Origin of the sequence: Thermomonas sp. (assembly GCF_025993755.1) — a bacterium.
Taxonomy (GTDB): Bacteria; Pseudomonadota; Gammaproteobacteria; order Xanthomonadales; family Xanthomonadaceae; genus Thermomonas.
This window is the reverse complement of sequence record NZ_JAMQHN010000006.1, coordinates 1-44425: the sequence shown is the minus strand read 5'-3', so window position 1 is coordinate 44425 and position 44425 is coordinate 1. Positions and strand designations below refer to the sequence as shown.

At 68.3% G+C, this 44425-nt stretch carries 40 protein-coding genes, 1 tRNA gene and 1 riboswitch; of the genes, 19 read left to right on the top strand and 22 right to left on the bottom strand.

Annotated features, from left to right (window positions below; all coding sequences use genetic code 11):
• From Q0X16_RS00545 to Q0X16_RS00495, 11 genes are all read right to left on the bottom strand, one after another.
• The coding region (locus Q0X16_RS00545) for a carbonic anhydrase (RefSeq protein ID WP_297829485.1) at positions 1-229 on the bottom strand (229 nt) is incomplete at its 3' end.
• Between the two features lie 83 nt (positions 230-312).
• Positions 313-1140 (bottom strand): endonuclease VIII, encoded by an 828-nt coding sequence (gene nei, locus Q0X16_RS00540; RefSeq protein WP_297829482.1) that lies wholly within the window; start codon positions 1138-1140, stop codon positions 313-315.
• Between the two features lie 103 nt (positions 1141-1243).
• Positions 1244-1330 (bottom strand) — tRNA-Leu (locus Q0X16_RS00535).
• A gap of 30 nt (positions 1331-1360) precedes the next feature.
• On the bottom strand, positions 1361-2512 hold the full coding sequence (locus Q0X16_RS00530; protein ID WP_297829479.1) for a homoserine O-acetyltransferase: 1152 nt from the start codon (positions 2510-2512) through the stop codon (positions 1361-1363).
• A gap of 95 nt (positions 2513-2607) precedes the next feature.
• Entirely contained in the window at positions 2608-3597 is a 990-nt protein-coding gene (locus tag Q0X16_RS00525; RefSeq protein WP_297829476.1) for a tetratricopeptide repeat protein, read from the bottom strand.
• Entirely contained in the window at positions 3597-4091 is a 495-nt protein-coding gene (locus tag Q0X16_RS00520; protein WP_297829473.1) for a cytochrome c-type biogenesis protein, read from the bottom strand. Before Q0X16_RS00520 ends, Q0X16_RS00525 begins: the two co-directional genes overlap by 1 nt.
• Positions 4091-4636 (bottom strand): DsbE family thiol:disulfide interchange protein, encoded by a 546-nt coding sequence (locus Q0X16_RS00515; RefSeq protein WP_297829470.1) that lies wholly within the window; start codon positions 4634-4636, stop codon positions 4091-4093. The genes Q0X16_RS00520 and Q0X16_RS00515 overlap by 1 nt, the downstream gene beginning before the upstream one ends.
• Complete coding sequence (locus Q0X16_RS00510; protein ID WP_297829467.1) at positions 4633-6648, bottom strand: heme lyase CcmF/NrfE family subunit; 2016 nt, start codon at positions 6646-6648, stop codon at positions 4633-4635. Before Q0X16_RS00510 ends, Q0X16_RS00515 begins: the two co-directional genes overlap by 4 nt.
• Positions 6648-7136, bottom strand: coding sequence for a cytochrome c maturation protein CcmE (gene ccmE / locus Q0X16_RS00505; protein ID WP_297829464.1), 489 nt, complete (start codon positions 7134-7136; stop codon positions 6648-6650). The genes Q0X16_RS00510 and ccmE overlap by 1 nt, the downstream gene beginning before the upstream one ends.
• 10 nt (positions 7137-7146) lie before the next feature.
• Positions 7147-7323, bottom strand: coding sequence for a heme exporter protein CcmD (locus Q0X16_RS00500; protein WP_297829462.1), 177 nt, complete (start codon positions 7321-7323; stop codon positions 7147-7149).
• Positions 7320-8072, bottom strand: coding sequence for a heme ABC transporter permease (locus tag Q0X16_RS00495; RefSeq protein ID WP_297829459.1), 753 nt, complete (start codon positions 8070-8072; stop codon positions 7320-7322). Before Q0X16_RS00495 ends, Q0X16_RS00500 begins: the two co-directional genes overlap by 4 nt.
• A gap of 313 nt (positions 8073-8385) precedes the next feature.
• Between Q0X16_RS00495 and Q0X16_RS00490 the strand changes: the two genes are divergently transcribed.
• The 4 genes from Q0X16_RS00490 (at position 8386) to Q0X16_RS00475 (ending at position 14525) form a co-directional block, all read left to right on the top strand.
• Positions 8386-10215, top strand: a complete 1830-nt coding sequence (locus Q0X16_RS00490; RefSeq protein ID WP_297829457.1) for an FAD-dependent oxidoreductase — start codon at positions 8386-8388, stop codon at positions 10213-10215.
• Positions 10212-12059 (top strand): 2-oxoacid:acceptor oxidoreductase subunit alpha, encoded by a 1848-nt coding sequence (locus Q0X16_RS00485; protein WP_297829456.1) that lies wholly within the window; start codon positions 10212-10214, stop codon positions 12057-12059. The genes Q0X16_RS00490 and Q0X16_RS00485 overlap by 4 nt, the downstream gene beginning before the upstream one ends.
• Complete coding sequence (locus Q0X16_RS00480) at positions 12056-13111, top strand: 2-oxoacid:ferredoxin oxidoreductase subunit beta (RefSeq protein ID WP_297829452.1); 1056 nt, start codon at positions 12056-12058, stop codon at positions 13109-13111. The genes Q0X16_RS00485 and Q0X16_RS00480 overlap by 4 nt, the downstream gene beginning before the upstream one ends.
• Positions 13112-13220: 109 nt before the next feature.
• Positions 13221-14525: a M24 family metallopeptidase gene (locus tag Q0X16_RS00475; protein ID WP_297829449.1), complete on the top strand. Its 1305-nt coding sequence runs from the start codon at positions 13221-13223 to the stop codon at positions 14523-14525.
• 79 nt (positions 14526-14604) lie between these two features.
• Here the strand turns inward: Q0X16_RS00475 and Q0X16_RS00470 are convergent, their stop codons facing one another.
• Positions 14605-17532 carry a VIT domain-containing protein gene (locus Q0X16_RS00470; protein WP_297829446.1) on the bottom strand — a complete coding sequence of 976 codons (2928 nt, stop codon included), beginning with the start codon at positions 17530-17532 and terminating at the stop codon, positions 14605-14607.
• Positions 17533-17706: 174 nt separating this feature from the next.
• On the opposite strand from Q0X16_RS00470, the gene Q0X16_RS00465 reads away from it, so the two are divergent.
• The 3 genes from Q0X16_RS00465 to Q0X16_RS00455 all read left to right on the top strand — a co-directional run bounded on the left by Q0X16_RS00465 (position 17707) and on the right by Q0X16_RS00455 (position 20642).
• Positions 17707-18288 carry a hypothetical protein gene (locus Q0X16_RS00465; RefSeq protein WP_297829443.1) on the top strand — a complete coding sequence of 194 codons (582 nt, stop codon included), beginning with the start codon at positions 17707-17709 and terminating at the stop codon, positions 18286-18288.
• 81 nt (positions 18289-18369) lie between these two features.
• Positions 18370-19758, top strand: a complete 1389-nt coding sequence (gene radA, locus Q0X16_RS00460; protein ID WP_297829440.1) for a DNA repair protein RadA — start codon at positions 18370-18372, stop codon at positions 19756-19758.
• Positions 19755-20642 carry a DUF817 domain-containing protein gene (locus Q0X16_RS00455; RefSeq protein ID WP_297829437.1) on the top strand — a complete coding sequence of 296 codons (888 nt, stop codon included), beginning with the start codon at positions 19755-19757 and terminating at the stop codon, positions 20640-20642. The genes radA and Q0X16_RS00455 overlap by 4 nt, the downstream gene beginning before the upstream one ends.
• A 37-nt stretch (positions 20643-20679) precedes the next feature.
• Here Q0X16_RS00455 and Q0X16_RS00450 read toward each other — a convergent pair whose 3' ends face one another.
• The 6 genes from Q0X16_RS00450 to Q0X16_RS00425 form a co-directional block, all read right to left on the bottom strand.
• Complete coding sequence (locus Q0X16_RS00450; protein WP_297829435.1) at positions 20680-22275, bottom strand: DHA2 family efflux MFS transporter permease subunit; 1596 nt, start codon at positions 22273-22275, stop codon at positions 20680-20682.
• Positions 22276-22285: 10 nt separating this feature from the next.
• Positions 22286-23506: an efflux RND transporter periplasmic adaptor subunit gene (locus Q0X16_RS00445; RefSeq protein WP_297829431.1), complete on the bottom strand. Its 1221-nt coding sequence runs from the start codon at positions 23504-23506 to the stop codon at positions 22286-22288.
• Between the two features lie 6 nt (positions 23507-23512).
• Complete coding sequence (locus Q0X16_RS00440) at positions 23513-24949, bottom strand: efflux transporter outer membrane subunit (protein WP_297829428.1); 1437 nt, start codon at positions 24947-24949, stop codon at positions 23513-23515.
• A 3-nt stretch (positions 24950-24952) separates the two neighbouring features.
• Entirely contained in the window at positions 24953-25423 is a 471-nt protein-coding gene (locus Q0X16_RS00435) for a MarR family transcriptional regulator (protein ID WP_297829425.1), read from the bottom strand.
• A 70-nt stretch (positions 25424-25493) separates the two neighbouring features.
• Entirely contained in the window at positions 25494-26288 is a 795-nt protein-coding gene (gene ccsA / locus Q0X16_RS00430; protein WP_297829423.1) for a cytochrome c biogenesis protein CcsA, read from the bottom strand.
• A 50-nt stretch (positions 26289-26338) separates the two neighbouring features.
• Positions 26339-26743: a ribonucleotide reductase subunit alpha gene (locus Q0X16_RS00425; RefSeq protein WP_297829420.1), complete on the bottom strand. Its 405-nt coding sequence runs from the start codon at positions 26741-26743 to the stop codon at positions 26339-26341.
• A 118-nt stretch (positions 26744-26861) separates the two neighbouring features.
• Positions 26862-26995, top strand: a riboswitch (molybdenum cofactor riboswitch).
• Between Q0X16_RS00425 and moaA the strand changes: the two genes are divergently transcribed.
• The 12 genes from moaA to Q0X16_RS00365 all read left to right on the top strand — a co-directional run bounded on the left by moaA (position 26987) and on the right by Q0X16_RS00365 (position 40709).
• Positions 26987-27967, top strand: coding sequence for a GTP 3',8-cyclase MoaA (gene moaA / locus Q0X16_RS00420; protein WP_297829418.1), 981 nt, complete (start codon positions 26987-26989; stop codon positions 27965-27967). (Overlaps the previous riboswitch by 9 nt.)
• Before the next feature lie 4 nt (positions 27968-27971).
• Positions 27972-28970 carry a bifunctional molybdenum cofactor biosynthesis protein MoaC/MoaB gene (gene moaCB, locus Q0X16_RS00415; RefSeq protein WP_297829415.1) on the top strand — a complete coding sequence of 333 codons (999 nt, stop codon included), beginning with the start codon at positions 27972-27974 and terminating at the stop codon, positions 28968-28970.
• Positions 28967-30211, top strand: a complete 1245-nt coding sequence (locus tag Q0X16_RS00410; RefSeq protein ID WP_297829412.1) for a molybdopterin molybdotransferase MoeA — start codon at positions 28967-28969, stop codon at positions 30209-30211. The genes moaCB and Q0X16_RS00410 overlap by 4 nt, the downstream gene beginning before the upstream one ends.
• Positions 30212-30214: 3 nt before the next feature.
• Positions 30215-30475, top strand: coding sequence for a thiamine biosynthesis protein ThiS (locus Q0X16_RS00405; RefSeq protein ID WP_297829409.1), 261 nt, complete (start codon positions 30215-30217; stop codon positions 30473-30475).
• A 1-nt stretch (position 30476) separates the two neighbouring features.
• Positions 30477-30974 carry a molybdenum cofactor biosynthesis protein MoaE gene (locus Q0X16_RS00400; protein ID WP_297829406.1) on the top strand — a complete coding sequence of 166 codons (498 nt, stop codon included), beginning with the start codon at positions 30477-30479 and terminating at the stop codon, positions 30972-30974.
• The gene (locus tag Q0X16_RS00395) at positions 30971-31324 is read left to right on the top strand and encodes a hypothetical protein (protein WP_297829403.1); all 354 of its coding nucleotides are present in this window, start codon (positions 30971-30973) and stop codon (positions 31322-31324) included. The genes Q0X16_RS00400 and Q0X16_RS00395 overlap by 4 nt, the downstream gene beginning before the upstream one ends.
• Positions 31325-31606: 282 nt before the next feature.
• Positions 31607-35368: a nitrate reductase subunit alpha gene (locus Q0X16_RS00390; RefSeq protein ID WP_297829400.1), complete on the top strand. Its 3762-nt coding sequence runs from the start codon at positions 31607-31609 to the stop codon at positions 35366-35368.
• Between the two features lie 57 nt (positions 35369-35425).
• Entirely contained in the window at positions 35426-36970 is a 1545-nt protein-coding gene (narH, locus tag Q0X16_RS00385) for a nitrate reductase subunit beta (protein WP_297829397.1), read from the top strand.
• Positions 36967-37644, top strand: coding sequence for a nitrate reductase molybdenum cofactor assembly chaperone (gene narJ / locus Q0X16_RS00380; protein ID WP_297829394.1), 678 nt, complete (start codon positions 36967-36969; stop codon positions 37642-37644). Before narH ends, narJ begins: the two co-directional genes overlap by 4 nt.
• Positions 37641-38345 (top strand): respiratory nitrate reductase subunit gamma, encoded by a 705-nt coding sequence (gene narI / locus Q0X16_RS00375; RefSeq protein ID WP_297829391.1) that lies wholly within the window; start codon positions 37641-37643, stop codon positions 38343-38345. Before narJ ends, narI begins: the two co-directional genes overlap by 4 nt.
• A 3-nt stretch (positions 38346-38348) precedes the next feature.
• Entirely contained in the window at positions 38349-39257 is a 909-nt protein-coding gene (locus Q0X16_RS00370) for a peptidylprolyl isomerase (protein WP_297829388.1), read from the top strand.
• Between the two features lie 60 nt (positions 39258-39317).
• Positions 39318-40709 (top strand): MFS transporter, encoded by a 1392-nt coding sequence (locus Q0X16_RS00365; protein WP_297829385.1) that lies wholly within the window; start codon positions 39318-39320, stop codon positions 40707-40709.
• A 61-nt stretch (positions 40710-40770) separates the two neighbouring features.
• On the opposite strand, the gene Q0X16_RS00360 is transcribed toward Q0X16_RS00365, so the two are convergent.
• The 4 genes from Q0X16_RS00360 to modA form a co-directional block, all read right to left on the bottom strand.
• On the bottom strand, positions 40771-41823 hold the full coding sequence (locus Q0X16_RS00360) for a tellurite resistance/C4-dicarboxylate transporter family protein (protein WP_297829382.1): 1053 nt from the start codon (positions 41821-41823) through the stop codon (positions 40771-40773).
• Positions 41824-41972: 149 nt separating this feature from the next.
• A complete protein-coding gene (gene modC, locus Q0X16_RS00355) occupies positions 41973-43046 on the bottom strand; it encodes a molybdenum ABC transporter ATP-binding protein (RefSeq protein ID WP_297829379.1) in 1074 nt (357 codons plus the stop codon).
• Positions 43039-43698 (bottom strand): molybdate ABC transporter permease subunit, encoded by a 660-nt coding sequence (modB, locus tag Q0X16_RS00350; protein WP_297829376.1) that lies wholly within the window; start codon positions 43696-43698, stop codon positions 43039-43041. The genes modC and modB overlap by 8 nt, the downstream gene beginning before the upstream one ends.
• Positions 43699-43737: 39 nt before the next feature.
• Positions 43738-44425, bottom strand: a 688-nt coding sequence (gene modA, locus Q0X16_RS00345) for a molybdate ABC transporter substrate-binding protein (RefSeq protein WP_297829372.1), incomplete at its 5' end; no start/stop codon positions are given.

The window sequence follows — 44425 nt, the reverse complement described above, 5'->3', positions numbered from 1 at the left end:
GGACATGCCGCACCTCGAGCACGTCGACCGCGAACTGGATGGTCGACATGCAGTTGAGATCGGTGTGTACCATCACGTTGGCGATGTTGCGATGGACGAACACCTGCCCCGGCTCCAGCCCGAGGATCTGGTTGGAGGGCACCCGCGAATCCGAACAACCGATCCACAGGTACCTGGGGGATTGCTGCTGCGACAGGCGATGGAAGAACTCCGGGTCCTCGCGGCACATGCCGTCGGCCCAGTCATGGTTGCTGCGCAGCAGGGCTTCAAGTTCTTTTTTCAACGGATGCTCCGGATGATGGACAGGTCATTTTAATCCTCGCGCAACGACCGCTGGCAGTGCGGGCACAGGAACAGCGGGCGCGAATTGCTGGTGATCCGCGCGATCGGCGTGCCGCAGCGTTCGCAGGGTTCGCCTTCGCGCTGGAAGACGTGGAAGCGGAATGCCTCGCCCTCGTGGGCCTGATAGTCCTCGCGCAGGCCCGGCTTGGGCTCGACGCCGCGGGTCTGATAGCTCAGCCGCGGCACGGCCAGCAGCGCTTTGGCCAGTTGTCTGGTCTGCCCCGCGTCGAGATCGCAGGGGCGCAGGGCCGGATGCAGCCCGACCGCGTAGAGGATCTCGGCGCGCAGATAGTTGCCAAGGCCGGCGAGGAACCCCTGGTCGAGCAGCAGCCCGCCGAGCGCGCGATTGCGGAATGTCGGGGACTGCAGGCGCTGCACGACCTGTGTGTTCGTCAGCGACGGATCCAGCACGTCCGGGCCCAACCCCTGCAGGAACGGATGATTCCCGATCTCGTCCGACCGCCACAGTTCGATGTCGGTGGCGGAATACAGCAGGATGGCGCTGCGCGCCGTTTCCAGCGCCACCCGCAGGCTGCGCGTGGTGTCCGGCCAGCGCCCGGCGTCGGCCACCTTCCAGACGCCGTAGAGCTGGTTGTGGGTGTAGAGCGTCCAGCCGTTGTCGAAAGCGGTCAGCAGCGCCTTGCCGCGCGGCGTGATGGCGCGGATGCGGTGTCCGCGCAGGACGCGTTCGAAGTGCTTGAGCCGCGGGAATGCGAACGTCACGCGCTGCAGGGGATCGCCGACGATGGCCGCTGCCAACCGATCGGCAGCGCGCCGGATTTCAGGGCCTTCGGGCATCCGGCGATTCTACCCGGCGGGCGCGAATGCCTCGCGGCGGCGGTGCGCCGGGCAGTGCCGCGATGCAAGAAGCCAGGCGGCAGAGCTTGGCCCTCGAATCGTTTGGTGCCGGAGGTGGGACTCGAACCCACACGCTTTCAAGGGCGGCGGATTTTGAGTCCGCTGCGTCTACCGATTCCGCCACTCCGGCGCGGACGCGCAGTATAGCCGAGCGCGACGCTCAGGCGACCTTGTCGGCGAGCAATTCCGCGTGCGCGAGCGTGCGCAGGAAGCCGGCGACGGCCGGGGCGAAGCGTTCGGCGTCGACCAGGAAGGCGTCGTGGCCCTGCGGCGAGGGCAGCGGAAGGAAGCGGGTCTCGGTGCCGGCGCGGCGCAGGCCGGCGGCGATTTCTTCCTGCTGCTGGATCGGGAACAGGATGTCGGTCTTCACCCCGATCACCAGCGCGCGTTCGACGCCTTCGATGCGCGACAGCGCCTGCACGGAATCGCCATCGGCGGTTTCGCCGAGGTCGAACCAGTCGATGGAACGGCTCAGGTAGAGGTAGCTGTTCGGGTCGTAGTGGTGGACGAAGCGGCGGGCGTGGGCTTCCAGATAGCCTTCGACCTCGAATTCCGCGCCGAAGGGTTCGTCGTCGTCGCGGTGCTCGGAATCCAGGCGCACGCGGCCGAAACGGCCGTCCCATTCCAGCGCCGAACGATAGGTCATCACGCCGAGCTTGCGCGCCATGCCCATGCCGTTTTCGGGATAGGTCCGTTCGTCGTAGTTGCCGCCGTTCCAGTTCGGGTCGTTGCGGATCGCCTCGCGCTGCAGCGAGCGGATGGCGATGGAAAACGGCAGCGCGCGGGCGGCGCCGCAGATGTTGATGTGGTTGCGGGCAACGCCGGGATGGCGGCTGAGGAAGGCAAGCGCGGTCATCGCGCCCATCGAATTGCCGATCAGGCAGGCGAGTTGGTCGATGCCGAGCCCGCGCACCAGTTCGGCGGCCGCGTCGGCACCGTCCTCGATCGACAGGTCGGGATAGTCGAGGCGATAGGCTTTGCCGGTGTCGGGATTGAGCGATGCCGGGCCGGTGCTGCCCTTGCAGCTGCCGAGCGCGTTCACGCAGATCACGAACCAGCGGCCGGTGTCGATCGGCTTGCCGGTGCCGATCATCCATTCCCACCAGCCCGGGGCCGGATTGGCGGCGCTGGACGCGGCGTGGGCGTCCGGCGACATGCCCGGCAGGATCAGGATGGCGTTGCCGCGGTCCGCGTCGAGCGTACCCCAGGTTTCGTAAGCCACGCGCGCGCCGTGCAGCGCGCCGCCGCGTTTCATCGGAAAAGGCGAGTCGAGGTCGAACCAGCGGGTTCCGGGAGGGATGAATTCGAACATGGCGGAGCATCGTGAAGCGATGCCCCATCATCGCCCCTGCGCGCCGCGTCGGGCATGCCGTTTGGGCATAAGGGCATAGCCCGATCGGAGCGCGTTCAGTGCGCGCCGATCACCAGTTCGACCGGCGCCGTGGCGGGCAGGTGGACGCGTACCGGCCTGGACTGGTGCGCGTTTGGATCGGAATTGGCGCTGCCGTCGAGCGAAATCCGCGCCAGCAGCTCGACTTCCTGAACCTGCGAGAGCTTGAGCGTGGGCATCGGGCTGTCGGCGTCGCTCAGGCTGGCGGTGAAGGGCAGGCTGGCGGCGGGATGGCGCTGGGCCGCGACCGGGATGGGCGAGCCGTCGGTCTGCCTCGCGATCAGGAAGACGCTGGCGCCGGGGGGAATCTGGCGGGCCAGTGACGGATCCAGCGATATCCGAGCGCTGAGCAGGGGGGCAGGAGCGGCCGGTTCCGGCAGCGGCGGCAGGCCGGCATCGGCGCGGGCGAGGTTGATCTGTTCGCGCAGGTTGCCTGCGGTCTGGGCATCGACCTGATCGAGCAGCGGTGCCCAGGTGGCGGCGGCGTCGGCGTTCTTGCCGGATTGGCGCTGCGTGACACCGAGGAACCAGCGTGCGCGCTGGTGGGCCGGGTTGGCCTTCAGGGCCGATTGCAGCAGGGCAACGGCCTGGGCGTCGAAGCGGCGTTCGGGGTCGACGAGCGCCCGCGCTTGCGCGGCCTCGGTGAGGATGTCGGGGTTGTCCGGCGCCAGCGTGGCGGCCTTGCCCAGCGCGTCGCGCGCCTTCGCCGGCTGGTTCTCGCGCTGGTAAGCCTGGGCCAGCAGAGCCCAGCCCTCGGGCTGGTTGGGGTTGTCGCGCAGCGCCGCTTCCAGCTGGGTGATGGCTTCGGACAGCGTCTGCGGGCCGCGCACAGCGGCCGGATCGAGCGCCTGCGGGGTGCCGACGAGGCGATACAGCAGACCGACTGAAAGCAGGGCCAGCACGCCCACGCCCAGCGCGACCGCGCGGGCGTCCTTCCACAGTGGGCGCAGCATCAGCGCGAACACGGCGACGCCGAGCAGGCCGGCGATTGCGTAAAAGGCGGGCATCACCACTCCTGCGAATCGTCGGGATCGCCTTCGGTCGCCGTCGTCGCGGTATCGGCAGGCTTGCGGCGGCGCACGATCGCGACCAGCGCGCCGGCGCCGACCAGCAGGATCACGGCCGGCCCCGCCCACAGCAGCCAGGTGCGGCCTTCCAGCGGTGGCTTGTAGAGCACGAATTCGCCGTAGCGCTGGACCAGGAAGGCCTTGATGTCGTCGTCGCTGCGGCCTTCGCGCATCAGGTCGAGCACTTCACGGCGCAGCTGCAGGGCAATCATCGCGTGCGAATCGGCCAGCGACTGGTTCTGGCACATCACGCAGCGCAGTTGCAGGGTGAGGTCGTGGAAGCGCGCCTCCTCGGCGGGGCTGTCGAAGCGCAGCGGCGCGGCGTCGGCTTCCTGATTCGCCTGGGCGAAGGCGGGCTGCGCCACGCCCACAGCCGCGACCAGCAGCAGCCCAAGCGCCGCGCCGGCGATGTGACGCATCGAGGACAGGCGCATCAGCGCGATCCTTCGAACCGGGTCAGCGCGGGCAGCAACTCGTTCTGGATGATGGCGTCGTCGAGCGGACCGACGTGCTTCCAGCGGATGATGCCCTTGCCATCGACGAGGAAGGATTCCGGCGCGCCGTAGATGCCCCAGTCGATCGCGGCGCGACCGTCCTGGTCGGCGACGACCACCATGTAGGGATTGCCGAAGTGTTCGAGCCAGCGCAGCGCGTCGGCGCTCTCGTCCTTCCAGTTGTAGCCGACCACGCGCAGGCGCTTGGTTTCGGCGAAGCGGGTCAACACCGGATGCTCTGCCTGGCATTCCACGCACCAGCTGCCCCAGACGTTGAGCAGAAAGGGTTGGCCTTTCAGGTCCGACAGGGACACGGTGTACGACGGATCGTGCAGTACGGGCAGCGTGAACGCTGGCGCCGGCTTGTCCAGCAGCGCCGAGGGCAGGGCATCGCGATTGGGCTTGCGGCTCATCCACACGCCGGCCGCGAGCAGCGCGGCGAGCACGATGAAACCGGCCAGCGGCAGCCAGCGCGAGGGCTTCATGCGTTGGCTCCCTGCGGTGATCCTGTGGCGGCGCCCGTGGGCAGCGGTGCCGCTGCGGGCGCGGCATCGGAGCGGGCGGGCGCATCGGCGCGTCGAGGCTCGCTGGCGCGCACGCGGAAGCGCTTGTCGCTGGCCGTCACAGCGGCGCCCAGCGCCATCAGCAGCGCGCCGGCCCAGATCCAGCGTACGAACGGTTTGACGTACACGCGCATCGCCCAGGTGTCGTTGCCGAGCGATTCACCGATGGCGACATAGGTATCGACCAGCAGGCCCGCCGCGATGCCGGATTCGGTCATCACCTGACCGCCGGCCAGATAGCGGCGTTTTTCCGGATGCAAGGTGGCCTGCAGCTTGCCGTCATGGAGCACCTGCACGGTGCCGTAATCGGACACGTAGTTCGGGCCGCGAACTTCCCGGATGCCGTCGAAGCGGAAACCGTAGCCGCCCAGTTCCAGCGTGCTGCCGGCGCGGACCGCCAACTCGCGCTGCTGGCCCAGGCCTTCGACCAGCAGGGCGCCGATCAGGAACACGGCGATGCCCAGATGCGCTAGGCTCATGCCGAGCATTTCGCGGGTCATGCGGCCGCTGTTGCCCAGGCGCTGCCAGATGAAGCGCAGGGTGCCGGCGCCGACCCAGACCGCGCCGAGCACGCCCAGTGCGGTTTTCCACTGGCCCTGCGGGGCGAGGAAGAAGGCCACGACGGCGGCCGCCGCGGCCAGTGCCGCCCACGGCGCCAGCAACCGCAGCGGCGTGCGCAGGTCGTCACGCTGCCAGCGCGCCAACGGCCCCAGCGGCAGCAGCGCCACCAGCGGCGCCATCAGCAGCAGGAACATCAGCGCGAAATACGGCGGACCGACCGAAATCTTTCCCAGATCCAGCGCATCGGCCAGCAGCGGGTACAGCGTGCCGAGCAGCACCATCGCGCAGGCGGTGGTCAGCAGCAGGTTGTTGATCAGCAGCAAGGTCTCGCGCGAACGCGTGGCGAATGGCTTGGCGTCGATTTCGGTATCCGGTGCGCGCAGCGCGTACAGCACCAGCGAACCGCCGATGACGATGCCGAGGAAGATCAGGATGAACAGGCCGCGACCCGGATCGGCGGCGAAGGCGTGAACCGAGGTCAGCACGCCGGAGCGCACCAGGAAGGTGCCCAGCAGCGACAGCGAGAAGGCCGCGATCGCCAGCAGCAGGGTCCAGCCGCCGAAGCTGCCGCGCTTTTCGGTGGTGGCCTGCGAATGGATCAGCGCCGCGCCGACCAGCCACGGCATGAAGCTGGCGTTCTCCACCGGGTCCCAGAACCACCAGCCGCCCCAGCCCAGTTCGTAATAGGCCCACCAGCTGCCGATGGCGATGCCCAGAGTCAGGAAGGCCCAGGCGGCGTTCGTCCACGGCCGGGTCCAGCGCAGCCACTGGGCGTCGATGCGGCGTTCGAGCAAGGCGTCGATGGCGAACGCGAACGGCACCGAGAACCCGACGTAGCCGGCGTACAGCATCGGCGGATGCATGATCAGCCCGGGATCCTGCAGCAGCGGGTTGAGGTCGTGGCCTTCGCCGGCGGCCGGCAGCAGCCGCGCGAACGGGTTGCTGGTGAAGAACAGGAAGGCGAGGAAGCCCAGCGCCACGACGCCCATGACTCCCAGCACCCGCGCCACGGTGGCCTCGGGCAACGATTGCGAAAAGCGCGCCACGGCGGTGGTCCAGATCGCCAGCACCAGCGCCCACAGCAGCAGCGAGCCTTCGTGCGAGCCCCAGACCGCGGTGAAGCGGTACAGCGTCGGCAGCAGCGAGTTGGAGTTGTCGGCGACGTACTTCACCGAGAAGTCGCCGGTGACGAAAGCCCAGGTGAGCAGCGCGAAGGCCAGGCCGACGGCGAGCAACTGCAGATAGGCGGCGGGCCTGGCCACCGCCATCAGCGCGCGGTCGTTGCGGTGTGCGCCCAGCAGCGGCAGCGCCGCCTGCATCAGCGCGACCATCAGCGCCAGCGCCAGGGCGAACTGGCCCAGTTCCGGCAGCATTACTGCAAGCCCTCCGCTGGCGTGGCCGGCGCGGCGTCCACGTTGTGCTTGCGGTGCGCCTCGGCCATCTTGTCGGCGACTTCGCGCGGCATGTAGGTTTCGTCGTGCTTGGCCAGCACTTCTTCGGCCACGAACACGTTGCCGCGCATCCGGCCGGTGGCGACGACCGACTGGTTCTCGCGGAACAGGTCGGGAAGGATGCCGGTGTAGACGACCGGCAATTTCGCGTCGCCGTCGTCGACCAGGAAGTGCGCTTCCATCGAACCGGGCTCGCGCCGGAACGAGCCCGAAGCGACCATGCCGCCGAGGCGGAAGCGCGACTGGCCGCTGGTGACGCCGCTGCCGGCGCTGCCGTCGAGCACTTCGTGTGGGGTATAGAGATAGGCGGCGTTGTGCTGCAGCGCGAGCGCGGCCAACGCGGTGGCGATCCCGCCGGCGGCGGCCAGGGCGAGGACGAGGATCAGGCGGCGTTTGCGGGTCGGGTGCATGATGTCGGGTTCATCCGCGCGACAGCGGCGCGTCGGAGGGGGGATTCTGCGCGGACAGCGCGCGGCGCTGGCGATTGCGGATGGCGCGCAGGGCGGAGCGTGCCAGCAGCTTCGGGACGAGGTAGTCCCAGGCCAGCATCACGGCGAACACCGCGTAGGCGGCGATGACGTAATCGCGGTAGCTCATGGGGTCTCCCCGCAGGCCAGCTGGGCGGTCCAGTGCTTGCCGGCTTCGCGCCGCAAATTGTCGGCGCGCGCGCGTGCCAGCAGCGAACCGGCGAACCACAGGTGGGTGCCGGCCACCATCCACCACAGCGGCGGCAGCATGCTCGGGTCCATGTGCGACTGCCCGAACAGGACGATGGTCTGGCCCTGGTGCAGCGAGTTCCACCACACCACCGACCAGCGGATCACCGGCAGCAGGGCGACCCCGACGATGGCCAGCAGGCCGGCGGCGCGTGCGGCGTTGCGGCGGTCGTCGATGGCGGCATACAGACCCATCACGCCCAGGTACAGGAACAGCAGGATCAGTTCGGTGGTCAGCCGCGGGTCCCAGCTCCACCAGGTGCCCCACATCGGCTTGCCCCAGATCATCCCGGTAGCGAGGGTGACGACGGTGAACGCCGCGCCGGTGGGCGCGCAGGCCATGGCGAGGATTTCGCACAGCTTGATCCGCCAGACCAGGGCGATGGCGGAGTAGATCGCCATCAGCGCGAAGACGCCCATGCTCATCCACGCCGAAGGGACGTGGATGTAGAGAATGCGGAAGCTGTCGCCCTGCTGGTAGTCGGCGGGCACCTGCCACAGTGCACCATACGTACCGACGGCGATCGCGACCATCCCGAGCAGGTACGCCCAGGGCGCCCAGCGCTGCGCGAATCGGTCAAAGTACGGCGGCGAGCCGAGTTGGTGGAACCAGCGTATCAGGGGAGACATCGTGGCCTGTGCGGGGGGCGGCTGCGAGAGACACCGCGACAATCCCGCAAGGATACCAGCGCCGGCCGTTGCCCGCCTTGATCCAAGGCAGGGTGAACCGTCGCCGCAGGACTTTGCCTGCTGCCTTGTGCTTGGCGGCTTCCATGGTGTGCTCTCGGAGGGGCGGAATTCGGACGGCATGGCCGATTACCGCCTCAAATGCCGATACTGGGAAGAGGGGAGATTGCACTTCCGGAAGACATTGCCCCCGCAGCATGACGCCCGCGCCGGGGCAGGCTAGACTCCGCCGAAGGCTGCCTGCGAGGAATTGCCCGTGCGTCCGACCGATGTGCGCGATCCGCAGTATTTCCACAAGGTGGTGGACTGCCAGTGGGCCTGTCCGTCGCACACGCCGGTGCCGGAATACATCCGCCTGATCGCGGCCGGCCGCTACACCGACGCCTACCTCGTCAACTGGGAATCGAACGTGTTCCCAGGCATCCTCGGGCGCACCTGCGATCGTCCCTGCGAGCCGGCCTGCCGGCGCGGGCGGGTGGAGGAGAAGAACACCGGCAACCCCGAGCCGGTGGCGATTTGCCGGCTCAAGCGCGTGGCCGCCGATCACAAGGACCCGGACGTTGCCGCGCGGCTGCGGGAAAAGCTGCCGCCGACGGCGCCGCGCAACGGCAAGCGCATCGCCTGCGTCGGCGGCGGGCCGTCGTCGCTGACCGTGGCCCGCGACCTGGCGCCGCTGGGCTATGACGTCACGGTGTTCGAGGCCGATCCCAAGCCCGGCGGCTTCATGCGCACCCAGGTGCCGCGCTTTCGCCTGCCCGAGCGGGTGATCGACGAGGAGACCGGCTACATCCTCGACCTCGGGGTGAACTTCGTCGGCAACCGTCGCATCGAGTCGATGAAGGCGCTGCTGGCGGAAGGCTGGGACGCGGTCTTCGTCGGCTGCGGCGCGCCGCGCGGGCGCGATCTCGACCTGCCGGGCCGGCAGGAAGCGGCCGCGCAGATCCACGTCGGCCTCGACTGGCTGGCGAACGTGTATTTCGGCCACGTCACGCAAGTCGGCAAGCGCGTGCTGGTGCTGGGCGGCGGCAATACCGCGATGGACTGCTGCCGCAGCGCGCGGCGGCTGGGTGGCGAATCCGTCACCGTGCTGGTGCGCTCGACCTTCGAGGACATGAAGGCCAGTCCGTGGGAGAAGGAGGACGCCATGCACGAGGGCATCCCGATCCTGCCCTGCCGCGTGCCCAAGGCCTTCCTGCATGAGAACGACAGGCTGGTCGGCATGCGTTTCGAGATCGTGCAATCCGTCTATGACGACAGCGGCCGCCGCAAGCTGGTGCCGACCGGCGAGCCGGACGAGGATCATCCCTGCGATGAGGTGCTGATCGCGGTCGGGCAGGAAAACGCCTTCCCGTGGATCGAACGCGATTGCGGCATCGCCTTCGGACAGTGGGACATGCCGGTGGTGGACAAGGCGACGATGCAGTCCTCGCTGCCGCAGGTGCTGTTCGGCGGCGACGCCGCGTTCGGGCCGAAGAACATCATCTGGGCGGTGGCGCATGGCCACGAGGCGGCGGTGTCGATCCACCAGTTGCTCTCGGGCGCGGACCCGGCGATTCGCCCGCCGCCGACCACCAATTTGATGTCGCAGAAGATGGGCATCCACGAGTGGAGCTACGACAACGAGATCGTGCGCGACGAGCGCTTCATCGTGCCCTGGGCCGAGCAGGCGAAGAAGCTCGACTCGATGACGGTCGAGGTGGAGCTGGGCTTCGACGCGGCGACCGCGTTCAAGGAGGCGCAGCGCTGCCTGAACTGCGACGTGCAGACGGTGTTCACCGACCAGCTGTGCATCGAGTGCGACGCCTGCGTGGACATCTGCCCGATGGACAGCATCACCTTCACCACCAACGGCGAGGAGGACGACCTGCGCAAGCGGCTGAGCGCGCCCGCGGTCAACCTGGCTCAGGACCTGTACGTCTCCGGCGAGCTCCGGACCGGGCGGGTGATGGTCAAGGACGAAGACGTGTGCCTGCACTGCGGGCTGTGCGCCGAGCGCTGCCCGACCGGCGCCTGGGACATGCGCAAGTATCTATTCCAGCAACCCCACGCCGGCGCCGGTTGCGGCGGGCAGGAGACGCCCTCGTGACCGAGCCGCCCATCGCCGCCACCAACGACTTCGTCGTCAAGTTCGCCAACGTCAACGGCTCCGGATCGGCGTCGGCGAACGAGCTGTTCGCCAAGTCCATCCTGCGCATGGGCGTCCCGGTGTCGCCGCGCAACATCTTCCCGTCCAACATCCAGGGCCTGCCGACCTGGTACGAGGTGCGCGTCACCGAGGCAGGCTGGCTCGGCCGTCGCGGCGGCGGCGTCGAGCTGATGGTGGCGATGAACCCGCAGACCTGGGCCCAGGACGTGGCCGAAATCGCGCCGGGCGGCTATCTGTTCCACGACAGCACCAAGTCGCTGCCGGCGTCGAAGTTCCGCGACGACATCACCGTGATCGGGATGCCGCTGACCGCGATCTGCAACGCGACCTACGCCGATCCGCGCCAGCGCCAGCTGTTCAAGAACATCATGTACGTCGGCGCGCTCTCGCAGTTGCTGGGCATCGAGGCCGAGGTCATCGAGCAGCTGATCGGCGAGCAATACCGCAGCAAGGAGAAGCTGCTGGTCGCCAACCGCGAGGCGCTGCACCTGGGCCGCGACCACGCCCGCGAGCAGATCGGCGATGCGGTGCGCCTGCGCGTGCGGCGCGCCGACAACGTCGGCAAGCGCATTTTCGTCGATGGCAATTCGGCGGCCGCGCTCGGCTGCGTGTACGGCGGCGCGACGGTGTGCGCGTGGTATCCGATCACGCCCTCGTCGTCCTGCGCCGAAGCGTTCGAGCGCTATTGCGGGAAGTTGCGCAAGGACGCGCAAGGGCACAGCCGCTACGCGATCGTGCAGGCGGAGGACGAGATCGCCTCGATCGGCATGGTGGTCGGCGCCGGCTGGAACGGCGCGCGCGCCTTCACCACGACCTCGGGGCCGGGGATCTCGCTGATGAGCGAGTTCATCGGTCTGGCCTACTTCGCCGAGATTCCGGTCACCCTGATCGACGTGCAGCGCGGCGGTCCCTCCACCGGCATGCCGACCCGCACCCAGCAATCCGACGTCCTGCTCTGCGCCTACGCCTCGCATGGCGACACCAAGCACGTCCTGCTGCTGCCCGAGGATCCGTACGAGTGTTTCGAGTTCGCCGCCACCGCGCTCGATCTGGCCGATCGCCTGCAGACCCCGGTGTTCGTGCTCACCGATCTGGACATCGGCATGAACCAGCGCCTGTGCGAGCCGTTCGCCTGGGAGCCGTCGCGCCGCTACGACCGCGGCAAGGTGATGACCGTCGAGGAACTGGAAGCCGGGCGCGATTTCGGCCGCTATCTCGACGTTGATGGCGACGGCATTCCCTACCGCACCTATCCCGGAACCCATCCGACCAAGGGCGGCTATTTCACCCGCGGCACCTCGCGCGACGCCTATGCGCGCTATTCCGAGCGCGGCGCCGACTACATCTACAACATGGAGCGGCTGCTGAAGAAGTTCGACACCGCCCGATCGCTGGTGCCGCAGCCGGTGCTGCATCGAGCCGCGCAGCCGACCCGGGACGGCGCGATCTTCTTCGGGTCCACCAGCCCGGCGATGGCCGAGGCAAGGGCCTTGCTCGATGATCGCGGTCTTCACCTCGACACGCTGCGGCTGCGCGCGTTTCCGTTCCCGGACGCGGTCGCGAAGTTCATCGCGTCCCACGATCGGGTGTTCGTGGTCGAACAGAACCGCGACGCGCAGATGAAATCCCTGCTGGTGAACGAGCTGGGCATCGATCCGGCGAAGCTGGTCTCGATCCTGCACTTCGACGGCACCCCGATCACCGCGCGCTTCATCGCCGGCGCCATCTCCAACGCGTTGGCTGCGCCGGCCCCGAGCACGACGCCGCAGGAGCAGGCCGCATGACCTACCTCGCCAAGCCCAAGATCCACCACCCCAGCCTGACCCGCAACAAGGTCGGTTATACCCGCCGCGACTACGAGGGCGCCGTCTCCACCCTGTGCGCCGGTTGCGGGCACGATTCGATTTCGGCGGCGATCATCCAGGCCTGCTGGGAACTGGACATCGAGCCGCATCGCGTCGCCAAGCTCTCCGGCATCGGCTGCAGCTCGAAGACGCCGACGTATTTCCTCGGCAACTCGCATGGGTTCAATACCGTGCATGGGCGCATGCCCTCGGTGCTCACCGGTGCCAACCTCGCCAACCGCGACCTGCTGTACCTGGGCGTGTCCGGCGACGGCGACAGCGCCTCGATCGGCATCGGCCAGTTCGTACACGCGCTGCGACGCGGCGTGAACATGGTCTACATCGTCGAGAACAACGGCGTGTACGGCCTGACCAAGGGGCAGTTCTCGGCCACAGCCGACCAGGGCTCGGTGTCGAAGAAGGGCGTGGTCAATACCGACGCGCCGCTCGACCTGGTCGGCATGGCGTTGCAGCTCGGCGCGACCTACGTGGCGCGCGGGTTTTCCGGCGACAAGCGCCAGCTCGTTCCGCTGATCAAGGGCGCGATGCAACATCCGGGCGCGGCGCTGATCGACGTCATCAGCCCCTGCGTGGCGTTCAACAACCACGCCGGCAGCACCAAGAGCTACGAATTCGTGCGGGACCACAACGAGGTCGCCAACCGCCTGGACTTCGTGCCCTGCCGCGACGAGATCGTGGTCGATTACGCATCTGGCAGCGTGCTGGACGTCGAGCTGCACGACGGCAGCGTGCTGCGCCTGCGCAAGCTGGCGGCCACCTACGATGCGCGCGATCGCACCGCGGCAATCCGCTACGCGCGCACCGCGGCGGCCGAGGGCGAGATCGCCACCGGGCTGCTGTACGTCGATCCGGACCCCCGCGACCTGCACCAGCACCTGAACACCGTGACGACGCCGTTCAACCAGCTGGGCGAAGCCGAGCTGTGCCCGGGCAATGCGGCGCTGGAGGCGATCAACGCGGCGCTGCGCTGATCGCGTGCCGTCGCCGTTCGTGGGCAGGTGACCTTCGGCAGGTTCGCGATCGGGGCCGCCGCCGCATGCTGGGCGCTGCGCACGGGTCGCCAACAGCGGAGGAAGGTCGATGTCGAAGGAAGTACCGGGCGCGCCGGATCGGCGCCGTTTCCTCGGGATGACCGCCGCCGGCGCGGCCACGCTGGGGCTGGGATTTGCGGCATCGGGACGCGGTTCGGCGCCGGCACACGGAATGGGCACTTCCGCGCTGCCGCCCTCGATCGCAGCCCTTTCGTCGGTGCTGGACAAGGCGGTTCCCATCGGCGACGACGAATACCGCGCGCGGCTGGCCAAGGCGCAGCGGCTGATGGCCGAACAGGGGATGGATGCGCTGTTCGTCGGTGCGGGAACCTCGCTGAAGTATTTCGTCGATCTGAACTGGTGGGGCAGCGAGCGCACCGCCGGCGTGCTGCTGGCCCGCCATGGCGATCCGGTCTACATCACTCCCGATTTCGAACGCAGCCGAGCGCTGGAGCAGATCCGTTTCGGCAAGGATGTGCGCACCTGGCAGGAGAACGAAAGCCCGTTCGCGCTGATTGCAGACACCCTGCGCGGCATGGGCGTGGCCACCGGCACGCTGGGCATCGAGGAAAAGGTGCCGTTCTTCATCGCCGAGGGCATCGCGCAGGCCGCGCCGCAGCTGAAGCTGGCCAACGCCACGCCGGTGACGGCCGGCTGCCGCGCGGTGAAGTCGGAGGCGGAAATCGCGCTGCTGCAGATCGCCAACGATGCCACGCTCGCCTGCTATCGCGCAGTCTGGCAGGCGCTGCAGCCGGGCATGACCCAGCAGGACGTGCAGGCGCTGGTGGCGCAGGCCTACGGACGCATGGGCGTGCGCGGGGCCGTCGACATCAACGTCGGCAAGTACACCGCGCAGCCGCACGGTTCGATCGAGCCGCAGCGGATCGTCGAAGGCACGGTGGTCATCCTCGACGACGGCTGCCAGGTGCACGGCTACACCAGCGACATCACCCGCACCTTCGTGCTCGGCAAGGCCACGGACAAGATGAAGCGCGTGTTCGCGCTGGTGCAGAAGGCGCAGATCGCCGCCCGCGAGGCCGCGCGCACCGGCGGGATGATGGGCGACATCGACGCCGCCGCGCGCAAGGTCATCGCCGATGGCGGCTACGGGCCCGGCTATCGGTTCTTCACCCACCGCCTCGGCCACGGCATCGGCATGGACATGCACGAGTGGTACTACGCCGTGGGCGACAGCCGGCAGCCGATCCTGTCGAACATGACCCTGAGCGACGAACCCGGCGTCTATATCCCGGGCGAGTTTGGTGTCCGGCTGGAAGAGTGCATGGTGACTACGCCCGAAGGCGGGCGCTGGTTCACCCCGCAGAGCCCGTCGATCGAACAGCCGTTCGGGTGAGGCCGCGTCACCGGAAGTCCGGGTTTCCCGGGGCTTCCGACCGATGGCCGCGGCGCATCGAACGATGCGGCTGGTTTCATCACCGATCCGGCCCTGAATCCGCTGCCGGCGCCACCTGCAGCTGGCCGTTGCCGGCGACGCGGAAGCGTCCGACCCGCACGTTGCCGGTGCGTTCCAGCAGGCGCATGTTGATCGACTGCTGGCGCAGCCCGGGGGTGCCGAAGCCGGTCTGCAGGGCCACGTTGATGGTCGCGCCGCGCGCCATCTGGGCGAGGCGACTGCCGAAGTACACCACCGACACCGTGTAGTCGCCTGGCTTGGGATCGCGCAGGATGAACTCCTCGGGCCCGTAGCCGCCGGTGAAGTCGCGCGACAGCGCGCCGCCCTGGTAGCTGCTGCGGTGGGCGTAATAGACCTCTTCGCCGTTCGGGTCGGTCACGTGCAGGTCGATGTCGGTGTCGTTGAGATCCCAGCGCAGCGTCACGCGCAGGCCCACCGGCAGCGCCAGCGCGGTGTCCTCGCCGGCGTCGCGCAGCGCCGCGCCGGGGCAGCGGCTGTGCAGGTCGTTGCGCTCGGCCAGGGCAATCAGGCCGATGTCGGCAAAACGCGAATTCCACGGCGAATCGACCACGTGCTGGAACAGGTCCAGCGCTTCGCGGCAGGTGGCCGGCGTCGCCAACGCCAGCGCCAGATCGCGGAACGACTGCGGTTCGTCCGGCGCGATGTCGCGAATCCGGCGCAGCAGCACGATGGCTTCCTGCGTCATGCCGGCCTGCTGCAGCCGGTAGGCGACCAGCCGCAGCGCCGCCTGCTGGGTCGGCATCAGTTCGACGATGTTGCTCAGCACCCGCCAGCCCAGCGTGCGATCGCCCAGCTCGAACAGGCGCTGGGCCACGTCGAAGTGAAAGGCCGGGCTCTGGCCGTACTGCGCGCGCAGGTCGAGGTAGCGCTGGTAGAGCGCGGCGGCGCTTTGCGCGGTGCCCAGCTCGGCGACATAGGGCGAATCCATCGCCACCGCCTGCAATTGCATGCTGATGGCGGGTTGATTGGCAGGTACAACCGTTCCCGGCGCCATCAGTGCGACCGAGCCGAGCACTGCAGAGGAATCGATGCGCGCTGCCGACGGTGGTGGCGGTGGTGGTGGCGCCGAGGATTCCGCCAACGGGGCTTCCATCGGTGCCGGCGAGGGCGAGGCCATCGTGGCTGCGGCGGAATCCGAAGCCTCCTCCCGCGCGTCGCCGCCTCCCACCTTGGGTTGGCGCGGCGGTGCGCCCTTCGGGAAGGACGTGTTCCACCATTCGATGCGCTGCTGCCAGCCCTGCGCGATCGCGCGCGCGTTGGCGGCCCAGTCCTGCGCCTTCTCGTTTTCCCGCTCGGCGCGGCGGGCCAGCACCCGCGCGTACAGATCGGCGTCGGCCTGCGAGGGCAGGATGCCGTAGCGGACGTAATCGTCGTCGCGTTCCAGCACCAGCAGGCTGGTCTCGCGATTGGGCACGCCGAAGCGCTGGCCCAATTCGGCCAATCGCGCGGCGTTGCTTTGCGGCTGGGCCTCCAGATCCTCGGCCTGCCAGACGGCGCACCAGAATGCGGCCAGCTCCGAGGCGCGCAGTTCGCTGGCACTGTGGCGGCGGATCGCGGCGCCGGTCGCCGTGGCGTGGGCGACTGGCAGGCGCGGCGTCGCATCCGGATCCGGGGAGACATGGCAGCCGCGCAGCGCGCCGCTGTCGGTGGCGATGCTTTCCATGTGCCAGTCGCCATCCAGCACGCCCAGTCGGGCTTCCAGCGCCGGCGTGCGGGTCAGCGCGCCCACCGCATCGGCGGGTGTGATCGTCGCCAGATCCAGTACCTGACCGCCGGATCGGGTCAGCCAGCGCGCCAGCGCGGGATCGCCGACGCCGCGCGCGATCACGAACACCGGCATGCTGGCAGCGGGCGCCATCCGGCCGGGCAAGGTGTTGACCGCATCGCTGAACAGAAGCACGCGGTCGACCCGACCGCTGGCGTCCCAGTCGGCCAGCGCGGTCGCACCGTCGGGCGTTTCGGCGGCCAGCCGCGCGATCAGCGCGTCGATGTCCGCCTGCGAGGCGAGGCGGATCTGGCTGCGCTGCAGGGTTTCGCGCAGCACCGTGAGCTGGATCTCCACCGCGTGACCACGCAGATAGTTCGAAAGCAGCTCCAGTTCGGCGCGACGATCCTTGCCGAGAGTGCTCCAGGAGGCGTCCCAGACGATTTCAAGACGTGCCGGGAATGTCGTCGCTGCGCGCACGGGCTGCGGTGGCACCGGCACTTCCAGCCAGCGCATCCGCAGGCCGTCGTCGAAGCGTGCGGTGAATCCCGCGTCGCCGTCCGGCGCCTGCAGGCACAGGCTGCGAGTGGAGCGTGAGCTGCCGGCATCCCATCGGGACGTCAGTCGTTCGCCGCTGGTGGCCCAGCCCAGGCCGGCATCGCCGCCGTGGGCCAGCGGGCCGCGCACGCTGATGCTGGCCTGCAGCGTGCTGCCCGCGGGCAGGCCGTCGTCGAGCGCGTGTTCCCAACCGCAGGCGCGGCGCTGGCCGAGGCTGGCCACCTCGATCCGTACCCGGCGCTCGCCGTGGGCCGGCACCGGAAACACCCGGATGCGGTAGCTGTTGCCGGCTTCCTTTTCCGCCAGCGCCGGATCGACCTGTCGACGTTCGGTTTCCTCGAACGCCACGCGGGCCTGCACGCGCTCCACCGGCACCGCGTCGCGCAGGCGGCCATCGACGTCGAGCGCATAGCCGCGCAGGCGCTCATTGGCCGCCAGCGGCAGGCGCACCGTGGCTTCCAGCGGGCGATCGTGCGGATTGCGCACCACCAGTTCGATCCGGCGCAGCGCGAACGGCCCGTCCACCGTCCATTCCAGCCCGGTTGCGCGCGTCAGCACGTCGCCATCGACGCGGATCTGCGGAGACTCGGCACCGGCGCGGTTGGGCACGAGGGCGGCGGCGAGGGCGAGGGCGAGCGAGGACAGCGCGGGCAGGGTTCTCATCGAAGGTCTCGGTGAAGGAGTCGTGGTGGACGGTGAAGGCCTTGTCCCGGGTCAACGTACCAAGGTGGCGAATGGGGTCAACCCGGCGAGGAGTGTTCACAGCCTTGCCGGTGCGGGCTGCGCCTGCGGCTATGATGGCGACGGTTGCAAGGTCAGGGCTCTTCCATGCAGGTCGTGCCATCGAATGCAGAGCTGTTTTCGCATATCCGGGTCCTGATCTCGCTGGTCGTGGGTCTGGGCCTGACCCGTTTGCTTACCGGCATTGCCCGCATCATCCAGCATCCACGCGCCAAGCCGGTCTATGGCGTGCATCTGGTCTGGGTGCTGTTCGTGTTCGTCACCCTCGTGCAGTTCTGGTGGTGGGAATTCCGCCTTGCGTCCATCGACGCGTGGAATTTTGAGTACTACCTCTTCATCATTCTCTATATCACGCTGTATTTCCTCGCCTGTACCCTGCTGTTCCCAGACAACATGGACGACTACAGCGATTATCGCGACTATTTCCTGTCGCGCCGGGCGTGGTTCTTCGGCTTTCTGGCGGCGATCTTCGTGCTGGACTTCGGCGACACCCTGATCAAGGGGCAGGCGTATTTCGCCAGTCTCGGCTGGGAATATTTCGCCCGCAACGCAGCGTTCGTCGCCCTGTGCCTGGTGGCGATGCGCAGCCGAAGCCTTCGTTTCCACGTCGCATTCGCCTGGTTGGCCATCGCCTATGAACTGACCTGGGTGGTGCGCCACTACCAGACGGTGGCTTGATCCGGCGCCCGTCTTGCGCGCGTCGCGGCGGCTGCGACGGCGGGCAATTACTATGGGCGCATCCTGATTCCGGTTGCCGCCATGGCCAAACCCGCTTCCAAAGCCAGAACCGCCTACGTCTGCAGCGAATGCGGGGCCGATTACGCCAAGTGGCAGGGCCAGTGCGAGGCCTGCGGGGCGTGGAATACGCTGTCCGAAATCGCGCTGGAAACGGCCGCACAGGCCAAATCGCCGGCGTCGCGGCGCAGCGGCTGGGCGGGCAAGGTGGATGCGCCGAAGGTGACGCCGCTGGCGCAGGTGCAAACCGACGAGCAGGCCCGCGCATCGACCGGCATCGGCGAGTTCGACCGCGTACTCGGCGGAGGATTGGCCGAAGGTGCGGTGGTGCTGGTGGGCGGCGATCCCGGCATCGGCAAATCGACGCTGCTGCTGCAGGCGCTGGCGCAGATGGCGCCGGCGCTGCCGGGGCTGTACGTGACGGGCGAGGAATCGCTGGCGCAGGTGGCCGGACGGGCGCAGCGGCTCGGGCTGCCGCTGGAGGGCTTGCAGGCGCTGGCGGAAACCTGCGTGGAGCGCATCCTCGAGCATGCGGTCAAGGCGCGGCCGCGCCTGCTGATCGCCGATTCGATCCAGACCCTGTGGACGGAAACCCTGACCGCCGCGCCGGGCTCGGTGTCGCAGGTGCGCGAGGCGGCGGCGCGGCTGGTGCGCTACGCCAAGGAAACCGGCACGGCGGTCTTCCTCGTCGGCCATGTGACGAAGGAGGGCGGCATCGCCGGTCCGCGCGTGCTGGAACACATGGTCGATGCGGTGCTGTATTTCGAGGGCGATTCCGGCAGCCGTTTCCGCGTGCTGCGCGCGTTCAAGAACCGCTTCGGCGCGGTCAACGAACTGGGCGTGTTCGCGATGTCCGACCGCGGCCTGCGCGAGGTCTCCAATCCTTCGGCCATCTTCCTGTCCGGCAGCGGCGGGCCGCAGCCGGGCAGCTGCGTGATGGTGACGCGCGAGGGAACCCGCCCGCTGCTGGTGGAAGTGCAGGCTCTGGTGGACGCTTCGCCGCTGTCCAACCCACGCCGCGTGGTGGTGGGGCTGGAAGGCAATCGTCTTGCGATGCTGCTGGCGGTGCTGCATCGCCACGGCGGGGTGATGGTCGGCGACCAGGACGTGTTCGTGAACGTGGTCGGCGGCATCCGCGTGCAGGAAACCGCGGCCGATCTGCCGGTGCTGCTGGCGGTGCTGTCCTCGCTGCGTGACCGCCCGCTGCCGGAGAAGACCGTGGCGTTCGGCGAGGTCGGCCTGTCCGGTGAGATCCGCCCGGTGCCCAACGGCGAGGAGCGGCTGAAGGAAGCCGCCACCCACGGGTTTAGGCGCGCCATCGTGCCGAAAGCGAACGCCCCGAAATCGGGCGGCTACAAAGGCATGGAAGTGATCGGCGTCGAGCGCCTGTCGCAGGCGCTGGAACAGGCGTGAGCACCGCGCTGGAGTCGACGCGCCCGCGCTGGCGTGGTCCCGGAACCTGGCTGGGAATGCTGGATGCGTGGCTGCTGGAGCCGCGCGATTCGACGCTGCGCTGGCTGCCGCGGCCGCTTCGGGAATTGCTGTGGTTCGGGCTGAAGGAGGCACGTGCCTGCCTGTTCGCCGGGCTGTTTTTCGTCGCGGTGTTCGCGATGCCGCGCGCCGGGTTGTTCGGCTTGCCGCGCTACGATGTCTTGCTGCTGTGGGCGCTGCTGGTGCAGGGCTGGATGCTGCGGGCGAAGCTGGAAAGCCGGGACGAATTCCGGGCGATCTGCCTGTTCCACGTCGTCGGCTTCGTGCTGGAGGCGTACAAGACCCGGATCGGGATGTGGAGCTACCCGGATTTCGGCTACACCAAGCTGCTCGGCGTGCCGCTGTTTTCCGGCTTCATGTACGCGGCGGTGGGCAGCTACATCATCCAGGCGTGGCGTCTGCTCGACGTGCGTATCCGCCACCATCCGCCGTACTGGATGGCGGTCGGCGCGGCGCTGCTGATCTATGCCAACTTCTTCACCCATCATTACATCGGCGACTACCGCTGGTACATCGCGGCGCTGGTGTTGGGACTGTATGCGCGCGCCACCGTGGTGTTCCGGCCGCGCGACCGCGACCGTCGCATGCCGCTGCTGCTGGCGTTCGTGCTGATCGGGTTCTCCCTGTGGCTGGCGGAGAATTTCAGCACCTTCCACGGCATCTGGCGTTACCCCAACCAGATGGGCGCGTGGTCGCGCGTCCACATCGGCAAGTGGAGCTCATGGTCGCTGCTGGTGATCATGACCTTCACCATCGTGGCCGGACTCAAGCACGTGAAGGCGAGCATCCACGTGCCGGAGGATTGAGCTCCCGGCAATGCCGGGTTGATTGGCGTTGCCTGCCTCAATGTCCGCCGCCGGCCGGGCCGCCGCCCTTGGCGCCGAACGGTGGCCTGGCCAGCCAGACGAAGGCGATCACGGCGAGGAACAGAATGCCGAGCAGGTGGAAGATCTCGTTGAAGCTGATCTGCGCGGCCTGATTGGAAATCATCATCTCGACCACCGCGGCGCCGTGCTGGAGATCGCCGCCGCCGTAGGCCGCCACCTGCTGCAGGGCGGCCGGATCGAGCCGGGAGACATGTTCGGTCATCTGCGCGTGGTGGAAGGCGCCGCGCGAGGTCCAGGCGTAGGTGGTCAGCGAGGCGGAGAAGCTGCCGCCAAGCGTGCGCAGGAAGGTCATCAGGCCGGAGCCCGCCGAGATTTCGTGCAATTCCAGGTCGGACAGCAGGATCTGCAGCACCGGCATGAAGAACAGCGCAACGCCAATGCCCTGGAAGAATTGCACCCAGGCGACGTGGGAGAAATCGACGTCGAGGTTGAATGCCGAGCGCATGAAGCTGGTCAGCGACATGGCGACGAAAGCGAAGCTCGCCAGGATGCGCAGGTCGAAGCGGTTGGCGTATTTGCCGATGAAGGGCGTAAGCACGATCGGCAGCAGGCCGATCGGCGCGGTGGCGAATCCGGCCCAGATCGCGGTGTAGCCCAGGTCGTACTGAAGCCACAGCGGCACCAGGATGCCGACGCTGAAGAAGGCGCCGTAGGCCAGCACCATGGCCAGGGTGCCGGTGGCGAAGTTGCGGTGGCGGAACAGGCGCAGGTCGACGATCGGGTCGTCGTCGGTCAGTTCCCAGATCACGAACACCGCAAGCCCTATCGCCGCGACGATGGCGAGAGCGACGATCAGCGGCGAGGCGAACCAGTCCTCGTCGTTGCCGAGGTCGAGCAGGATCTGCAGCGCGCCGACGCCGAACACCAGCGACATCAGCCCGACGTAATCCATCTTCGGCTTTTCCAGCTTCTCCGGCCGGCCCTTGAGCTGGCTGCCGACCACGGTGCTGGCGAAGATGCCGATCGGGATGTTGATGAAGAAGATCCATTCCCAGCTGTAGTTGTCGGTGATCCAGCCGCCGAGGATCGGCCCGGCGATGGGCGCGACCACCGTCACCATCGCCAGCAGGGCGATGGCGTGGCCGCGCTTGGCCGGCGGATAGATCGACAGCAGCAGGGCCTGGGTCACCGGATACATCGGTCCGGCCAACAGGCCCTGCAATGCGCGCGCCACGACCAGCAGGCCCATGGTGTGGGCCATGCCGCACAGGAACGAGGCGCAGACGAAGCCCAACGTGGACCACATGAACAGCTTGCGCTCGCCGTAGTGGCGCGCCAGCCAGCCGGTCAGCGGCAGTGCGATCGCGGTGCTGACCGCGAATGAGGTGATGACCCAGGTGGCCTGGTTGGCGCTGCCGCCGAGATTGCCGGAAATGGTCGCCAGCGAGACGTTGGCGATGGTGGTGTCCAGCACCTGCATGAAGCTCGCCAGCGCCAGACCGAGCGTGGTGAGGGCGACGTTCGGCGGCCGGAAATCGGCCAGTGTCGGCTTGGAGGCTTCCTGCCCGGGCGGGATGCCGGACGCGCCTTCCTGATCGGCGATGCTGCTCATGTGGCGCGGCTCAGCCCCGAGGGTTGCCGGGCAGATTGCTTTCGATGATCGATTCGATCCGCGCGTCCGCCTCGTGCAGCTGGCGCGCGTAGGCGTCGGTGCGCAGCACCGGCTTGTCGGCCGGCGTGGCCGGCAGGACCGGGCCGCTCTGGTCGTGGACGTCGACCGTCACCGCCATGCTCATGCCCAGCCGCAGCGGATGGTCGGCAAGCTGCTTGCGGTCGATCGCGATCCGCACCGGGATGCGCTGGACGATCTTGATCCAGTTGCCGCTGGCGTTCTGCGGCGGCAGCAGGGCGAAGGCGCTGCCGGTGCCCATGCCGAGACTGGCCAGCCTGCCGTTGTAGGTGACGTTGCCGCCGTACATGTCGGCGGTCAGGCTGACCGGCTGGCCGAGGCGAAGGTTGTGCAGCTGGGTTTCCTTGAAATTGGCGTCGACCCAGACCTCGTCCAGCGGGATCACCGCCATCAGCGGAGCGCCCGGAGCGACCCGCTGGCCGAGCTGGACGCTGCGACGGGCCACGTAGCCATCGACCGGGGCGACGATCGCGGCGCGCTGCACGGCCAGATAGGCCTCGCGCAGCTGGGCGGCGGCGGCCTGCACCTGCGGCTGGCTGGCGACGGTGGTGGCGTCGACGAGAGCGCGGCTGCGCGACAGTTGACCCTGCGAAGCAGTGAGCGCCGCGCGGGCAGCGTCCAGGCCGGCGCGCGCGTGCGCCAGTTCCTCGGCCGACACCGCGCCGCTGGCGACCAGGCCGCTGCGCCGCGCCACGTCGTCCTGCGCCTGCCTGAGCGCCACCTGGCGCGCGGCGATGTCGGCCTGCGCGCTTTCCACGCTGCTGTACAGCCCGCGCACCTGGCGCACGGTGCCGGCAAGGTTGGCTTCGGCGCGCTCCAGCGCGACCTTGGCGTCGTTCGGGTCGAGCTGCACCAGCACCTGGCCGGCGCGCACCCGCATGCCGTCGTCGGCGTTGATCGCCACCACCGTGCCCAGCGTCTGCGGGGTGATGCTGACGATGTTGCCCTGCACGTAGGCGTCGTCGGTGTCCTGCTCCCAGCGGGCGATCAGGAGGTAGTACGCCAGCCAGGCGATACCGGCCACCAGCAGGACGATGGCGAGGATCGTGAGTGCGCGCTTGCGCTTGCCGTTGCCCGGCCGCAGCGCGGTTTGCGAGGCCGGCAGGGTGGGGCCGCTGCCGGTGGAGGTGTTCGGGGTGGTTTCGGTGGTCATGGCGGTTTACTTGGAAGCGGTCGGGTCGGGGGCGGACGGTGCGATCCCGCCGCCGAGCGCCTGGTCGAGGTCCACGCTGGCGGTGCGCCGCTGCGCGCGCAGGCTGGACAGAAGCTGGTCGAGCTGGAGCACCGGCTGTTCGGCGGACAGCACGTCGAGCCGGGTGGCCAGCCCGGCGCGGTAGCGCTGCTGGACCTGCGCATGAGCGCTGGCGGCGGCGGTGCGCGCCTCGGTGGCGCTGGCGATCTGGTCGTCCAGAGCGCGCGCCGCCTGCACCGCGTCGGCGACTTCGCGGATGGCGTTGAGCAGGGTCTGGTTGTAGGTGGCGACCGCAAGATCGCGATCGGCTTCGCTGCCGCGCAGCTGGCTGCGCAACAGGCCGCCTTCGAAGATCGGCAGGCTCAGCGCCGGCCCGCCGTTGAGCAGCAGGGCCTTGCTGTTGAACAGGTCGGACAGGCCGCCGGACACCAGCCCGACGATCGCGCTGAGGTTGAGGCTGGGATAGAAGGCCGCCTTGCTTGCGTCGATGCCGCGCTGCGTGGCTTCCACCCGCCAGCGCGCGGAAACGACGTCGGCGCGACGCGCCAGCAGGTCGCTGGACAGTTCGGAAGGAATGGCGAGCCGAGGCTGCGCCAGCTGCGGACGGGTGATCGAAAGACCGCGATCCGGATCGGCGCCGATCAGGGTGGCCAGCGCGGTGCGCAGGGCGTCGATGCGCTGGCCGGCCAGCTGCGCCTGTTGCTGCGCGGCGGCAGCGGCGCTGCGCCTGGAATCCACCGTGATGCCGTTGTCGATCCCGGCCTGCCTGCGCTGTTCGGACAGATGCAGCGCGCTGGCGCTGCGGGCGAGCTCGGCCTGCGCGGTGTCCTGCAGGTCGAAGGCTTGCGACAGTGCGATGTAGGTGCGGGCAATATTGGCGGCCAGCGTCACCCGTGCCGCACGGGCGTCGATTTCGGCGGCGTGGGCGTTGTCCACCGCCGCTTCCCAGCGGTTGCGCGACTGGCCCCACAGGTCCGGGCTGAATTTCAGGCTCAGCATCAGCACGTCGGCGACGTTGAGCTTGCCGCCGACTTTCGGCCCGGCCAGTCCTTCGGGCAGCTGGATGCCGTTGATCTGGGCGCTGGCGCCCACCGACGGCAGCCGCGCGGCATCGGCCACGCCGGCTTGCGCCTGGGCCTTGCGCGCGCGCGCGTCGGCCATGGCCAGCGTCGGCGAATTTTCCAGTGCCTCGTCGATCAATGCATCCAGTTGCGGATCGCCGAAGGTGCTCCACCAGCGTTCATCGGGCCAGGCCGCGGGCGACAGGGCGACGTTGCCGAGGGTGCGGCTGGCAGACAGCGTGGCCGGGTCGCGCGGTGTCTGCGCGAAGGTCAGCGGGCCCATCGACGTGCAGCCGGACAGCAACGCGGCCCCGCACGTGAGCAGGAACAGGGATCGACGCATGGTTCAGTCTTCGCTGGTGAGGTTGTCCCGGACCTGTTCGAGCAGCCGGGTCATCTGGATGCGGGTGGCTTCGTCCATGCCGCGCAGCGCCCGTTCGCGCACGCGTTGGCCGCATTGTTCGATGTCGCTCCAGATGGATTCGCCGGCTTCGGTCAGCTGGATGTTGAGGGCGCGGCGATCGTTCGGGTCGGCGCTGCGCGCCAGCAGGCCGCGCGCCTCGAGCTTGTCGAGCAGGCGCGTCATCGCGCCGGGGTTGAGGTTGGCCAATCGCGCGAGGTCGGTGGCGCCGGCGACACCGTTGGTGGCCAGCGACTTGATGGTGATGAACTGGCTGAAGTTCAGCGAATGGCCGGAGGCCGCGAGCTCGCGCTCCATCCGCTGCCACATGGCATCGCGGACCTGGCGGAACAGCAGGCCAAGCGCGGAACTGCTGGTAGCCGTCCTGGCGGCAGTGGAGGAGGAAGGCGTGGACATGGGCCGGCATTCTATAGCCCATGCAATAGTTGTCAAGGCAAAAAATGCCGTGACAAGGATATCGGTCGGGTCAGACCCCGTGGCGCAGCACCAGTTCCAGCACGAATTTGCTGCCGAAAAAGGCCAGCACCAGCAGCGCCATCGCGGTCAGGGTCCAGCGCACGGCGATCGTGCCGCGCCAGCCGCGCCGCCAGCGGCCCAGCAGCAGGGCGCCGAACGCCAGCCACGACAGGATGCTCAGGATGGTGTGGTGGACGATGTGCTGGGCGAACAGGTTTTCGACGAACACGGTGCCGGTCAGCAAGGTCGCCGTGAGCAGGACGAAGCCGGCGCCGATGGTGCGGAACAGCAGGGTTTCCAGTTCGGTCAGCGGCGGCAGGGCGCGCAGCCAGAGGCTGAATTCACGCCGGCGCAGCGCGCGCTCCTGCGCCCACAGGAACATCGCCAGCACCGCGGCCAGCGACAGCGTGGCGTAGCCGAGCAGGGCCAGCCAGGCGTGCAGCAGCAGCTGCCAGCCCAGCGCTTCGGGCCGGACCGTGTGGCCGTACAGGCCGTAGGCCAGCAACAGCACGGCGGCCAGCGGAAACACCACCACGCCCAGCGCCCGCGCCGACCCTCCGGCGGCGCCCAGCACCGTGAGCGCGGCCATGCCCAGGCCCACCAGCGACAGCGCGGCGAAGAAATGCAGGTCGGTGGAACCGGTCTGGTACCAGCCTTGCCAGTGGGCGAAGGCGTGCAGCAGAACCGCCGGAATCGCCGCCCACAGCCAGGTGCGGCCGCGGGACTCGCCCGACGCGCGGGCATCGCGCACCAGCAGCAGCGTCGCGATGGCGTAGAGAACGGCGGCGAGGACGTTGGCGAGCATGGGGAAAGTGTCGCACAGCGGCGGTACCCGGCGCCGGCCCGGGAGCCGCGTCAGGTGAAGCGCAGCACCTGGCCCTCGCGGTCGAAGGCGGCGAAATCCGAGACTCTGCCGTCGTTGATTGCGTTGACCATGAAGCGTAATGGCTGAGCGGCCTCGTCGGCGCTGGGGGCGATCCCGCCGCGGCCGTCGAGGCTGCCGACGAACACCATGTCCCACTCCTGGCCGGTGGTGGCCGATTCCGCCTTCAGCGCGGCGAACCCGGCGATCTCGTGCGGCGCCTTGTCCACGCACAGGCAGGGGCTGATGGTGCCGCCTTCGCGCCGTTCGAAGCGTTCGCGCTGGGCCGCAGTCGCGTTTTCCGGCAGTTCCACCCGGGCGAATACGAAGAGCAATCGCTGTGGCTCGGGTTGCTGGCGGGCGGCGGTAAGCAGGTCGTCGAAGCTGGCAAGTTCCATCGGGTCGATCCGGCGGGCGGGCAGGGCGCGACCCTAGCATGCGGACGGCAGCGGCGTGGCCCGGTTGCGGAAAATCTTGATCGTGGTCAAACGCGAAAGCCGATCAGGGCCTATCCTGCACGGGCAACACCTCCGAGCCCCGGCGCCTACGTCTTCGGATAGGGCGCCCGGGCCGTGGCGGCGACGCCACTGGGTCGGCCTCGGAAACGGGCCCGCCTCCCGCGTTTGGAAAGGAGCAACAACATGGCGTCCCTCGTCGACGGCTTCGGCCGGAGTTTTCCCTATCTGCGGCTGTCGCTGACGGAAGCCTGCAACTTCCGCTGCAGCTACTGCCTGCCGGACGGCTACCGCGCCAACGGTCGTCCGACCTTTCTCGAACAGGACGAGATCCGCCGGCTGCTGCGCGGTTTCGCCGGGCTGGGCATGCGCAAGGTGCGGCTGACCGGCGGCGAGCCCAGCCTGCGCAAGGACCTGCCCGAGATCATCGCCATCGCCGCCGGCACCCCCGGCGTGCGCAAGGTGGCGTTGACCACCAACGGCTGCCTGCTGCTGAAGAAGGCGCGGCAGTGGCGAGAGGCCGGCCTGACCGCGCTCAACGTCAGCGTGGACAGCCTCGACGCGGCGCGCTTCCAGGCGATCACCGGACACGATCGCTTCCAGGACGTGATCGACGGCGTGGAACTGGCACTCGGGCTGGGCTTCGATTCGGTCAAGCTCAACGCGGTGCTGCTGCGCGGGCTGAACGACGACGCGCTGCCGCAGTGGCTGGACTATCTGCGCGAGCGCGATGTGTCGGTGCGCTTCATCGAACTGATGCGCACCGGCGACAACAAGGATTATTTCGAACGCCATCACGTGCGCGCGGAAACGCTGCGGCAGCAGTTGCTCGACGCCGGCTGGACGCTGGTCCCGCGTGCGGCGGACGCCGGCCCGGCGCTGGAATTCCGCCGCCCGGACTATCGCGGCCGGATCGGCATCATCGCGCCGTATTCGAAGGATTTCTGCTCCGGCTGCAACCGCCTGCGGGTGACGGCGCGCGGCGACCTGCGGCTGTGCCTGTTCGGCGAGTTCGGCATCCCGCTGCGCCCGCTGCTGCAGTCGGACGACGACCACGAGGCACTGATGGGGCGGATCGCGACCCAGCTCGGACTGAAGGCGGCCGGACACGGCCTGCATCAGGGCAACTCCGGCATCACTCCGCACCTGGCGTCGATCGGAGGCTGAGGCGATGGCCGACACCGACAGCGCGGCCTTCCACATGGCCGACATCCGCAGCAAACGCGCCACCCGCCGGCGTGCGGTGGCGGTGGGCGAATTCATCGCCGGCCCGGATGCGTTCCCGGTCGTCGTCGAACGTCGCCTGCCCAAGGGCGATGCGCTGGTGATGGCGGAAATCGCAGGGCTGCAGGGCGCGAAGTCCGCCTCGAACCTGATGCCGCTGTGCCATCCGCTGTCGCTGGAACTGGTGCGCGTGCGCTGCCTCCCGATGGCGGAGCGCCACGTCATCCGCGTGTATTGCGAGTGCGCGACCGAGGCCCGTACCGGCGTCGAGATGGAGGCGCTGGCCGGCGTCAATGCGGCCCTGCTCACGCTCTACGACCTGACCAAGCCGGTCGAGCCGGCGCTGGCGATGACCGGCACGCGACTGCTGTTCAAGGAAGGCGGCAAGAAGGGGCTGTGGATCCATCCCGACGGCATGAGCGATGAGGAACGCGCCCACTACCGCCCGCAGGCGCTGCCGCGGCTCGACGGCGTGCCCTGCGCGGTCATCACCCTAAGCGACCGCGCCAGTTCCGGCGAGTACGAGGACCGCTCCGGACCGGAACTGGTGAACGGGCTGCACCGGCTCGGCGCCGACCTGGCGCACGTTGAGGTGCTGCCGGACGGGATCGATCCGCTGGCCGAGCGGCTGCGCAAGCTGTCTGCGCAAGGGGTGCGGATCTGCCTGTGCAGCGGTGGCACCGGGCTGGGGCGGCGCGACGTCACGCCGGAAGCGCTGCGGATGGTGGCCGACCGGCCCGTGGAGGGCCTGGCCGAACTGCTGCGCAGCGCCAGCGCCGAACACACGCCGCTGGCCTGGCTCAGCCGCGCCGAGGTCGTGCAGCTGGGCGGCATGCTGGTCTTCGCGCTGCCGGGCAGCCCGCGCGCGGCGCGCCAGTGCATGGACATCCTCGCGCCGCTGCTGGCGCACGCGCTGGCGATGATCGACGGCAGGCCGCACGCATGATCGGATATGCCGAAGCTCTGGAGATCCTGCTGCGCGAAGCGCCGGCGCCGCAGGTGCAGCGCACGGCGCCTGCCGTCGGGCAGGTGCTGGCCGAGGCCGTCGCCAGCCCGGAAGCGCTGCCGCCGTTCGACAATTCGGCGATGGACGGCTTCGCGCTGCGGGTCGGGCCGGACGGTGCGAGCGCCGGTGCGGAATTCGACGTGCGTGGCGCGCAGGCGGCCGGCGATGCGGCGGCGGTTGCGGGCCAAGGCGCTTGGGAAATCATGACCGGGGCGCGGGTGCCCGATGGCCTGGACGCGGTGATTCCGGTCGAACAGGTTGCCGTGCTGGCGCGCGGCGCCGACGGGCGCCCGCGGCGCATCCGCCTGAATGCCGATTTGCCGATGGGCCAGCACATCCGTTGCGCCGGCGAAGACGTGGCGGCAGGAGCGCTGCTGCTGGACAGGGGCGTTTGCCTCGAGGCCGCGCAGCGGATGCTGCTGTCCGCGGTCGGCGTGGCCGAGGTCGCCGCGGTGCGCCCGCCGCAGCTCGCCCTGATCAACACCGGCCGCGAACTGGTCGATGATCCGGGGCAATCGCTGGCCTCCGGCGAAATCCGCAACAGCAATGGCCCGTATCTGGCGCAGAAGATCATTGACGCCGGCGCGCTGCTGGTGCGGCGTGCCACCGTCGGCGACGATGCCGATGCCTTCCGCGCGGCGCTGCGGCAGTCGCTGGATGCCGGCGCGCGGCTGCTGCTGAGTACCGGCGCGGTGTCGATGGGGCGCCACGATTTCGTGCCCGATGCGCTGCGCGACCTCGGCGCGACGATCCATTTCCACAAGGTCCGCATCCGACCCGGCAAGCCGCTGCTGTTCGCGACCCTGCCGGACGGCCAATTGTTCTTCGGCCTGCCCGGCAATCCGGTCTCCAGCGCGGTCGGCATGCGCTTCTTCGTCGAACCGGTGCTGCGCCGGATGCTCGGCCTGCCGGACGAGCGTCCGCTGCGGCTGCCGCTGGCCGAGCCGTACCGCAAGCGCCATCCGCTGCGGTTCCACCTCAAGGCCAGCGTGTCCGTCGCCGCAAATGGGCGCGTGCTGGCGCGGATCCTGCCGGGGCAGGAGTCGTTCAGGATTGCGCCGATGGCGCGCAGCAATGCCTGGATCGTGCTGGGCGAGGATATTGGCGATCTCGATGCGGGCGCCTTGGTCGATGTCCATGGGCTGTCGCACTGGCGCGGCCCGCAGTTGACGGGAAATTGAGCGATGAAAGTCGAAGTGAAGCTGTTTGGCGCGTTCCGGGATTTCGAGAAAGAGGCACTGGTGACGCTGGACCTGGCGCCGGACGCGCGGGTGGAAGACGTGCGCAACGGCCTGGCCGCCTACGCCGGCGCGCACTGGCCGCAGTTCTGCCCGAAGCTGCTCGGGCATTCCGCGTTCGCCAGCGAGCACGCGGTGCTGCGCGAAGGTGACCCGGTGCCGGCCGACGGCAAGATGGCGGTGCTGCCGCCGGTCAGCGGAGGCTGAAATGGACGCGCCAGGCCGACACCACTGCGCCGTCGTCGATATCGCGCGCGAACGTCTGGATCCCGCCGCCGCGCTGGAGTTCGTCTCCGATCACGGCTTCGGCGGCATCACGATGTTCGTGGGCCGGGTACGCGACCTCAACCACGGTCGTGTCGTCACCGGCGTGAGCTATGACATGTTCGACGCGCTGGCGCTGAACGGATTCGCCGGGATCGCCGCGCGCTGCGACGCCGAGTTCGGGCCGAAGCTCAAGCTCTACATCGCCCACGCCAAGGGCCGGCTCGGCATCGGTGACCTGGCCGTGGTCGTGGCGGCCGGCACCCCGCACCGCGACGAGGCGTTTCGCGCCTGCCGGATGGCGATCGAGGCGGTCAAGCACGAGAGTCCGGTGTGGAAGCAGGAGCACTACGCCGACGGCGACAGCGTCTGGAGCGAAGGTTGTTCGCTGTGCGGGCACGCTGAGGCGCGTGAAGCGGCGGGCGAGGGGGCGTCGTCGTGAAGGTGCAGCTGCAGGGCCAGTCGCTGCGGCTGCGCATCGACGAGGCCGAACTGGCGCGGCTGCGCGACGGTCGGGACGTGGTGAATCGCACCGTCCTGCCGGGGCCGGATGCCTTCGCCCAGAGCGTCGTCCTGGGCGATGTCGCGCATGCGACCCTGTCCGGTGGCGCGAGCGACTGGCGGCTGGTCCTGCCGCGGGCGCAGGTCGAGGACTACGTCCAGCGGCTGCCCTGCAAGGACGGGCTGCGTCATGTCCTGTCCTTGTCCGGTGGCGAGGCGCTGGACGTCGATTTCGAGGTGGACGTGCGCGACAGCGCGCGGGTGCGCGGCAAGGCCAGGCGCGAAGGCTGACGGGCGCCGGTGCCGCGAAAAGCTCCCTGACGGCCGCGCGTGGCCGTTGTTCACACTTCCGGCAGGGGCAAGGCTCCCGATTCAGGATTTTGACTCCGATCAAAAAGCCGATGGGCGAATCGGCGCACCCTGTTCCGATGGCGACGGTGGCGGCCGCTTTTTGGTTGTGCCCGAGCCCATTTCCTCGAACGGAGCAGGCGGGCCCATGGCAAAACAGAAGCTGGCAACGGCAGTCCCAACCCCCTTAATCTGCGCCGAGGCGCACGACGGGAGGGCCGCAGCATGAGCTACTTCCTCGATCGCCTGCAGTTTTTCAAGCGCAATCCCGAACCCTTCGCAGACGGCCACGGGTTCACCAAGACCGAGAGCCGCGAATGGGAGAACACCTATCGCGCGCGCTGGCAGTACGACAAGATCGTGCGCTCGACCCACGGCGTGAACTGCACCGGTTCGTGCAGTTGGAAGGTTTACGTCAAGAACGGGCTCGTCACCTGGGAAACCCAGCAGACCGACTACCCGCGCACCCGGCCGGACCTGCCCAACCACGAACCGCGCGGCTGCCCGCGCGGCGCCAGCTATTCTTGGTATCTGTACAGCGCCAACCGCCTCAAGTACCCGCTGATCCGCGGCGCGCTGCTGCGGATGTGGCGGCAGGCGCGCAAGTCGATGGCGCCGGTCGATGCCTGGGCGAGCATCGTCGAGGATCCGGCCAAGGCCAAGGCCTACAAGACCCGCCGCGGCATGGGCGGCTTCGCGCGGGTGCGCTGGGACGAGGCCAACGAGCTGATTGCGGCGGCCAATCTGTACACGGCGCGCAAATGGGGCCCGGACCGGATCATCGGTTTCTCGCCGATCCCGGCGATGTCGATGGTCTCCTACGCCTCCGGTGCGCGCTATCTCTCGCTGATGGGCGGCGCCTGCCTGAGCTTCTACGACTGGTACTGCGACCTGCCGCCCTCCAGCCCGCAGGTCTGGGGCGAGCAGACCGACGTCCCCGAGTCGGCAGACTGGTACAACAGCCGCTACATCATCGCCTGGGGCAGCAACGTCCCGCAGACCCGCACCCCGGACGCGCATTTCTTCACCGAGGCCCGCTACAACGGCACCAAGACCGTGGCCATCACCCCGGACTATGCGGAAGTGGCCAAGCTGTGCGACCACTGGCTGCATCCCAAGCAGGGCACCGACGCCGCGCTGGCGTTCGCCTTCGGCCACGTGATCCTCAAGGAGTTCCACGTCGACCAGCAGATCCCGTACTTCGTCGATTACTGCCGCCAATACACCGACATGCCGCTGTTGGTGCGGCTGGAAAGGCGCGACGACGGCCGCCTGGTGCCGGGACGCTTCCTGCGCGCCTCCGACCTGGGCGGGCTGGGAGAGGCGAACAATCCCGAGTGGAAGACGCTGGCGTTCGACGAGAACACCGGCAGCATCACCGTTCCCAACGGCTCGGTGGGCTTCCGCTGGGGCGAGAAAGGCAAGTGGAACATCGAGGAAAAAGACAGCGCCGGCCGCGAGACCCGGCTGCAGCTGAGCTTCAAGGACGGTTTCGATGCCATCGAGGCGGTCAGCTTCCCGTACTTCGGCGGGATCGAGAACGGCGCCTGGACGGCCTCCAAGTTCGACGAGGTGCTCGAGCGCAACATCCCGGTGCGCAAGCTGCAGCTGGCCGACGGGCGGGAATGGGCGGTGGCCACCGTCTATGACCTGCAGTTGGCGCAGTACGGCATCGATCGCGGCTTCGGCGGCGGCAACGTGGCGGCGAGCTTCGATGCCAACGTTCCGGGCACGCCGGCGTGGCAGGAGGTCATCACCGGCGTGCCGCGCGCGGACGTGATCGAGATCGCGCGCGAATTCGCCAGCACCGCGGCCAAGACCCGCGGCCGCAGCATGATCATCGTCGGTGCCGGCATGAACCACTGGTACCACAACGACATGAACTACCGCGGCCTCATCAACATGCTGATGATGTGCGGCTGCGTCGGCCAGACCGGCGGCGGTTGGTCGCACTACGTCGGCCAGGAGAAGCTGCGCCCGCAGACCGGCTGGCTGCCGCTGGCGTTCGGGCTGGACTGGAGCCGCCCGCCGCGGCAGATGAACGGCACCTCGTATTTCTATTTCAACTCCGACCAGTGGCGCTACGAGAAGCTCGGCATCGACGAGATCCTTTCGCCGCTGGCCGACCGCAGCAAGTACAGCGGTTCGATGGTTGACCTGAACCTGCGCGCGGTGCGCATGGGCTGGCTGCCCTGCGCCCCGCAACTCGACCGCAATCCGCTGGATCTCGTCCGCGAAGCCGAAGGCAAGGGCGTTGCGCCGGTGGACTATGCGCTGTCCAAGTTCAAGGACGGCAGCCTCGATTTCGCCTTCGCCGACCCGGATGCGCCGCAGAATTTCCCGCGCAACATGTTCATCTGGCGCTCGAACCTGCTCGGTTCCTCCGGCAAGGGCCATGAGTACATGCTCCGCCACATGCTGGGCACCCGGAACGGTCTGCAGGGCAAGGATCTGGGCGAGCGCGGCGCGACCAAGCCGGAAGAAGTGAAGTGGCATGACGAGGCGCCGGAAGGCAAGCTCGACCTGCTGGTGACGCTCGACTTCCGCATGTGCACCACCGCGCTGTATTCCGACGTGGTGCTGCCCACCGCGACCTGGTACGAGAAGAACGACCTCAACACCTCCGACATGCACCCGTTCATCCACCCGCTGTCCAAGGCGGTGGATCCGGCGTGGGAAGCGCGCAGCGACTGGGACATCTTCAAGGGCATCGCCGAAACGGTCTCCGGGATGGCACCAGGCGTGCTGGAAACGGTGAAGGACCTGGTTCTTGTGCCGACCCTGCACGACACTCCGAACGAGTTGTCGATGCCGCTGGGCGTCACGGATTGGAAAAAGGGCGAGTGCGAGGCGATTCCCGGCAAGACCATGCCCTCGATGGCCGTGGTCGAACGCGATTACCGCGACATCTTCAAGAAGTACACCTCGCTCGGCCCGCTGCTGGACAAGCTCGGCAACGGCGGCAAGGGCATGAACTGGGATACCAGGGACGAGGTGAAGTTCCTCGGCGATCTCAACCATCGCGTGCGCGAGGAAGGCGTCAGCCAGGGGCGGCCGCAGATCGATTCTGCCATCGACGCCTGCGAGGTCATCCTGCATCTGGCGCCGGAAACCAACGGCCATGTGGCGGTCAAGGCGTGGGAGTCGCTGGGCGGCTTCACCGGCCGCGACCACACCCATCTGGCGGTCGGCAAGGAGCACGAGGCGATCCGCTTCCGCGACATCCAGGCGCAGCCGCGCAAGATCATCTCCAGCCCGATCTGGTCGGGACTGGAAGACGAGCACGTCAGCTACAACGCCGGCTACACCAACGTCCACGAACTGATCCCGTGGCGCACCCTGACCGGGCGCCAGCAGTTCTACCAGGACCACCAGTGGATGGTCGATTTCGGCGAGGGCTTCATGCAGTACCGCCCGCCGGTCGACACCAAGACGGTCGCGCCGCTGCTCGGCAAGAAGCCGAACGGGCACAAGGAAATCCTGCTGAACTGGATCACCCCGCACCAGAAGTGGGGCATCCACAGCACCTATTCCGACAACCTGCTGATGCAGACGCTCTCGCGCGGCGGCCCGATCGTGTGGATGAGCGAGGACGACGCCCGCGAAGCCGGGATCGAGGACAACGACTGGATCGAGCTGTTCAACGTCAATGGCGCGGTGGCCGCGCGCGCCGTGGTCAGCCAGCGCGTCAAACCCGGCATGGCGATGATGTACCACGCGCAGGAACGCATCATCAACGTGCCCGGCAGCGAGATCACCGGTACCCGCGGCGGCATCCACAATTCGGTCACGCGCGTGGTGCTCAAGCCCACCCACATGATCGGCGGCTACGCCCAGTACGCCTACGGCTTCAACTACTACGGCACCTGCGGCACCAACCGCGATGAAGTCGTGATCGTGCGCAAGATGGACAAGATCGATTGGCTGGAAGAGGAGGCCACGGGATTGGCGCATCAGGGGATCGACCTGGAGAAATCCAATGTCTGACCGGATGCCCGTTCCCCCGTTTTCCGATTCCCGAATCCACAATCCCGGAGCCAACCCATGAAAGTCCGCGCACAGATCGCGATGGTGCTGAATCTGGACAAGTGCATCGGTTGCCACACTTGCTCCATCACCTGCAAGAACGTGTGGACCTCGCGCGAAGGCGTGGAATACGCGTGGTTCAACAACGTGGAGACCAAGCCCGGCATCGGCTACCCGAAGGAGTGGGAAAACCAGGACAAGTGGAACGGCGGCTGGGTGCGCACCCGGGCCGGCAAGCTGGTTCCGAAGGCCGGCGGGCGCTGGCGGCTGCTGTCGAAGATCTTCGCCAATCCCGACCTGCCGCAGATCGACGACTACTACGAGCCGTTCGATTTCGACTACCAGCGCCTGCACGAGGCGCCGGACGTCCACCACCAGCCCACCGCGCGCCCGCGTTCGCTGATTTCCGGGCAGCGCATGGAGAAGATCCACTGGGGCCCGAACTGGGAGGAAATCCTCGGCACCGAATTCGCCAAGCGCAGCAAGGACCGCAACTTCGACGGCGTGCAGAAGGAGATCTACGGCGCGTTCGAGAAGACCTTCATGATGTACCTGCCGCGCCTGTGCGAGCACTGCCTCAATCCGGCCTGCGTCTCCGCCTGCCCGTCGGGCGCGATCTACAAGCGCGAGGAAGACGGCATTGTCCTGATCGACCAGGACAAGTGCCGCGGCTGGCGCATGTGCGTGTCGGCCTGCCCGTACAAGAAGATCTACTACAACTGGAAGTCGGGCAAATCCGAGAAGTGCATCTTCTGCTACCCGCGCATCGAGATGGGCGAGCCGACGGTGTGCTCGGAAACCTGCGTCGGCCGCATCCGTTATCTGGGCGTGCTGCTGTACGACGCCGACCGCATCCAGGAGGCCGCGTCCACGCCGGCCGAGAAGGACCTCTATCAGGCCCATCTGGACATCTTCCTCGATCCGTTCGATCCGAAGGTGATCGAGGCGGCCCGCAAGGAAGGCATTCCCGACAACTGGCTGGAGGCGGCGAAGGCTTCGCCGACCTACAAGCTGGCCATCGACTGGAAGCTGGCGCTGCCGCTGCATCCGGAATACCGCACCCTGCCGATGGTCTGGTACGTGCCGCCGCTGTCGCCGATCCAGTCCGCCGCCGAGCGCGGCCGCGTGGGCATGAACGGCGAACTGCCGGACGTGGCCTCGCTGCGCATTCCCGTGCGCTATCTGGCGAACATGCTCACCGCCGGCGACGAGGCCCCGGTGATCCGCGCGCTGGAGCGGATGATGGCGATGCGCGCCTGGCGCCGCGCCCGCAACGTGGACGGTGTCGAGGACACCCGCGTGCTGGAACAGGCCGGGCTGACCGTGGCGCAGGCCGAGGACATGTACCGGTATCTCGCCATCGCCAATTACGAAGACCGCTTCGTGATTCCGACCGCGCACCGCGAATACGCCAATGACGCCTTCGGCGAGCGCGGCGGCTGCGGCTTCAGCTGGGGCAACGGCTGCAGCGGCGATTCCCCGGCCGACCTGTTCACCCAGCGCAAGACCGCCCGCTATTCGGTGCATCCAAACCGGCAGGAGAAATTCGAGGTGCTCGAATGAGCCTGCTCAAGCTGGTCGGCGTGCTGCTGGACTATCCGCAGGATGCGCTGTGGGAGCACGGCGAGGAACTGCTGGCCGCCGCCGAGGCCCCGCGATTGTCGAAGGCGCGGCGCGCGCAGCTGGTTGCCTTCGTGCGCGAACTGCTCGAGACCGATCCGCTGGAGGCCCAGGAGCGCTGGCTGCTGCTGTTCGACCGCGGTCGTTCGATGAGCCTGCTGCTGTTCGAGCACATCCACGGCGAGTCCCGCGACCGCGGGCAGGCGATGGTCGACCTGATCTCGGCCTATCGCAAGAACGGCTTCGAATTGTCGGCCAGGGAACTGCCGGACTACCTGCCGTTGCTGCTGGAATACCTCAACCAGCGTCCGGCGGAAGAAGCGCGCGACTGGCTCAAGCACGTCAGCCACATCGTCGGACTGCTGGCCGCGCGCGCCGGCGAGCGCGGCAGTCCGTACGCGCTGCTGCTGGAGCTCCTGGTCGAACTGGCTGACGGCAAGGTCGATCTCGCGCCGCTGCGCAAGCGCGCCAGCGAAGAGCCACGCGACGACACCATCGAGGAAATGGATCGGCTGTGGGAAGAGGAGGCGGTGCGCTTCGGCGCGGATGCCCCCTCCGAAGACTGCGCGCCGCCCACCCGCCGCCCCGCCACCGCCCAACGACAGGTGCAGCCATGAGCTATTTCGATGTCTTCTGGTTCCAGATTTATCCCTACATCGCCATGGCGGTGTTCTTCGTGGGCAGCCTGGTGCGCTTCGACCATTCCATGTACACGTGGCGCAGCGGCTCCAGCCAGCTGCTCTCCACGCGCGGAATGCGCATTGGCAGCAACCTGTTCCACGTCGGCATCCTGGTCGTGCTCGGAGGCCACATCGTCGGCCTGCTGACGCCGCATTCGCTCTACACCATCTTCATCAGCCAGGAAAACAAGCAGATGCTGGCGATGGTCGTGGGCGGGACTTTCGGCGTGCTCTGCCTGGTTGGCATGGTGATCCTGATGTGGCGGCACCTGTTCAATCCGCGCATCCGCGCCACCGACAACTGGCGCAACGTCCTGCTGCTGGCGCTGCTGATGGCGCAGCTGCTGCTCGGGTTGAGCACGATCTTCCAGTCCGCGCACCATCTCGACGGCAGCGTGATGACCTTGCTGGCCGATTGGGCGCAGCGCATCGCCACGTTCCGCGGCGGCGCTGCCGAGATGATTTCCGGCGTCCACTGGGTCTACAAGGCGCACATCATCCTCGGGCTGACGCTGTTCCTGATTACGCCGTTCACCCGCCTCGTGCATATCTGGAGCATTCCGCTGAGCTACCTGTGGCGTCCCTACCAGGTGGTGCGCCGGCGCCAGCCGCCGCTGCGCTACGGGCCGAGGGACTGATCCATGGGCGAGCGCAAGCCGGGCAGCCGCGAGTTGCCGATCACCGTCATCGATTCGGGCAGGTCGGTGGCGCAGGAAACCCACGCGCACCATCACGACGACGCCGGCGAAGGGCCGCGCACGTTGGGGCAGGCCGCGCCAAGCTTCCTGTTCGTGGGCGACACCGCGATCAGCGAGGCCGAGATTGCGCGCGAGATGCAGTTCCACCGGGCGATGAAGCCGGAGCAGTCGCGCGCCGACGCGGCGCGTGCGCTGGTGGTGCGCGAGCTGCTGCGGCGCGAGGTCGAGCGGCTCGGGCTGATGGACGAGGTGGAAACCAGCGGCGGCGAGGCGATCGAGGAGGCCTGCATCCGGGTCCTGCTGGAACGCGAAGTGGAAAACCGCGTGCCCAGCGAAGACGATTGCCGGCGCTATTACGACCAGAATCCCGAGCGCTTCCACGCGCCCGACCGGATTCGCGTCCGCCACATCCTGTTCGGGGCCGCGACCGACGACGTCAACGGCCGCTTCGATGCCCGCAGTCGCGCCGAAAACGCGATCGCCGAGTTGAAGCAGCAACCGCATCTGTTCGCGGATCTTGCGCTGCGCCTGTCCGACTGCCCGTCGAAAGACGATGGCGGCGACCTCGGCTGGATCGAACACGGACAGACCACGCCGGAATTCGACCGCCAGGTGTTCCGCCTGCGCGAAGGACTGGCCGCGTTCCCGGTGGAGTCGCGCTGGGGCTACCACGTGGTCTGCGTCGATGCGATCGCCGCCGGCGAAAAACTTGCGTTCGATCAAGCCCGCGCGCGCATCTCCGACTATCTTGAACTGCAGGTGCGGCAGCGCGAACTCCAGCTCTATCTGCAGGGCCTGCAGGAGCGCTTCGAAGTGCGCGGGCTGGCCGAGATCGAGGCGGAGGCGGGCTGAGCGAAGTTTCGCGCGTCCGCATCCTCCTGCTCCAGCAATACGTCAAACGGAAACGCGACCATGCAAGAGCAAGTCGAGATCAGCAACGCGCGCCGCCAAAGGGCACTCTGGCTGAGTACCTTCGCCTTCGGCGTCTGCTTCGCCATCTGGGTGGTCTTCTCGATCATCGGCATGAAGCTCAAGGAGGAGCTGGGCCTGTCCGACACCCAGTTCGGCCTGCTGGTGGCCACGCCGGTGCTGACCGGCTCGATCAGCCGCCCGGTCCTCGGCATCTGGTCGGAGATGATCGGCGGGCGCCGTGTCTTCGCCTTGACCATGCTGGTGGTGGCGGGCTTCGCCTATGCCCTGCCTTATGCAGGCAACTTCCCGGTGATGCTGGCGCTGGGCCTGGGTCTGGGCCTGGCGGGCGGCACCTTCACGATCGGCGTGGTGTACGTTTCGGCCTGGTTCCCGCGCGAGAAGCAGGGCACGGCGCTTGGGTTGTTCGGCATGGGCAACGTCGGCGCGGCCGTCACCAGCTTCGGCGCGCCGCTGCTGCTGGCGGTGATGGACTGGCGGCATGCGATCAACGTCTATGCCACGGCGGTTCTCGTCACCGCGGTGCTGTTCTACCTGCTGGCCGAGCCGGCGCCGAAGAGCGCGGCCAGTGCGGGCCAGCCGGCTTCCCTCAAGGAGCGACTGGCGCCGCTGGGCAACCTGCAGGTGTGGCGGTTCTCGCTGTACTACTTCCTCGTGTTCGGCGGCTTCGTGGCCCTGACCTCGTGGCTGCCGCGCTATTACATGGGTGTGTACAAGGTCGACATCGCCACCGCCGGCATGCTGGCGGCCAGCTTTGGTCTGCCGGCGACGATCTTCCGCGCTTTCGGCGGCGTACTGGCCGACCGCTATGGCGCCCGCAAGATCATGTACGTCTCGTTCTCGGTGTGCATGGTCGGGTTGTTTCTGCTGTCGTATCCGAACACCCATTACGTGATCGAAGGCATCCACGGGCCGATCGCCTTTACCATCGCGCCGACCATGATCGAACGCGCGATCGTGCTGTTCATCCTCGGCTTCGTGATGTCGCTGGGCATGGCGGCCGTGTTCAAGCACATCCCGACCTACTATCCCAACCACGTCGGCTCGGTCGGCGGTGTGGTCGGCATGATCGGCGGTCTCGGTGGCTTCGTCCTGCCGATCGCCTTCGGCGTGATGAACGACCTGGTCGGCATCTGGAGCAGCTGCTTCATGCTGCTGTTCGCCATCGCCCTGACCAACCTGCTGTGGATGCATTTCGCGATCCTGCGCGCCAACCGCGCCCGCCATCCAGAGCTCGCCCGCGACACCGATCTTCCGGAAATCATGGCCGCGCAGGAAGCCGCGCGGCATGCCCGCGCTGCGGCCGAGGCGGCAAGCGAAGCCGCGCGCGCGGCCGCGGCGGCGGCGGAAGCGGCGCGCAAGCGGGCGGGATAGGAGGCGGCGCGGGGAAGCTCCGGGCAACGCCGATCAAGCCGGCGTTGCCCTGGCCCGCGGCCTAATGAGCCGGCGTAGCGACACGAAGCGATTGCAGCCCGCGCCGCAGCGCGCCGATGAAAGTCGCCGTCCAGGCGCACATCGCCACCACCAGGAACAGATCGGCGAGCACGTCGAGGAAATCCAAGTGCATCGCGCGCACCAGCTGGTGGGTGCAGGCCGCGTACATGCCCAGCGGGAACACCGCGCCCCAGTACAGCGGGTCGTAGCGCAGCGGGAAGCGCTTGTAGACGTGGCGCCAGACGCCCAGCACCAGCAGCATCGGAATCCACCAGGTGCCGGTGGCCCAGTAGAACACCGTGAAGCCCTTGATGAAGGGCAGGACCGAGGTCAGGAACGGCGCCTCGTGGGCGTTGAGGATCAGCAGCGAGCCGGCCAGGGTGGAAATGGCCATCGCGCCCATGTTGATCCAGTACGGCGGCGACAGGTCGTGCGGCTGGAAGCGGAAAAAGGTGTAGCGGTAGAAAATCAGCGACATCATCCAGATGTAGAGCATCCCGCCCCACAGCCACATCGACAGCGCGAAGTAGTTGAGTTCGAGCTTCCACGGCTGGCCGGTGCGCGCGGCCAGCAGGGCGCTGAGCACGGTCAGCGACTGGGTGGCCACGACCGCCAGCAGCCAGCCGCCGCTGATGCCGCGATCGAGCGTCGGCTTGTCTTCCTTGACCGTGAGTACGGTGAAGATCGTGTAGGTCAGCACCAGCCACAGTGCGACCGCCAGCGTCCACAGCATCCAGCTTTCGCGCAGCGCCGAGCGCAGCAGCAGGAACTGCGATCCGAGCACGCCGGTGGCGGCGACCATGGTGAAGAAGGCCGGGCCGAGCAGGTGGTCGAACAGGTCGCCGAGGAATGCGCGCGGATAGCGGATCAACCGGAGCAGGTACAGCACCCAGAGCAGGACGTAGAAGACGAGGTTGAGGACGAACATGGCTTCGGCCAGCCGCGGCCAGCCGCGCATCCAGGCGGCCAGCGAGACGATGCCGGTGGCCATGACCATGCCGAAGTAGGCGGGCGACAGGTTTTTCAGGCCACCGTGCGGTACGGGTTCGTTCATCGGTCCAGCGTCAGGGTTCGGAGGAGGCCAGTCGGCGCACGCATGCGCGCAGGCGATCATTCAGACTAGACCGGCGTGGCCTCGGGAATTTGATCGTGATCAATCTGCGTTGACGTCTGCGGCGACGGCGTTCGGTGGGGCGGACGCCGTCAAAGCAGCAGCGCGACCGCTTTCACCTGGGCCCACAGCACCATTCCTTCGCGCAACTGCATCCGCTGCAACGAGCGGTGCGAGATCCGCGCCAGCAGCGGACGGCCGCCGGCGTCCAGCCGCACCTGCACCTGCCCGCCGGGCAATTCGTCCAGCGCGACGATGCGGGCTTCGAGCAGGTTGAGCAGGCTGGAATCGTCGTGGCGCGTCAGGGCGAGGCTGACGTCGCGGGCGAGGATGCGCACGCGCAACATGGTGCCGGACGGGTGTGCAGCGCCCTGTGCGTGCAGCGTGCCGGCGGCGGTGCGCAGGGTCAGCAGTCCGTGCGGGTCGCGGTCGATGATCTCGGCTTCGAGCACCACGCCGGCGTCGTCGCGCAGCGCCAGCGGCAGGTCGGGCCGGTTGAGCAGGTCCAGGGCGAGGCCCGAAGCGACGACGCGGCCGGCGTCCAGCAGCACCAGATGATCGGCCAGTCGCGCCACTTCCTCGATCGCGTGCGTGACGTGCAGGATCGGAATGCCGGCCTCCCGGCGCACGGCTTCGAGGAAGGGCAGGATCTCGGCGCGCCGTGGTGCGTCGAGCGCGCTCAGCGGTTCGTCCAGCAGCAGCAGTCTGGGGGTGGTCACCAGTGCTCGCGCCAGCGCCACCCGCTGACGTTCGCCGCCGGAGAGCGTGTCCGGGCGACGCGACAGCAGGGGCGCCAGCGCCAGGCGTTCGATCCAGGTGTCCAGCACGGCGGTTTGCGCGCCGGCGCGCTTCCAGCCGTAGCGCAGGTTGCCGGCCACCGACAGATGCGGCAGCAGCGCGGTTTGCTGGAACACGACGCCGACCGGGCGACGGTGCGGCGGCAGGCAGGTGTTTGCGTCCTGCCAGGTCTCGCCGGCGATCTTCAGCGTTCCCTGTGCGCTGGGTTCCAGTCCCGCGATCGCGCGCAGCAGCGTGGTCTTGCCGCAGCCGGAGGGGCCGAACACGACGGTCGTCCCGGAGGCCGGGAGTGCAAGCGCCACGTCCAGCCGAAAATCCCCGCGCGCCAGTTGCAGCGCGATGTCGATGGTTGCGGCACGTTCAGTCATTGGCCATCGCCGTGCGTCGGCCCAGCCATTGCATCAGCAGCAGCAGGGCGAACGAGAACAGCAGCAGGCCCGCCGCCAGCCGGTGGGCGTCGCCGTAGGCCATGCTCTCGACCTGATCGTAGAGCAGCACCGACAGCACCCGGGTTTCGCCCTCGATGTTTCCGCCCACCATCAGCACCACGCCGAATTCACCCACGGTGTGGGCGAAGCCGAGCAGGGCGCCGGCCAGCAGCGAAGGGCGGGCCAGCGGCAAGACCACGCTGAGGAACCGGTCCAGCGGCGAAGCGCGCAAGGTCGCAGCGGCATCCAGTGTGGCCTGCGGGATGCCGGCAAAGCCTGCCTGCAGCGGCTGCACCACGAACGGCAGCGAATACAGCACCGAGGCCACGAGCAGGCCGTTGAAAGTGAATGCCAACGTTCCAAGCCCCAGTGTCGATGTCAACTGGCCGATCGGCCCCTGCGGCGCGAACGCGACCAGCAGATAGAAGCCGAGTACGGTCGGCGGCAGCACCATCGGCAGCGCGACCACCGCGCCGATCGGCGCGCGCCAGCGCGAGCGCGTGCGCGCCAGCCACCAGGCAAGCGGCGTCCCCAGCACCAGCAGGATCAGCGTGGTCAGGCCGGCCAGCTTGAACGACACCCAGGCGGCCATGAGCCATGCCGGGGTTGTCGAGGCGGCATCCATCGACGTTCAGTCGTAGCCGAGCGTGCGGATTCGTGCGCGCACTGCCGGGGTTTGCAGGTAACGCAGGAAGCCGCGCGCGGCGGCGTTGTTGCGGCCGTGACGGAGCAGCACGGCGCTCTGCACGATCGGCTTGTGCCACGTGGTCGGCACTTCCCAGGACGAACCCGCAGGGCGTCCGCGCGCCGTCTGCACCAGCGAAGCCGGCAGCAGGCCCAGCGGCGCGGCGCCGCTGGCGACGAACTGCGCCGCCTGACCGACGTTTTCGCCGATCGCCAGCCGCGGCTGCAGTTCGTTCCAGCGCCGCAGGTACAGTAGCGTTTCGCGGGCGGCAGCGCCGTAGGGGGCCAGCTCGGGATTGGCGATCGCCAGCCGGGTGATGTTGCCCCGGCGCAACAGCGCCTCGCCATCGCGGGCGAGGTTGGGGTCGCGGCTCCACAGCACCAATCGGCCGGTGGCGTAGTCCTGCAGGGTGCTGGCGTCGGCAAGCCCTTCGTTGGCCAACAGCCGCGGGGTCGAGGCGTCGGCGGCCAGCAGCGCGTCGAACGGCGCGCCGTTGTGGATCTGGGCGTAGAGCTTGCCGGTCGAGGCCGATGAAATCGTGATGCGATGACCGCTGCGGCGTCCGTAATCGGAGGCCAGCGCGCGCGCGATGTCCGCGAAGTTCGCCGCGACCGCGATTCGGGCGGTGACCGGC

Excerpts from the sequence above, each read along its gene's own strand:
- nei (WP_297829482.1), bottom strand. The coding sequence starts at position 1,140 with ATGCCCGAAGGCCCTGAAATCCGGCGCGCTGCCGATCGGTTGGCAGCG.
- Q0X16_RS00530 (WP_297829479.1), bottom strand. The coding sequence starts at position 2,512 with ATGTTCGAATTCATCCCTCCCGGAACCCGCTGGTTCGACCTCGACTCG.
- Q0X16_RS00525 (WP_297829476.1), bottom strand. The coding sequence starts at position 3,597 with ATGCCCGCCTTTTACGCAATCGCCGGCCTGCTCGGCGTCGCCGTGTTC.
- Q0X16_RS00520 (WP_297829473.1), bottom strand. The coding sequence starts at position 4,091 with ATGCGCCTGTCCTCGATGCGTCACATCGCCGGCGCGGCGCTTGGGCTG.
- Q0X16_RS00515 (WP_297829470.1), bottom strand. The coding sequence starts at position 4,636 with ATGAAGCCCTCGCGCTGGCTGCCGCTGGCCGGTTTCATCGTGCTCGCC.
- Q0X16_RS00510 (WP_297829467.1), bottom strand. The coding sequence starts at position 6,648 with ATGCTGCCGGAACTGGGCCAGTTCGCCCTGGCGCTGGCGCTGATGGTC.
- ccmE (WP_297829464.1), bottom strand. The coding sequence starts at position 7,136 with ATGCACCCGACCCGCAAACGCCGCCTGATCCTCGTCCTCGCCCTGGCC.
- Q0X16_RS00500 (WP_297829462.1), bottom strand. The coding sequence starts at position 7,323 with ATGAGCTACCGCGATTACGTCATCGCCGCCTACGCGGTGTTCGCCGTG.
- Q0X16_RS00495 (WP_297829459.1), bottom strand. The coding sequence starts at position 8,072 with ATGTCTCCCCTGATACGCTGGTTCCACCAACTCGGCTCGCCGCCGTAC.
- Q0X16_RS00480 (WP_297829452.1), top strand. The coding sequence starts at position 12,056 with ATGACCTACCTCGCCAAGCCCAAGATCCACCACCCCAGCCTGACCCGC.
- Q0X16_RS00475 (WP_297829449.1), top strand. The coding sequence starts at position 13,221 with ATGTCGAAGGAAGTACCGGGCGCGCCGGATCGGCGCCGTTTCCTCGGG.
- Q0X16_RS00470 (WP_297829446.1), bottom strand. The coding sequence starts at position 17,532 with ATGAGAACCCTGCCCGCGCTGTCCTCGCTCGCCCTCGCCCTCGCCGCC.
- radA (WP_297829440.1), top strand. The coding sequence starts at position 18,370 with ATGGCCAAACCCGCTTCCAAAGCCAGAACCGCCTACGTCTGCAGCGAA.
- Q0X16_RS00450 (WP_297829435.1), bottom strand. The coding sequence starts at position 22,275 with ATGAGCAGCATCGCCGATCAGGAAGGCGCGTCCGGCATCCCGCCCGGG.
- Q0X16_RS00445 (WP_297829431.1), bottom strand. The coding sequence starts at position 23,506 with ATGACCACCGAAACCACCCCGAACACCTCCACCGGCAGCGGCCCCACC.
- Q0X16_RS00440 (WP_297829428.1), bottom strand. The coding sequence starts at position 24,949 with ATGCGTCGATCCCTGTTCCTGCTCACGTGCGGGGCCGCGTTGCTGTCC.
- Q0X16_RS00435 (WP_297829425.1), bottom strand. The coding sequence starts at position 25,423 with ATGTCCACGCCTTCCTCCTCCACTGCCGCCAGGACGGCTACCAGCAGT.
- ccsA (WP_297829423.1), bottom strand. The coding sequence starts at position 26,288 with ATGCTCGCCAACGTCCTCGCCGCCGTTCTCTACGCCATCGCGACGCTG.
- Q0X16_RS00425 (WP_297829420.1), bottom strand. The coding sequence starts at position 26,743 with ATGGAACTTGCCAGCTTCGACGACCTGCTTACCGCCGCCCGCCAGCAA.
- moaA (WP_297829418.1), top strand. The coding sequence starts at position 26,987 with ATGGCGTCCCTCGTCGACGGCTTCGGCCGGAGTTTTCCCTATCTGCGG.
- moaCB (WP_297829415.1), top strand. The coding sequence starts at position 27,972 with ATGGCCGACACCGACAGCGCGGCCTTCCACATGGCCGACATCCGCAGC.
- Q0X16_RS00410 (WP_297829412.1), top strand. The coding sequence starts at position 28,967 with ATGATCGGATATGCCGAAGCTCTGGAGATCCTGCTGCGCGAAGCGCCG.
- Q0X16_RS00405 (WP_297829409.1), top strand. The coding sequence starts at position 30,215 with ATGAAAGTCGAAGTGAAGCTGTTTGGCGCGTTCCGGGATTTCGAGAAA.
- Q0X16_RS00400 (WP_297829406.1), top strand. The coding sequence starts at position 30,477 with ATGGACGCGCCAGGCCGACACCACTGCGCCGTCGTCGATATCGCGCGC.
- Q0X16_RS00390 (WP_297829400.1), top strand. The coding sequence starts at position 31,607 with ATGAGCTACTTCCTCGATCGCCTGCAGTTTTTCAAGCGCAATCCCGAA.
- narH (WP_297829397.1), top strand. The coding sequence starts at position 35,426 with ATGAAAGTCCGCGCACAGATCGCGATGGTGCTGAATCTGGACAAGTGC.
- narJ (WP_297829394.1), top strand. The coding sequence starts at position 36,967 with ATGAGCCTGCTCAAGCTGGTCGGCGTGCTGCTGGACTATCCGCAGGAT.
- narI (WP_297829391.1), top strand. The coding sequence starts at position 37,641 with ATGAGCTATTTCGATGTCTTCTGGTTCCAGATTTATCCCTACATCGCC.
- Q0X16_RS00370 (WP_297829388.1), top strand. The coding sequence starts at position 38,349 with ATGGGCGAGCGCAAGCCGGGCAGCCGCGAGTTGCCGATCACCGTCATC.
- Q0X16_RS00365 (WP_297829385.1), top strand. The coding sequence starts at position 39,318 with ATGCAAGAGCAAGTCGAGATCAGCAACGCGCGCCGCCAAAGGGCACTC.
- Q0X16_RS00360 (WP_297829382.1), bottom strand. The coding sequence starts at position 41,823 with ATGAACGAACCCGTACCGCACGGTGGCCTGAAAAACCTGTCGCCCGCC.
- modC (WP_297829379.1), bottom strand. The coding sequence starts at position 43,046 with ATGACTGAACGTGCCGCAACCATCGACATCGCGCTGCAACTGGCGCGC.
- modB (WP_297829376.1), bottom strand. The coding sequence starts at position 43,698 with ATGGCCGCCTGGGTGTCGTTCAAGCTGGCCGGCCTGACCACGCTGATC.